This window comes from Myxococcus sp. CA051A, assembly GCF_013336705.1.
Classification (GTDB): Bacteria; Myxococcota; Myxococcia; order Myxococcales; family Myxococcaceae; genus Myxococcus; species Myxococcus llanfairpwllgwyngyllgogerychwyrndrobwllllantysiliogogogochensis.
The window spans coordinates 342,112-399,782 of the sequence record NZ_JABUMS010000002.1; the positions used below are offsets into that span (position 1 = coordinate 342,112).

The following is a 57,671-nucleotide window of genomic DNA, read 5'->3' on the forward strand; positions in this document are numbered from 1 at the left end:
ATGGCTTGTCGACGAACGGGCTGAGCACCAATGGCTTGTCGACGAACGGGTTGAGCACCAATGGCTTGTCGACGAACGGGTTGAGCACGAACGGGCTGAGCACCAATGGCGTGTTCAATACATGGTTCAGCGCCAATCCAGCCCAGGCGGAAATGCTGATGAAGTATGTCGCCCGCTGTGCATTGTCGCCCACGCAAACACTGTCGTACACCCATGGCGGAACGACGTACTCGTGGCCGGGCTCGTTGGGGCTGGCGCCGTCGTGGACGGGGAGCGTGGCGGGCTCGCAGCCGCAGCCCGCGTCGGTGACGGAGCAGCAGGTGGTGTCCGCGTGCCTGGCGGCGCATGCGAACAAGTTCGGCGTGCACGTGAACATCTCCGTGCTGGGCAAGGGCGCATCGAACGTGGCGATTCCCTCCACCCCGGAGGAGCTGCAGTTGTTCAGCAAGCCGGAGGCGTGCTTCTTCGGCAACCTCTTCGCCAATGAGGGCCTCTTCGCGGCGAACGACACCAGCTACCTGTCCTATGACGAGAGCACGGTGCGCACCTGCGGCCTGTCGTCCTGGAGTGGTGACGCCGCGTGTGCGCCCGCGATTGCGCACGTGGGCAACTGCCTGGACCACTGCCAGGCGGACCCGTTGCGCGGCGGGTTCTACAAGAGCTGCACGTACAACGGGAAGCCGTACCGCCCCATCAGTACGCGCATCCGTCCCCAGGACATCTACCGGTGCGGCGACGGCGTGTGCCAGATTTCCGAGCAGTGCGGCACGGGGACCGCCGCGAACAACTGCGCGTCGGATTGCGGCGCCTGCCCGTAGTGCGAGCAGGCTGACCTGGACCCGCGGCTCCCCGCGCCGCGAGGTGTCACCAGGGCCGACCGGCTGACGGGCGGCGATATGTTCGGGAGTCGTTGGCGTTCCCGCCCCGAAGGACCCTGGGGCGCGTGTGCATTCCCGCCGCGACAACATGCCACACGGCGTTTGCTCCCCGGGGCTGGTACCCCTGCAGTCCGTCGCGGTGCGCTCCTCGCATCCGCCCCGTGGAGGTCGATTCGATGAACGCCGTCCGGAAGCTCGCGTCCTGGGCCCTCGTGCCCGCCCTCCTGCTCCTGCAGGGCTGCGGTGATGACGAGAAGAGCGACAAGACCTACACCGTGCGTTTCAGCCCCCAGGTGCGACAGGAGGCGCTGACGTGCGGCGGCAGCTACCCGGATATCGGCACGTCGCGGGGCGTCATCGAGCTGCTCGACTTCAAGATGTACCTGCGGGACGTCACGCTGGTGCGCGCCAATGGCGAGCGCCACGCGCTGAAGCTCGCGCAGGACGGGACGTGGCAGCGCGATGCGATTGCCCTCCTGGACTTCGAGGATGGCACCGGGACGTGCGCCACGGGCAGCCCCGAGGTGCGCCGCGAAGTGGTGGGCACCGCGCCGGAGCATGACGACTACACGGGCCTGGAGTTCAAGGTGGGCCTGCCGCCGGAGAAGAACCACCTGGATGCGGAGGCCGAGCGCGCGCCGCTCAACGTGGCGCCCATGTGGTGGAGCTGGCAGGGGGGCTACAAGTTCGTGGCCCTGGACGTCCGCTCCCGCGCGAACGAGAGCTTCTACTTCCACATGGGGGCCTCGGGGTGTCGGGGCTCGGTGCCGGACGGCTTCACCTGTGCGGCGGACAACCAGGCGACCATCACCCTGGCGGGCTTCGACCCGGAGGCCAATCAGGTCGTCCTGGACCTGGCGGGGCTGTACTCGGAGCTGGACGTGAATCGTGTCCCGGATGGAACGACGGACATGATGCCGGGGTGCATGTCGGGGGCGACGGACCCGGAGTGCCCGGGGTTCCTCTCGCAGTTCGGCCTGACCGCGGATGGCCGCCCCAAGGCGCTGCCGACGACGTTCTTCCGGGTCCGCTGAAGCCCTGTCCCGCGGCGAGTGAACGAGGAGTGCCAGATGTTCCGCGCATGGAAGGTGAGCGCCGCGCTGGGCGCGTTGTTGCTGGTCGGCTGCGGGGGCGATGAAGGCTCGCCGCCTCCCACGCCCTATGCGTGGAAGCTGCCCGCGGGCTTCCCGGAGCCCTTCGTTCCGGCGGACAACCCCATGTCGGACGCGAAGGTGGAGCTGGGGCGCCACCTGTTCCACGACAAGCGACTGTCGGGCAACGGCACCATGGCGTGCGTGAGCTGCCACGAGCAGGCGCGGGCGTTCTCGGATGGGAAGCCGACGCCCCGGGGCTCCACGGGGGACCACGTCGCGCGCAACTCGCCGGGGCTGGCGAACGTGGCCTATCTGGCCACGTACACCTGGGCGAACCCGCTGCTGGAGACGCTGGAGACCCAGGCGCTGGTGCCGCTGTTCAACGAGTTCCCCACGGAGCTGGGTGTGACGCCCCGGCTGGAGGAGGTCTTCCAGCGGCTGCGGGACGACGTGAAGTATCCGGAGCTGTTCCGCGCGGCGTTCCCCGACGCGGCGGAGCCGGTGGACCGGGAGACCATCGTCAAGGCGCTGGCGTCGTTCCAGCGCACGCTCTTGTCGGGCGGCTCGCCGTATGACCGCTATCTGCAAGGGGAGCGGGAGGCGCTGACGCCGGAGGCCCGGCGGGGCATGGAGCTGTTCTTTGGCGAGCGCGCGGAGTGCTACCACTGTCACAGCGGGAGGCACCTCTCGAACTCGTTCCGCTCGAAGGACTCTGTGCTGCCGAACATGCAGTTCTTCAACAACGGGTTGTACGACGTGGACGGGAAGGGCGCGTACCCGTTGGACAACCCGGGCCTGTTCGAGTTCACCCAGCGGGCGGAGGACCAGGGGCGCTTTCGCGTGCCGCAGCTGCGCAACGTGGAGCTGACGGCGCCGTACATGCATGACGGCAGCATCGCCACGCTGGAGGCGGTCATCGACCACTATGTGGCCGGTGGGCGCAACGTGACGGAGGGGCCGTTCGTGGGAGATGGACGGGCGAACCCGAACAAGGACCCGCTGGTGCGGCCGTTCGAGCTGACGGAGTCGGAGCGCGCGGACCTGGTGGCGTTCCTCAAGAGCCTCACGGATGTGGAGTTCACGCGCGACGCGCGGTTCGCGAACCCGTGGGAGTGATTGCGGGGTTGGCTGCGGGGTGAGGAGCATCGCGTGGCCAACGCTCGGCCTGTCGCGTAGCGGAAGGTCGCCTGTTCCCGTGGGGCAGGGGGCCGGCTCGCATGGACTCGCTGGATACGCTGGACGCCTCATTCACGGAGGCGTTCATGCGACGAACGGCGTGTCTGTTGAAGGCGTGTGTCCTGCTGATGCTCGGGTGTGGTGGCGTGGAAGAGCGCGTGCTCACGGCACCAGATGAGGGCTCCTCGGCGGAGACTTCGGAGGCGGCGCTGGATTTGGGCCTCGTCCTCGTCACCTGTCCGGTGGGAACGAGTCAGGCCTCCTACTCGCCGGGGCTGAAGAACACGCCCCAGAATGTCACGGTGTCGGGTCAGGCGACCTTCAGCAACTGCGTGACGGTGCTGGGTGACCCGGTGACATCGGGCACCAGCAGCCTGACGTCGGGCGTGGTGCAGGGCTTTTCGTGCGGGGACCTGCTGCTGCCCAGGACGGTCACCCAGACGGTGACATGGAACACGGGGGAGTCCTCGACGATGGTCTTCACCCAGCTTCGCGTGGGCGTGCAAGGCACGCTGTCCGTCTTCACGCTGACGGGCACCGTACTCTCCGGGAAGTTCATCGACGCGACCGCGGTCCGGACCATCACCTATGTCACCTTGGACTTGGAGGATGGCTGCGCGTCCCCCGAAGGGCTCACCTCGCTCTCTGGCCTCACGACGCTCACCCTGACGAAGCTGCTCTGAATCCGCTGGGCGCGTGAGGCGGTGTCGTGGTGGCGCGCTCATGGCCTCACGACGCCGCACTCGCGCGCGGCTGTGTCCGTTCCGACAGGCCGGGCGTGGACGTTGGTGTCCGACATTTCCCGTGCGAGGTGCGGCACACCGCCCCGTGCTCGCGGGGAGGTGTGAGCGTCTCCCAGCGTCCCTTGTCGTATTTCGCGGATGGGCGTGTGCGCGGTGGCTCCCTATCTCGGCAACGGAAGCGTTATCGGGAGCGGCAATGCGCAGAAGTCTGTCGGCGGCGGTGGTGGTCCTTCTTTCCGCACTCGCCCTCACCTCGACCTTTGATGTGTCGGCGGAGAGTGGCGAGGAGGGGCACGAGCCCCGGGAGCCCGGGGCGGCTGTGGCCCCGCCGCGCTCCGACAGTCCGGGGCCCGTCGTCGTCACCTGTCCTGTCGGCATCACCCAGGCGTCGTACCTGCCGGGGCTCAGCGAGGTGACGAAGGACGTGACGGTGGCGGGGGCCACGACGTTGAGCAACTGTGTGACCATCCCCGCGTCCTCGGTGGTGTCCGCGCGCCTGCCGCTCGACTCGAGCCTGCTCGCGGGCTACTCGTGCGCGGACCTGCTGACGCCGCGCACGGTGCGCCAGGTGGTGACGTGGAACACGGGTGAGACGTCCACGCTGGTGTTCAGTCAGTCGCGGGAGCTGGCGCAGGGGCCGCTGACGGTCTTCACGCTGACGGGCACCGTGGAGTCGGGCGCCTTCGCGGAGGCCACGGCCATCTGGACGGTGACGTATCTCAACTCGGACATCGAGAAGGGTTGTGCGTCGCCGGGCGGGCTCATCTGGCTGAGCGGGCCGTCCACGCTCGAGCTCATCCGCACGATGACGTGAGTCGTTGGACGAATCAGGAGGGTGCTCATGCGTGCGACGTCATGGGGTGTGAGGGGGCTCGTGCTCGTCGGGCTCTGTGGGCCGCTGGCCTGTGGGGACGGAGGAGGACGCCAGGGCCGTGGGACGCTGGAGGGACAGGAGTCCGGAGGCATGACGATTGAGCGGCCTCCGGAGAAGGTGCTCATCACCTGTCCCATCGGACACGGCGAGGCGAAGTACGGAACGGGGGTGAAGGTGTCGCCTCGGGACAGCGCGGTGTCGTTCCAGGCGACGGTGAGCAACTGCGTGACGGTGCTCGGCTCGGCGGTGACGTCGGCGACGCTGGGCTCGGAGGCACCGAGCCTGGTGCGAGGCATCTCCTGCGCGGACCTGGCGAGAGCGGGCGCAGGACGGCAGGTGGTGACGTGGAACACGACGGAGACGTCCACGGTGCTGATGAGCCAGTCGCACGTCTCCGTGCAGGACGCGACGACGCTCGTCACGCAGACGGGGAAGGTGCTGTCCGGGAAGTTCCAGGGCGCCACGGCGGTGCGGACCACCACGTTCCTGAGCACGGACATCGACAATGGCTGTCGCTCCGATGAAGGCCTGACGTTCCTGAAGGGGCCGGCGACCTTCAGCGTGACGTACCCCTGAGGCCTCCTGCTGCGCGCGGTGGGTGATGCATTGCATGATGGCTCCAGCCCGCTGCCCGAGCGAGGAGCCGCATGTCCGACCCCCGTGAGTTCCAGAGCAGGCCCCTCGACAGGTTCCTGGAGAAGCGCCCGCCGCTGGACTGTCTGGGGCAGTGGGATGAGACCGTGCATGACGCGTTCCTGTTGAGCGGTCGGCTCGACACGCCCGCGGAGAAGGCATGGCTGAAGGAGACGTTCCTCGCCCTGCGCCAGCGGGCCTGCGCGGACCTGGTGGCGTTCCACGACGAGCTGATGGTGACGCCGTATGGAGGGACGGAGGTGGTGTGCCCGGAGGGGTACTCGCCGTGGCGGGTGGAGTTTGGCCTGTCGCTGTTCCCGAAGCGGGAGCAGGGCTTCGCGCGCTTCGAGTGCGTCGTGGAGTTCAGCCTGTACGAGACGTGTCCCGATGCCTTTCGCGTGCTCGAGGTGTTGCCGGAGGCCGGCGCACAGGTGAAGGCGTGCGCGGAGCAGCGGGGCTCGCTCCAGCTCGAATCGTTGCGCCAGGCGCGGCTCGTGCTGCCGATGCCCAAGGCGCGGCGGGCGGCGGAGGTCGCGGTGGAGTTCTATGGGAAGCCGGGCCCGCGGCCCTCTCTCCACGACGCGGTCCGCACGTGTGTGAAGGCGGAGGCGCTCGGAGACACGGCGGCATGCTGGCGGCTGGACTCGTCCGCACCGAGCCGCGTACCTGGCGCGGAGAGCCACTCGCTCGCTGTCGTCCTCGCCGTCAGACCGGACGCCCCGGCCATCCAGGCAGCCGGGAGCCTGCTGGCCTACAGCCAGGAGAACTGGCTGGACGCCGTCGTGGGGGACCACTGGCGGAAGTTCCTGAGCTCCGTGCGCGAGTTCCAGGGGAGCGGCGCGCCCGCGGAGGCCTATGGCGAGTGGATGGACATCCTCGTGCCGCCCTCGACGGGAGCTCGAGTCGCGGCGGAGTGATGGGCTGAGCTCGTCCCTGATGACGCGGACCATCGGCTGATGACAGCCGTCATCAGGGTGCGCTGCGCTGGCGTCATCCGAGGGCCCGCGCCTCTTTGGAAAATCCATGGGTTGTCTGTCTCTCGCCTCATCGCGGGAGCTGGCACACGCGCTGCTATGGGGTCCTGGGTCGCATCAATCCGCCTCCCATCCCCCGAGGGTCTCGTCATGAGCATCGCTCCCCTGCACAACGCCGCCACGCCTGTCTCCCGTCCCAGCGCCTCGCCTCTTCGCAGCGGCGGCGTGGAGTCCTCCTCCTTCAGTCCGTCGGTGGGCTCGGGCGTGAAGCTGGCTCCCGGCCTGGCCGCGCTCCAGCAGGACGGCTTCGACCTGGGCAGTGGGGGGAAGGCGCATCTGGGCAAGCTGCTGGAGAGCACCCTGTCGGTGATGAACACGCTCGTGCAGGTGATGTCGCAGATCGCCGAGAAGGGCGGCGTGCAGGCGCCCCAAGGTTCCAAGGGCACGTCCCAGGGGTCGTGCTTCGGTGACAGTGGCTTCTCTCCGCAGGCGTCCTCGGGACGGCCTCCCCTGGACCTGAATCCCAGCCCGGTGGCTCCCAGCGCGGCGGCGAGCCCCAGCGCGGCGGCGAGCCCTGGTGCCGCGCCGAGCGTCGAGGGCGGGAAGAAGCTGGGTGGCAACCTGCCTCCGGGCCTGGAGAAGCTGCGGAGCACCATCGAGTCCGCGGCGGCCAAGACGGGCGTGCCCGCCGAGATGCTGGCGGCGCAAATCTGGCAGGAGTCGCGTGGCAACCTGGATGCCATCTCCACCAACGGCGGCAATGGCCTGACGGACACCGGCCTGATGCAGGTGAACCCCAACACCTTCAAGGAGCTGCAGGCGAAGCACCCCGAGCTGGAGGGGAAGAACCTCTCCGACCCGGAGACCAACATCCTCGCGGGCGCCTGCTACATGAAGGACATGAAGGAGCAGTTCGGAGGTTGGGACCTGGCGTTGCGCGCCTACAACTCCGGGCCGAACGGCGTGGACCGCAACAACGCGAACGCGATTCCCGCGGGCACCGGCGACGCGACCTACGTGACGAAGGTGAAGGACTTCATGAACACCCTCTCCACGGGCGAAGGCACGCTTCCGGCGTGAGCGGCTCCCGCCCACCATTCCACGCACCCCTGACACGCGAGAATGACAGGGGTGCGCTCGCGACTTTCCCCCGGGATTCTCGTTCATCGGGTGTGCGGCTTGAGTGACATCGGATTTCACCTGTCAATCGGCTGCATCTACTCAGCGTGAACCAGGGACACGCCTGGTCGACCGCCCTGGCGCGGTCGTCTGCAACGGGAGAACGACGGAATGAAGTCCATCAATGGATGGTGGGGTGCGGTGCTTGTCTCGGGGCTCATCGGCTGTGGGCAGGAGGCGCACGAGCCCGCGCCGGAGCAGGCGGAGATTCGTGCCGCCGAGCAGGAGGCGCGCTTCCTCACGCCGCCTGCGGGCTGTACGGAAGTCACCGTGGGTGAGCTGTTCAACGGCATCGAGTTGACGCCGGTGCAGTACGAGCGGCAGCCGACGTTCCGTGGCGACCTCTCGAACATCGGAGGTGCGCAGCGGGACGAGGTGCGCATCCGCCTGGACATGAACACGCAGCCGGGGCTGTACGACTTGTCGCAGGGCGGGGCGAACACCTTCACGTGTGAGCAGTGCGTCTTCGGCTACCAGGACATGGGCACGACGGCGCAGAAGCTGTTCGTCGCCGATTCGGGCGCGCTGCTGCTCGCGCTGCAGGTGTCGCCGCAGCAGACGGTGGGGGCGCTGTCGAACGTGGTGCTGCGCGAGTCGGTGCTCGCGACGCCCACCTCGGGCCCGTACACGGGTTCGTCCGTGGTGTCGGGTGGCGAGTGCCGGTGGATTCGCTTCGCGACGTGGAACACGGTGCGTCCGGGCGGGTGTGATCCGCGCGAGGGTTCGCTGACGTCGAACCTGCCGGAAACGGCGTGTGTCGCGGATGACTACGCGGCGACGGACGGCACGTTGCAGCGCGCGCTGGGGACGAAGACGCAGGGCGAGGTTTGCACGGCGACGCCCGCGGAGAGCGAGTACGCGTTGACGACGACGGACTGCGAGCAGGGCTTCGCGTGTACGGACCTGCTCAGCGACAACGCGCAGTGCCTGAAGACGTGTGACTTCATGGCGCCGAACCCGGGGTGCCCCACGGGCACGGTGTGTGGTGTGTACGGCCTGTGCATCGAGCAGTCGGTGCTGGAGCCGATTGGCTTCGCGTTCGATACGGCGCTGATTGGCGAGGCGTGCACGTCCTCTTCCTTCACCGAGTTCTGTGGTGTGGAGGGTGCGCGTGGCACCTGCTTCGACGCGGATGGCGCGGCGGGCCCGGCGGTGGCGACGTGCCACCGCTATGCGCGCGCTCGCTCCGAGTGCGGAGCGGGCGAGGAGCTGGGCTACATCTACTACCCGCTGTCGGGTGGCGGTGGAGACCGGGGCTACGGCTTCTGCTACTTCGACGGTCGCTGAGGTCGGGTGACCTCTCCCCGTCCGGCATGTCGTCCGGGCGGGGAGGGCGCATCGTGCGTCACGGGTGCGGAGGCTACACCTCCGTGAACTTCACTCCTGTGGCCTTCATGCGCTCCAGGGCGGTCTTGATCTCCTCCGAGACGATGAGGGCGCCCGTCCAACCCTCGGGCCTGAGCACTCTGGCGTTCTCTACTCGTGTCTTGTCGATGCGCAAATCTCGCACAGAAGCGTAGTGCCCCACCTTCTCGGGCACTCCATCTTCATGCATCCACAACTGGATGCGGGAGGACTTCTCGTCGATGCAACGGATGAGATGGGTTGCTACCAGCAAGAGGTACTGGTCCGGGTGACCATCGATGTCCACGGGGATGAGTTGCACGTCTCCGGGAGCCAGCTCCGTGAAGAGGGCCGCCACCTTGACGTGGACGACCGGGATGCGCAGCCCTGCCTCCGTGAAGTCCAACGGTTGGCCTGGCTCTTCGATGGGGATTTTCAGGCGCCCCTTCACCTGGACGGGAGTGCCCTGCCTGAATCGGTCCGGGTCGCGCACCTCGCGGCCCTTGTTGTCGGCGGGCGTATCCAGATGCCAGCGTCCAGGTACCTGGACATCGTCGTGCAATTCGAAGAAGCGCCGGGACATGGGCGGGAATCTAGGGTGTGGCTCTTCGGGTGACGAGCAGGTTCAGCTCCGTGCCGCGTGTGGCGATTTCCCTGGCCAATCGTCTGAGTGCTGATTGCAGGGACGCACGATATCGAATCCCCTGGGCCCCTTGAGGTCCATTGCCAAGGCTTGCAAGGCGGATCAGAAGATCCCATCCGTCACCCAGCCCCCATCAGCAGTTCCCCGCGCTCCATGCGCTCCTAATCGCCACTCTTCAGTAGATCTTCCATCCTTCCTGGCTTCATTCAGGAAGGCAGGACTAGACGCCGTGTTGGAGTAGGCCGGCCCGCTGTGATTGCCATGTCAGTCTCGTGTGAGTATGGCCTCAAGGAACGCGAACTCGACAGGCTTGACTGTATTTCCCAATACATCAAAAGCAAGCGGACAAAGAGGGCCCCTGCGTTCTCGACCAACGCGCAACTGTTCTGAAGCCCAAGTCCGAAACGCCGGATCACTCCGCATGGAGGGTGCGAGAAGCTTAGTCAAAACAATCAATGTATACGGCTCGGTGATTGTCCTGAGCTCATTGAAAACGACTTCCCGACAGTGACGGTCCGATTCAAGACGGGCCCGCACTGCTGCAATTCCATCCAGCGCTACTCCGAAGTAGTTTCGTTTAAGCTTTTCCGGATAACGCATGAGGTACTTGCTCATGAGATCTGCGTCTGCCTTGGATGCAAACAACCAAGCAGCGAATGGCTCGGCGGAATCGATCAGCGTTGAAAGCGTTGCCACAGCCGCAGCGATCGGCGGCGAATCAGGCCATCCGCGACACAGGGCTATCAGGCCAGCATCGCCAATCATTAGGGACTTGGCGATAGCAAGCATCGCTTGTCCGACAGATTCATCTCCATGGAAATGGTCGGCGAGATAAGAAGTCATAGCATAATAGGCCGTTCTTTCTGTAGTCATCATGGAGTTGTGGCGGCCGGGCAGATAGTGCTGAAGGCGTGCGATGAACAGATCTCGCAACATCGCGCTGTGGCCATGTAATGCAATGAGTGCCCGCACATGCTCCACCATCACCGGCGCTCTCGTTCTGACTGCGTCTTCGAATACCTGGGTTTGGCTAAGCGCGTGAGCGATTTTCCCGGCCTTCGCAAGTTCGCTAGCAATCACGGGTGAGTGGTCGAATCGTGTCCATATGTCCGGCATAGCTGCGGCCAAGGATGCCCAATGCTCTACAACGGTAGCCACAAACGCCCAGTTGTGGTGTCCATCGGAGTGCGTGGTTAACTGCAGCGGTCTTCCATCCTCGCGCTGCTCAGCCACGAGGTCAGCCCGGCCTAGCTCCAGTAAGCCAGCGACGGCCGCTTGCTGTCGCTTCGCTCCGTCAATGTAGGAACTGCTCGTGAGTTCAAGGCGAAAAACCGTAGCCATCTCAGGCACATGGCGTCCAGCTCGGAAACAGGCTCGCGCACATGCCCGCGCAGCAATCGTGCGCGCTTCGCCGTTGGGCTCGTGTTTGAATTCCGTCATGAGCGCAACTGCTGACGGTACCCCTCTCCGCGCTAATGGTTCCGTGGCACGGGCGAATTCGAGTCGGAGATCCTCATGCAGCACCTGCAGAGTGCGGTCAAGAAGGGGACGTATTTCAGGATCGCTTCCATAAGACTCATACAAGGCAGATAGTGACATGTCCTCCGTGTAGAGGGTTGATTTTGCTAATTGTTGTACTGTCGGGTTCTCCGGCCAAATCCTTAGCAGGCTTCGGTGCCCAAGCCGCCAATAATGTCCTCTTTCGTCGTTCTCAAGCTTTGCCTGGACGGTTGCCCAAAGATCCGGTGCATCACGCCCTTCTCTATCCACGAGCATCGTCAGAGCAGAGAGTGAGGCGTGAATATTGCTGCCGTGCAGAGCCTCTCGGAGCATCAGGCCAAGTTCCTTCGGTTCACGGACGACCTCGGCTAGCCACTGGATCGCTTCTGAGCGCCGCTGCGGGTCGTGCATATACGCGGCAAGCACAGATTGAAGGTCGGCATCGTCAGGTGCCGACATCTGTAAAAGTGTGGAGATGATCCATCCTGGCATAGATGAACCGCGTCGCAGCCAGTCCAGCAGGGCCAGTCGGCATTTTGATGTGCCGCCGAGCTGGGCAATTAATGAGACTCTCATTGGCGAATAGTGAGTCGGAGCGTTTTTGTCCAACCACGCTTCTGCAGCTGGCACCACAAGTGGATGTTTGGCGAACCCCTTCAGCAGAGCCTCTCGAGAATCGGTGAAGTCCAGTCTGTCATGGTCGCTGCTGTCTAAGCTCAGTTGGGTCGCCACCATTCGGGCAACATCATCGTCGCCTGGACACCCCTGAAGAAGATAGCCAACGGCTGGATTCACAGCCCAAGACCCAGGATGCCGAACGCCGCGAATGCGGTCCAAAGCAGCATGTTTAAGCTCTGGGTCGCAGGGCCAACCGGTAGCTAGTGCTGTAACGGCCTCTTCCTCCCAAGGCCAAAGCCACTGGCCCTCGAGACAGAAGTCCCTCAATCCATCGCGGACTTCGGACGAACGATCTCCGCGATTGAAGCGCGTCAGCAATGCAACGCATCGAAGTTCCCGCGCTGGTGCCTTACTGGCAGTTTCCACGAGGGCAGGCAAAGCCGCGTGTGTAGGCCAGCCTGTAGCAAGAGCATGCAGGGCGGCAGCCATCAACTCTGGCTCAGCAGGCTCTCTTAGGATTAACAAGAAATTGTCGGCCAGCTCTGGCGATCTTTCGGAGAATGTTGCCAAAGCCTCGGCGATCGCACGATAATCGTAGCGGCTGTCGCAGTTATGCAGCGCAATCAACAGATCTGAAGCCGTTTCAGTGGTGGGGCGCTTTGCCGCTTCTTTGGGAACCTCGTGCAGCCACCGAAGCCGCCCTGGAAACCATCGTGCCGCACGGGAGGCCACCAATGTCCCGACCTTTTCGGACTGTAAGCCAACTGCTACTTCCTGCACCAATGCAAGGCGCAGAGGCATCCATCGCCCACATTCGAGCCATGTGAACACCTGGGAGACTATTTCGCGTGCTTTGTTTCGCGAACAATTAGTGTCGGCGACGGCGACACGCGCGAGCAGGACTTGTTGTCCAGATTCTCCGAGGCAGTTTGCTACTGGCTTACGGAGTTCCTCGATCAGAAGGTCGACGTCATCCTGTCGATCAAGCAACTGGAGCAGTGTCAAAGTCACCTCGTGCCATGGCCCTTTATGGCCAGTCTCCGCGCAGTACCTCTTCACCGTGTTGAGCGAAAGCCTGGAGAGGTATTTGGCAGCGAGATACTCTTGGAAAATTCGGTGTAGTAGACCGACGTGGTTTTCTTGCGGAGGGACAAGCACACCGAATTCATGCTGCCCGAAATCCACTACGCGGGTCGCCCACTCCTCCGCTTCACTGACGGGAAGCTCTAGATCGATGTGAAAATAGTCGCGCAACAATTGTGCCGCGCGGTCATTTGGGAGCACGAGGGAATTCGGCTCTTGGTGAATCCGATATGCGAGATATTCAATGCCGCGACGTATGCGAGGCGAGCGGGCGAGCGATTGGTCTCCACGTTGCATTGCTGCTTGCGCACGTCGGAGTGGCTGTTCCTCAAGTAGCGCCTTCACAAGTTCTTCAAGGGCTGCCAGTCGACTGTGCGGCAGGACTCTTCCCAATAGCCGGAGATAAATCATGACTGACAGCAGGAGTGGAACTCCGCCCAATTCTGAAAGTTCTGGGTCTTCGGACAACTCATCTGCAAATTCAGCCGCGTCCCTAGTAACAGCCTGTTCTAATGCAACCACATCTAGGGACGCCTCAGTTTCATGAAAGTGCTTGAACCACCATGTCGCGAATTCCCGCTGTTGACTAGGTGCGAGGGGCAGTAGATTTGCACGCTTCCATTCAAGGCCGAAGTCGCTAATTCGCTCGAACCCCAATGGTCTTCCAGCCGCGACTAAAGGTAGGCGACGTGTTTGCGCGTAGGCAGTTAGCGCAGTGAGTGCCGTAACGGCCGCCTCGCGATTCTGCCACTCGTCGAGGCCATCTACGAGGAGGAGCAGACGTTCATCTGTTAGCATTTCCTCGAGTAGGGCCAGAACGTTGCTCTTGGCGCCAAGCACCTTCAGCCATGCGTTGAGTGCGCTCTCTATCGAGGCGAAGCTGTTCTCCGCAAAATGCCGAGTGAGAAAAGCAAAAGGCAGAAGTAATGGCAGTCGCTGACCCCATGCCTTCGCGACGGCGGGAAGCCTTGCTATGTCGCTCAAGAGGGAATGAGTTAGTACGCGCAAGGCAGCACTTTTCCCGTAGCCTGCGCCGCCAAGCAGGAGAAAACGGTCGCTCATTGCCAATCCAGCCGACAAGGGTACTTTTGTCCGAACCTCCCGCCGGCGAAAGGCGTTCGAAAATGATGCATCACCGCTTGGGTGAGGGGTCGGCGCTTGGCGGTTTTCGACAATGAATTCGATCAACTCAACGTCTGGCTCGACATAGCGCTCGAACACGGGCAGTCGCCTTACTGCACCGCGAAAGGCCGGCGCCGCCGCAGGGATGCCGCCATCGACGATCTGGAAGTGTGTAGTGTAAAGGACTTGGAGAAACCGACGAGCATTGAGTCTCTGTTCGCGGCTGAGTTTCCGTCCGGCAAGGGCAGTTGCGGCCTCATGCCCGTTGAACGCCTCGACCCAAGGTCGACCGAAGAAGTCGTCAACTAAATCAGGATGTTCCTTTAGTATGTCTGATAGGCTGTTGCGATCCAATGGCTCGAAAGTAATATTGGATGCGTTGCATCGAACGCGTTGCCTCTCGACCTCTTCGGCGAGTTCGCTCCTGTTGAGACTCGCCGAGACTGCAAGCTTGAAAACCTTGCTGCGCTTGGCCCAGTCTCCATCGAGAAACTTCGTGACGGCTGCTGCGAGTTCAGTGGCTGTGAATTCCTGATATCGCTTGCACTGCCAGGTCTCGTAGCTTCCGGTTGTGCGCCGCACATACAAATCAATCCCTTCTTGCGCTTGACCGCGTTCACCATAAATGCGCCCGTCCTCGACGTCACCACCCCGGTGTGCGAGGCGAAAGCAAAGTCGCTCAAAGATTTCCCAAGGAAGACTTCCGAAAGGTAGCGTTTGCTCACGCGTTACAGTTGGCGGTGTGGCGGCTGGCGCATCGATGTCAAGCCATAGAGATGCTATTTCCATATCGCACTTGCCCTTTCTTTGGCCGTGATCTTACCAGAAGCGTTTGGGCAGTCATCCTCTTCATCTGCCGAGTGCACGACTCGGGCGGTCCTGTCAGATGAACTCGCGCACGCGACGAATTGCGATCAGCGTGCCCTCGATGCAGGGCGTCGCCTGGAGCCTATCGTTATACGAGAGGAGCAGTCGCTCGTCCCATCGTCCGAAGCGGATCTTCAGTCCGATGGCGAGGGTTGAAGGGGTCCGGGCATTGACGGCTTGTACGAAGAACAGCCATGGCGGCCCTTCGAGGTGGGCAATGCTCCAGGCGTAGCCAATAAGATGGGTGGCGCCGCTCGCGGCCATTGCGACTGTCGGCTTCCGATGTGCCCACTCGCAGGTGCCCGAGCGGAAAACCTACGTCATTTCCGAGGACGCGAGCGGAGTCGGGTCTGACGTCGGGAGCGGAACCGGCGGGTCTGGGGCGGAAGCGTACTGCAACGAAATTCAGAAGCAGTGCTTCATGGCCTGCTGGACTCGCAAGCCCAGTGTTTCAAGCATCAAGAAGGGCTCTGGCATGCACCATGAGCACTGCACCAAGACATGCCGTGAAGAGTTCACCCGGTGCATCGAGGCGCAAGCGGAACTGGAGAAACAAGATTCGCGGAAGACGGAGCTGCACTTCCCCACCGTGGTTGCCGCGTTGGAGTGGCTCAGGGAGCACAAGGCGGAGGTGGCGGTTGGAACCATCGTCATCGTCGCGGGCGTGATTGCCGCTCCCTACGTCGTTGCCATCGCAGCGGGTGGCGCGTTGGTTCTTGCTCCACTGTGAACGAGTGGCGGATATCAGGTGACGCTATGGCACGGACACCCGGTCGCGATTTGGAAGACATGCTCCTTGCGCTGAACCCCTTCATCGAGGGCCAGTCGGAAGGCTCGAAGGAGAAGGCGGCGCTTGAGCTTGCGCAGGCCGCGCTGCTCTACATCCGGGACCGTGGACAGGAAGCCGACTTCGCCACGTATTACGCGCGATTCTCCGATACGTCCTTCACGGTCGAGGTCTCCCACGATTTCGCGACGCGAGAAGCAGCGGACCAGTGGCTCGCCAGCGGGGTGGCCCGGGACTCCGAACGTGTGAGGATTGCTGGCAAGGGCTTCATGGTCGTTGAAGCGCAAGGACGGTGGCTGTTCATGGTCGCGCCTCTTCCTGATGAGTTGAAGACGGACCCCGAACAGGCCAGGTAGGTGCCCCACTACCGCGCCGGCGGGTACTTCTGGAGCTTTCGCTGGAGCGAGCGGCGGTGGATGCCGAGCTTGCGCGAGGCCTCGGAGATATTTCCCGCGCAGTCCGCGAGCACGCGATGGATGTGCTCCCACTCCGCGCGCGCCAGCGAGGGTGCTTCAAACGTCTCCGGCGCCGCCAGCGATGGCTCACCCGAACCTCGCGCGAAGGCCGCGAGGATGTCGTCCACGTCCGCCGGCTTGGGCAGGTAGTTCACCGCCCCCAATCGAATCGCATCCACCGTCGTCGAGATGCTCCCGTAACCCGTGAGGACGATGGCCTTCGTGGACGCGTCCACCGCCAGCAGGTCCTTCACCACTTCCAAGCCACTGCGTCCCGGCATGCGCAAGTCCACCACCGCGTACTCCGGTGACTCCCGCCGCGCCGCCGCCAGCGCCTGGTCGTAGTCACCCGCCGTGGTGACTTCCCACCCGCGCTCACGAAACGCCCGCGCCAGCCGCTCCCGCAGCGTCGCGTCGTCATCCACGAGCAACAGGCTCGGATGATGCCCATTACCGCCCACCGTGCTCACGACGCGACCTCCGTTGCGGGCGGTGCGCCGACAGGCAGCGCCAGGCTCGCCACCGTCCCCTGTCCAGGCGTGGACCGCAGCTCCAGCGAACCACCGAGCTGCTCCGCCAGCGTGCGCGCGAGAAACAGTCCCAACCCCATGCCCTCACCCGGCGCCTTCGTCGTGAAGAAAGGCTCGCCCGCCCGCGCCAGGATTTCCGCCGGCATCCCCGCCCCGCCATCGCGCACCTCCAGCCGCGCGCCTCCTCGCCCCGCCAACACCCGCAGCTCCACCGACCTCGAAGGCGGCGACGCTTGGAGCGCGTTCTTCACCAACCCCCGCACCACCCGCGCCAGCGCTCGCGGAGGCCCCTGCACCCGCCACGCGCTCAATTCCTCGGGCAGCTCCACCCGCACCCGCTCCACGCCCGACAGCTCCGACAGCGAGTCCTCCACCAACCGACCCAGCGGCATCGGATGGAAGGCCTCTCCCGTCGTCTGCCCCGCGTCCGCCGACATCTGCACCAGCACGTCGCGGCAGCGGTCCACCTGCTGCCGGATGAGCCGCAAATCCTCGCGCACCGCCTCGGACGTGCCCGCCACCGTCAGCGCCCGCTCCACTTCCTTCGACACCACCGCGATGGTCGACAGCGGCGTGGACAACTCATGCGCCGCGCCCGCCGCCAGCGTCGCCAGCGAGGCCACCTTCTCCCGCCTCGCATGCTGCGCGCGCGCCTGTGCCAGCTCCTGCTCGCGCTCCTCCAGCGCCCGCGTCACCCGCTGCACGAAGTACACGATGAAGCCCGCGGCCACCGCGAACGCCACCCACATTCCATTGATGTGCAGCCGCATCAGCGCCGCGTGGTCCGGCCGCGACAACCCCGGCACCAACACCACGTCCTGCAGCAGGAACAGCGAACCGAACGCCATCAACGTGAAGCCCAACAGGCTCCACATCCACCGCGCGGGCAACAGCACCGTCCCCAGCGCCACGTTCACCAGGTACAGCGTGGTGAAGGGATTGTGCGTGCCACCACTCAGCGCCAGCAGCCCCGTGAGCACCAGCGTGTCCCACAGCATCAACTTGCCGATGGTGCCCTCCGTCACCCGGGCCCGGCCCAGCCACGCTCGCACCGCGAGGTTCGTGGCGGCCTCCAGTCCCAGGAGCCCCGCCAGCACCGGCACCGGCAGCGCCAGCTCCAGCCCATACGCGGCCAGCGCGATGACCAGCGCCTGTCCCAGCAAGAGCCCCCAGCGCAGCCGCAGCAGCCACTCCAGGTTGATGCGGGCGCGAGAAGCGAGCTCAGTGGAGACAGGAGGCGTCATGGCACGACTGCGGACTGGAGCGAGGCGGAGCGGGCCACATTGCCCAGCAGGTCCACGTTGCGAGGCGACTCGCCCGGACCCACGCCATCCAGCCACGAATCCCACGCCAGTGTGAAGACCCGCGCCACTTTCGGCGCGTCTTCCGTCAACTCCAGCCCGTCCAGCACCACGTCCACCGACGAGCGGCCCCGCGTCTCCACCTCGAAGTCACGCTCCCCATCCGCCAGCGTGCCCCGGACGTGCAGGCTCAACCCCAGCATGTCCACCGGCACCGCGCCCTGTGACGCGGACGACAGCCCCTCCGCGTCCGAGTCCGCCGGCTCGAAGGTGAGCCGCGCCCGGCAGTAGCGCCCCGGCGGCGGACGCATCACGCCGAGCGACACCACCTCTCCATCCGTCGCCCCCAGCGCCACCACGTGCGGCGTGCCCAGCCGCAGCGCGTTCGACACCGAGTGCGCCCAGGCCGTCCCCACCGGGGACAGCTCGTTCCACAGCCGCCGCCAGCCCGTCGTCTCGCAGGGAATCAACTCCACGCTGCCCAGCGTGACGAGCGCCCCGAAGAGCGTGGCCCGCGCGCCCTCATCCGTGACGAGCGTGCGAGCCCCCGCCGCCTCCGGGACGCCTCGCGCCCGAGCGGTGGTGAGCCCCAGGGTCAGCTCCATCCCCTCGATTCGCTCACCGCCACCACAGCCGGCGAGACACAGCAACAGGGAGGGCAGGGCGAAGCGCTTCACGGCGACAGGCATGGCTCAGAGGTCATACGCGACGGACATCATCGCGATGGGAGTGGGCGCCACGCGTCCGTGGAGCCGGTTGAAGAAGGGAACCCGCACGCCCGCGGCCACGACGATATCCGTGCTGGGACTGAAGAGGACATCGGGCGACGCATAGCTGATGACGCCACCGCCGTTCTCCTCCTTCTCGCCGTCGATTTCCGCCGCCGCTTCCACCCGGCTGTCGAGCCCCAGCCGCACCGCCCACCGGGGCGCGGGCTGGTACTGCGCGGCCAGCGTCGCGCGCAGGGACGGCCCCGCGCGGAAGCCCAACATGCCGCGCGTGGGCAGGAAGCCCGTGGCGCTGACGAGGAAGGACCAGTCGCCCCGGAAGTGCTGGTAGGCCACGCCCGCCAGCGGGTCCACCGAGCCGCTCCCCAACTGCGTGTCCAAATCCAGCAGCGTTCCGTCCGCCGCGCGCAGCCGGGGCGCGGTGGGCAGCTTCACCCCGGCGAGCACGCTGAAGAGATGGTCCGCGGAGAACTCGCGGTCCTGGTACAGGAACGCCTTCGCGCTCACCTCCACGTCGCCCACGCCCCAGCCGCGCTCGCGCGCCAGGCTCACCGAGCGCACCTCGCGCGCCTGCAGGGGCAGGGTGGCCGACAGGAACAGCCAGGGCAGCGGCGCGTAGGCCACCGACACGTCCATGCGCGCCTCGCGCAGGCGCAGCGCGTCCACGCGCTCCTGTCCCACCGTATGGCCCCAGGCCCGCAGGGTGGTGGACAGTCGGAGCCGTCCGGAGAACGGCTGCTCGGTGCCCATCGACGTGAGCGTCGGGTCGCCACACGCACACGTGGCGCAGGCCCAGGCGGAGGACACGGGCACCAGCACGGCGCCGCAGAAAAGGAGGAGGGCGAGGGAGGCTTTCACGACGCAGAGGACGATACGCCCGGGGCCGCCACCGCCGCGTGTGGCGTGTTGTCGCAGTCCATCGGGGCGACCGGTGGCACGCGGCGCCACCCGTGGAGCGAACGGGGGAGCGGGCGCTGGCTGCCTCGCGGGAAGTCATGGGCAGGTTGAGAATGACTTCCACGCCCCGGCGTTGGTGGGAAACAGGAGGCCTTACATGGGAGTGCTCGCGCCGCTTGGTCGGCTGCTCTTTTCCGCCATCTTCATCACCAGCGGCTTGAATCACTTCATCCAGCTTGATGCGCTCACGGCGCACGCGCAGAGCTCCGGCATCCCCGAGCCGCGCCAGGCCGTGCTGCTGTCGGGCGTCGCGCTGGTGCTCGGAGGGCTGTCGGTGCTGCTGGGCGTGTTCGCTCGCCTGGGGGCCGCGGCCATCGCCATCTTCCTGGTGTGCGCGGCCTTCATGGTCCACCGCTTCTGGCTCATCGCGGACCCGGTGCAGGCGCAGGACCAGCTCATCCACTTCATGAAGAACCTCTCCATGGCCGGAGGCGCGCTCTTCATCGTGTACTTCGGCTCCGGCCCCTTCAGCCTGCGTCGCGGGGGCCGCAAGGAAGGGCTCCTCGGCGGCGGGCGGATTGGCACGCCGCTGAGGCCCTGAGGCACGGTGTGCTCAGCCCGCCGCGGCGATGGCTGTCGCGGCGGCGCGCAGGGTGAAGAAGGCGACTTCCGGCTCGCTGCCCCGGCGCAGGTACGGGCCGCCGAAGCCGAAGCCCAGCCCCCGATTCACATAGAGCTGGTTGCCGTTCACCTGGTAGTGCCCGCGGATGTAGGGCTGGCCCGCGCGACGGAACAGGCGTTCGGTGAGGCCCTGGACGATGAACTGGCCGCCGTGCGTGTGCCCGGAGAACTGCACCAGGTTGCCCTGGGCGGGCAGCTTGTCCACCGTGGGCGGCGTGTGCGCCAGCACCAGCCGCGTGCCGGACTCCGGCGCGCCGCGGAACGTCGCCTCCACGTCGTCGCGTCCGGTGCGCCCGTCATCCACGCCCAGCACCGTCACCGGAGCGCCGCGCAGGTGGACGACGCGGTGCTCGTTCTGGAGCACCGTGTAGCCCAGGTGCTCGAAGCACTGGCGCAGGTAGGGCGCGTCCACCCAGTGGTCATGGTTGCCCAGCACCACGAAGACGCGGCCCTTCAGCCCGGAGAGCACGTCGCGCACGCGCGGCAGCGGCTTGGGGCTGTGGGTGACGTAGTCGCCGGTGAGGAAGACCAGGTCGGGTGACTCCGCGTTGACGGCCTCCACCGCGCGGCGGATGCGCACCTCGGACGTGGCCTGTCCCACGTGGACGTCGGAGAGCTGCGCCACGCGCAGGCCGTCATGACACTGCGGCAGGTGCGGCAGGTGGAGCAGGTTCTCCGTGAGGGTGAAGTGGTCCCTCCACCGAAGGCGTCGCTCCGGGCGCAGCGGATCCGCTCCGCTCCAGGCCACCACCTCGTTGCGGCCCCCCTGCAGGGGCTCCAGGTGAGATCCACTGGACGAGGACGACGAGGGGCGGCGACGGGCCAGACGTCTCAAGCGCATGCGGTGCGGTTCCTTTTCCGGGCCGTGGGCGGCGAGCGCCCGATTCTATGAAGCCGGGGGAGGTGGGTTGAAGCAGGTGTCCCGCGCACGCCTGCCCTCCTTGCGACCAGCAGCGGGGTGAGGGGAAAACCCTCATGATTCTGGGAAGATTCCGGGAGGGCCTCGGGCCTTTCTTCCACCATTGGACACACTGTCGGGGGGCATGCGGTGACGGCGTCCTACGAGGTTGGTACACACGCTGAGACGATGAGCCCCCGGCTTGGGACGGCCCCCGACATGGGCCCGGAAGTGATGATGCCAGCCGGTGAATCCGCCCCTGAACGGCGGGAGGCTTCTTCCGAAGGCTTACGCCCCGTCGCCCTCTCCGAGCTGATGAGCACCATGCCCCTGGGCATGGCGGTGGTGGACCGGGAGCTGCGCTTCGTGGAGGTGAGCGAGGCGCTCGCCTCCCTCAACGGCCTGCCGCGCGAGGCCCACCTCGGTCGCCTCATGGACGAGGTGATGAACCCCCACTCGTCCCTGGGGGACACCGCCCGCCGGGTGCGCCGCGTGCTGGAGACGGGCGAGCCCCTGGACGGCGTGGAAATCATCCACCGCGAGCCCGGCATGGGCGTGGAGCGTACGCGCGTCTTCCGCGCCAGCTACCACCCGGTGCGCCGCGACGGCGAGGTCATCGCCGCGTGCATCTACGTGGAGGACCTGACGGAGCGCCGCCGCGTGGAGGCCCAGCGCGACGCGGGCGCGGCCCGGGAGCGCGCGGTGCGCGAGCAGGCCCTGCGCGAGACGCAAGAGGCCGTGCGCGCCCGCGACGAGTTCCTCAGCGTGGCCGCGCACGAACTGCGCACGCCGCTCACCAGCATGCGGCTGCACCTGCAGTTGCTCTTGCGTCAGGTGACGGGCGCGCAGCCCGCGCTGGGGCAGGAGCTGGCGCCGCGCGGTCAGGTGCTGGAGCGACAGCTGTCGCGGCTGGGCAGCCTGGTGAACACGCTCTTGGACGTGTCGCGGCTGGCGGCGGGCAAGCTGAGCCTGGAGCCGCGCGAGCTGGACCTGGTCCAGGTCGTCCGGCAGATGGTGGACGCGTTCTCCGAGGAGTTCGCGCGCGCGGGCTGCGAGCTGGCGGTGCACGTGTCCGGGACGCTGCCGGGCCAGTGGGACCCGCTGCGCGTGGAGCAGGTGCTGGTGAACCTCCTGTCCAACGCGGCCAAGTACGGCGCGGGGCGGCCGGTGGAAATCTCGCTGGTGGGCGAGGGCACCGTGGCGGTGCTGGCCGTGAAGGACCACGGCATCGGCATCTCCGAGGACGGCATGGCCCGCCTGTTCGGCAAGTTCGAGCGCGCCGTCTCCGAGCGCCACTACGGCGGCCTGGGCCTGGGCCTCTACATCACCCGGCAGATTGTGGAGGCCATGGGCGGCAGCATCACCGTGCGCTCCGCCCAGGGCCAGGGCTCCACCTTCATCCTCCGCCTGCCCACGCAGCCGCGCGCGCCGTCCGTCGGCATCCAGGCCGTGGTGGTGGGCGGCAGGGCGAAGTAACGAGGACGGGCGCCCCCTCCGATGCTCAGGAAGGAGGCGCCCGCCGTGTGTCGGCTCGAGCCCGCGAGGCTCTTGCGTGTCAGTACCCGCGCAGCACGTACAGCCGCCCGTCCACGAGGGCGTACAGCGCGGCCGGCGTCACGCGAGGGTCATAGATGAGCTGCCGCACCTCGCCTCCGCTGACGCCCGCCACCTTCTCCATCTGCTTGCCGGGCGTCAGGCGCCACAATCCGTTGTGCGCCGTGCCGACGAAGAGCGAGCCGTCGGCGGTGGCCGCCAGCGCCGTGTAGTCGTTGGTGTTCGCGCCCTCGATGCGGACGTAGTCCGTGTCGGCGTACTTCTTCGGGTCGTGTCGCTGGGGATTCGCCTGGAACTGCCACAGGCCGCTGCCCAGGCCCGCCACGTAGTACAGGCCGTCCTTCGTCTTCTGGATGGCGCGCCACTTGTTCTGGGGCGCCGCCTGGTCGCGGTACTGGTCGTTGCCCGGATTGACGGGGTCCACGAAGGTGTTGAGCAGGTACTCGGAAATCTCCGCGTCGGCGGGCACGCCGTCACGGTTCTCCCGGTCCCACCACTTGAGGTCCGCGTTGGGCGGGAGGATGCCAATCTTCCAGTCGTTGGCGATGAGCAGGTGGCCCTCCGACGAGAGTCCAAGCCCGTAGGTGTAGCCGGCGCGCTGGGACTGCTTGGGAGGTTTGCTGGGGTCCTCATTCGGGATGGTCTGCCACCACGCGGGGTGCCGGTGGCTGCTGTAGTCGTAGCCGCGGACGCGCGTCACGCCGTGGTTGGTGCCGAGGTAGACTTCGCCTTCGTACGTGCCGCTCATCACCCGGACGCACGAGTAGATGGAGCGGTCCTCGTCGTAGTGGAAGTCGTTGCTGTTGCGGATGCCGAGGGGCTCGTTGCGGCTGGGGCGGCTGGTGCCCGCGGAGCGATAGAGGTGCTCGCGCAGCACGATGTCCGAGCCCTCGCTGTTGAGCTGCACGACGTCCACATCGCCCTTCTGGAACTCGACGTAGCGCTCCTCCGAGAAGCCCTCCTCACCCCGTCCGATGATTCTCTGGCCGCCCACGATTTCGTCGTGCGTCCGGTAGCCGACGTAGGCCTCGCCGGCCTTGCCGCCGCAGATGACGGTGGAGTCGATGGCGAGCTTGTCCGCCTCCCACCCCAGGCCGAGGCTCGCCTGTCCAATGGGCTTGCTGGTCCACAGCGGCCGGTCCGTGCCCGCGCGCAGCACGCCAATCTGGTTGCCGTTGAGCAGCCAGACGTTGTGCGCGCCATCCACGCCCACCGAGCGGACCTTGGGGATGTCGTACTTCGCGGAGAAGTTCGTCAGCGCGTCCGTGGGCCAGGGGCCCTCGGGCGTCGTGGGCTGCGTGCCGCCGTCTGGAACCGGGTCCGTGCCTCCGTCGCCAGGGCCAGGGCCGGCGTCACCGGGGCCCGCGTCGTCGCCACCGGCGTCCGTGCCCGCGTCGCCGTCGCCCGCGTCCTCCGTCCCGACGTCACCCCCGTCATCCGAGGGCGACTGGATGTCATCACCGCCGTCCTTCGACCCCGTCCCCTTCGAGCTGTCGCAGGCTCCCGCCGCCAACACCATCGCCACACCGACACACGCGCCCAACAGTCGTCGAATCACCGATTCCTCCCGTCCCCGGTGTGGAGCAAGCGGCGTACCGGGGTGTTGCGCGCGTGCCCACATGGGAAAGAGGGAAGCGCGCTGCCCACCGTGGGCAAGGCGCGGGCGTGACGTGTCGCCAGAAATGACCAGGCCCGCCCCCCGTGAGGGAAGCGGGCTTGGGAGGCCTGTCGGCCGGGTGACTCAAGCAGGGCTTCAGTGGGCGGCGTCGTCCACGTCCTGCTTCAGCTCATCGCCCGTCTGCTCCACCTGGTCGCCGGCCTTCTTCGCGGCGTCGGTGGTGCCGGAGCCGCCCGTGCCCTTGGCGCCCTTGGGGCTGGTGGCGCGCAGCTCCACGGCGACGGCGTTGTCACCGGAGAGCTGGAAGCGGGCGTGGACGTCCGCGCCCTCGGGGAGCTGGTCGGCCCGCACCGTCTTGCCGTCCAGCTTCACCACCGTCTGGGGCTTCACATCCAGCTCGGCGTCCGGCAGGTCCTTGCGCGACAGCTTCACGCTGTCGTCGTCCGACTCCTTCACCGTGCCCTTGATGTTCAGCGAGTGCGCCTTCTTGAAGGTGTTGTCCACGCCGGGCACCTTCGAGGCCTCCTTCGTGGCGCCGTTGATGCCGCGCCCCACGTCGGAGGCGTCCACGCCCGTCTGGACGCGCGCGCCGGAGCTCGGAATCTGGTTCTGTGACGGTTGCTCGGCGGGCTCGCTCTGCGCGAACGCGGCGGAGCCCAGGCACAGCGCGAACGTGGTGATGAGCTTCTTCATGGGGTTCCCTCTCCCTTGGTCGGTTGAATGACTTCTGGGAGCAAGGGTGGGGAGGCTGCCTCCCTTCGCCAACCTGTCCGGGAAACCCCCACGTCGTTTCGCCCGTGGAGCGAGCAGGCGAAGCAAGGCGTCGCTCAGACGGCCTGGCTCAGGCGCTTCACCGTGGACAGCAGCTCGTGCAGGTCCAGCGGCTTGCGCAGGCAGCCCGCCACGTCGAGCTGTTTCGCGGCGACCTCCAGGTGGAGGTCCGCGCTCGCCACGACGACGGGGATGTCCGACAGCGCCGTGTCATGGCGCAGCGCCTCGCGGAAGGCGAAGCCATCCATCCGGGGCATCATCAAGTCCAACAAGATGAGGTGCGGACGCGAGCCCTCCTGGCGCAGCTGCGCCAGCGCCTCCAGGCCATCCGCCGCGAGCAACACGGAGTAGCCCTCCAGCTCGAACGCGTCCTGGAGCGCGTCGCGGATATCCAAATCGTCGTCCACGACGAGCAGTGTCTGAAGCGGTTGCACCGGTCCTCCGACCCTGGTCCGGAGCGGACTCGCTCCCACACCACGGTAACGATGGGGTTGACTTCGTCCAGGTGGAAGCGCTTCGCCGGCGAACCGGGTCAGGGAGTGCTCACCACCCGACGCCCGCTCGCCCTGGGACCACGCTCCGGGTCCAACATTGCAATGGAGTTGCGTTAATTCGGATTACACGGAAGTTGATGCTGTGTTGGTTTGCTCGTCTTGCGGGTTGGACTGAAGATGCGCCCGGCTGCCCGTCCCCTCGGCGGGCGCCCATTCCAGGGAGCAGACCGCATGCGAACCATGTGTCGAAGTGGAGCAGGCAGGAAGTTGATGGCCTCGCTGCTGTGCACGCTGTCCGTCGCGGCGTGTGGGCCCGCGCCCGAGCCGACCAAGCCGGAGGAGGCTCCTCCCGCGACGGGGACCACGGGGCAGCCGGTGGTCTACGGCACCGACAACCGCACGGATGTCTACGCGCACACGAACGCGACGCTGCGCGCGCGCGCCGAGCAGTCCACCGTGGCGCTGATGAGCCCGTCCGACTTCACCGTGAACAGCGCGGGCAACGTGACGTTCAACGCGCCCACGCTGGGGTCGGCGTATGGCCTGTGCTCCAACCAGCGCTTCCTGAACGACCTGACGCCGGCGTTCTGCTCGGGCACGCTCATCGACGATGACCTGGTGCTGACGGCGGGCCACTGCATCACCAGCGCGTCCGCGTGCAGCAGCACGCGCGTCGTCTTCAACTTCTACCGGACGTCGGCCACGGGGATGAAGGCCGTGACGTCGGCGGACATCTTCTCCTGCCAGTCCATCGTGGTGCGCAAGCAGGAGTCGAGCCCGCTCAACCTGGACTACGCCATCATCAAGCTGGACCGCGCCGCCACGCCGCGTTTCGTCCCCGCGCCCATCCGCGCCGGCAACGCCCCGCTGGCGGTGGGCTCGAAGGTGACGGTCATCGGCTCTGGCAGCGGCATCCCCTTCAAGATTGACGACGGCGGCTCCGTGCGCAACGCGCGCGCCAGCACGCTGGACTTCTTCGTCGCCTCCACGGACACGTTCGGCGGCAACTCCGGCTCCGGCGTGTACGAGAACACCGACTACACGGTGGCGGGCATCCTCGTGCGCGGCGAGACGGACTACGTCGCCAACGGCAGCTGCGACATCGTCAACACCTGCACGGAGACGGGCTGCCGTGGCGAGGACATCACCTACGTGCGCCCCGCGGTGAGCGCGTACTGTCTGGTGGCCGGCAGCCTGCGGCTGTGTGGCACCACCAACCCCCCGCCCACCACGACGTTCGCGTTCACCGCCACCAACACCAACAACGCGACGCAGAACACCACGGACAAGACGGTGACGCTGGCCGCGGGCCAGACGCTGCAGTTCGGCACCTGCACGCTGACGGGCGCCTCCGGCACGGGTGACACCTACCTGCGCCTGGTCAACTCGGCGGGCACGTCCGTGGCGAACAACGACGACTCGTGCAGCCTGCTGTCCTTCGTCTCGTATACGGCCCCGACGGCGGGCACGTACACGATGCGCGCCGGCTGCTACTCCAGCAACAGCTGCAGCGGCACCGTGGCCTACGTCATCCAGTAGTCGCACCCCGCGTGCGCCGGGCGCATGAACGCCCGCGTCCGGCCACGCACAAGCCGCCTGGGCCCCGTCGAAAGGGGCCCGGGCGGTCGTCACCTGGGGTCAGCGGGCGCTTGGGACGCGCCGGACTTCAGGCGCAGCGGTCGCAGACGCCGCGCAGCTGCACGTCCACGCTCTTCTGGGCCACCGCGCGAGGCACGCCCTTGGAGGACGCGATGCGGATGGACTCCTCCGGCAGACACGCCACCGTGCCGCAGTCGGTGCAGGTGAAGTGCGGGTGGTTGCCGCTGTGCTCGTCGCCCGAGCGTCGCAGCTCGAAGCGCCACACGTGGTCTCCCAGGTCCGCGCGCACCACCAGGCCGGCCTCGGTGAGGTCCGTCAGGTTGCGGTAGATGGTCACCCGGTCATAGCCCTCGTCACCCAGTGCATCCACCAGGTCGGCGTGGCTCATTGGCGCGGTGGCGGTCTCCAGTTCGCGAAGCACCGCCACGCGGGGCGCGGTGCTGCGAAGACCCGACGCGCGGATCCTCTCCTGGAAATCAGCGAGCTTCGGCTGCACGGCGATTCGTTTGGCTCCCATGATATCTTTTCGCATAACCGATCTGCGGGACACTTTCACCTCGCCCGTACCGCAACGTCCGATGTCGAGGACTGGAGTGGCTCGCCCGCCGGGTCCCCCCAGACTCTCTGATATGAGAACAAACACCAGGAGTCCAGGATACTGGTGCAATCCTTGTGCGGAACGAGAGTTCGCGCCTTCCGGCTTCCTGAGCTCCTGATTCGGACGCTCGTGGACCCCGTGAGGTTCAAACTGGCCACCGCGCTCGGAGGGAGCGGGCTCCGGATGTCGTGGACATGACAGTCGCCCCGTCGCGTCATGGAGGGCTCCAGGGGGTGGTATCAGAAACAGGAAGTCGAGTGAGTCCTGGGTGCAGGTGCAACTCATGAGTCACCGGTGACGCGGTGCCGGAAAGAAGCCGGTTCGCGCCGCGTGTGGCCCTGCCCGGGCTCACGGTGGGGGGCTCGCCCGGCGTGTGGGGCGGGCATACGGGTGGACGGGCTCCAGGCTGGTTTTCGTATCTGAGTTGTAAAAGCACCTGCGATGTTTTTGTCGCGGAGTTCCCGCGCGGTGCCGGGGAAGGGAGGGCGCCTCGGGTTGCCTGGAGGGCAGAGGCGGGTGTTGTCCTGTCCAACACTCCGGCACGGGTACCTTGACTCACTGCGATGAGTGCCCACACTTGCGCCTTTCGCTCCGCAGGGTGCTCTGGACGGCCCTGTAGCTCGTGTCTCCGGGTCCCCCTCGCCGTGACGAAGCCCAGCCTGCTGCTCATCGAAGAAGCCAGCGTCGCCCGGGAGCTCCAGGTGCTCGCGCTGGAGAGCCAGGGGTGGCAGGTCGTTGCCCTGGCGGACGTGGGGGCCGCCGCCTCGCTGCTCCAGGCCCAGCCGGTGTTGCTGGTGGTGGCCGCCGCGGGGCTGTTGGCGGCCGGACAGGAGGGACTGGCGGCGTTGCGCCGGGCGCTGGAGACGACGGCGGTGGGGCTGTACGTGCTGGCCTTCCCCGCGGAAGAGGAGGTGGTGCGCCGTCACTCGCTGCCGCTGACGGGCTTCTTGTGGCGCCCGCTGAGCCTGTCGGGGCTGGTGGAGGGCGTGCGGCAGGCCTTGCCGGGGCTGGAGGCACAGGCGCCCCGGCCGCTGGTGCTGGTGGCGGATGACGACCCGGTGTCGCGCAAGCTGCTCCAGCTGTTCCTGGTGCCCCTGCGCTTCCAGGTGGTGTCCGCGTCGGACGGCCCGCAGGCGCTGGACGTGGCGCGGCGGCGGCGGCCGGACGTGGTGCTCGCGGACGCGCTGATGCCGCGCATGGATGGCTACAAGCTGTGCCTGGCCCTGCGGCAGGACCCGAGGCTTGGGCGCGTGCCGGTCATCCTCACGCACGCGCTGGCGCCGGACGAGCTGGATTTGCGCATGGCGCAAAACGTGGGGGCCAACGGCTTCGTGCGGCGCGCGCAGGATGGGGACGAGCTGGTGGGGACGCTGCTGCGCGCGCTGGAGGCGGGAGGCCCCGCGCCGCTGGTGCCCACCGGGGAGCTGTCCACCGAGGACCACCTGTACCGGGTGGTGCGGCAATTGGAGCGGCGGGTGGGGCTGCTGGAGCATGCGGAGCGGGGCGCGCGCGAGAGCGAGGAGCGCTTCCGGCGGGTGGTGAATGGCTCCTATGACGGCATCTGGGACTGGGACCTGCGTCGTGGCTCGCTCTACTGGAGCCCGCGCCTGTTGGAGATGCTGGGGCTGACGCCGGAGTCGTTCGCCGGCACGTATGAAGCCTTCGTGGAGCTCCTGCACCCGGAGGACCGGGCGGCCGTGCTGGCCGCGCTGACCGAGCACCTGGAGCGGGGCGTGCCCTACGACGTGGCCTTCCGGCTGCGGCATGCGACAGGGGGCTATCGCTCCTGCGTGAGTCGGGGGCGCGCGTCGCTCGACGGCCAGGGGCAGCCGGTGCGGATGTCGGGCATCATCGGCGACGTGACGGAGCAGCTGCGGCTGTACCGCGAGGCGCGCGAGGCGGTGCGCGCGCGCGACGACTTCCTCAGCGTGGCGGCGCATGAGCTGCGCACCCCGCTGGCCGCGCTGCGCCTGCGGGTGCAGGGCGCGCAAGGGGCGCTGCGGGTGCTGGGCGTGGCCCAGGCCGTGCCCCGGCTGGAGCGGGCGCTGGAGGCCGCGGACCGGCAGGTGCAGCGGATGTCGGACCTGGTGGAGTCGCTCCTGGACGTGTCCCAGTTCCAGGGCGGCCCGCCCCACCTCCACCTGGACGTCGTGGACCTGTCCTCGCTGGTGCGTGACGTGGTGGCGCGCTCGGAGTCGGCCGCGGCGCGCGCGGGCTGTGAGCTGGTGCTCGGGCCCATGTCACCCACGCGGGGCCGCTGGGACGGCACGCGGCTGAGGCAGGTGGTGGCGCACCTGTTGTCCAACGCGATGAAGTTCGGCCCTGGCAAGCCGGTGGAGGTGGAGCTGGCGCACGAGGACTCCACCGCGACGCTGTGGGTGAAGGACCACGGCATCGGCATCGCCCCGGAGCGGGTGGAGGGCCTGTTCCGCCGCTTCGAGCGCGCGGTGCCGGTGCGCCACTACGGCGGCCTGGGGCTGGGGCTGTACCGGCTGCGCCGCATCGTCGAGGCGCATGGCGGCGAGGTGTCCGTGGACAGCACGCCCGGCGAGGGCTCCACGTTCCGCGTCCGCCTGCCCCTGGACGGCCCCCCCACCGCCCGCGCCTGACTCAGAGCGAGTCGAGGAAGGCCACGAGCGCGTCGCGCTCCCCCTTCGACAGCGCGCGCACGGCCTCGCGCGCGGACGCGGCCTCGCCGCCGTGCCAGAGGATGGCCTCCAGGGGCGTGCGCGCGCGTCCGTCATGCAGCAGCCGCGAGTGTCCGCTCACCTCCCGCGCGCGGCCCAGGCCCCACAGGGGCGCGGTGCGCCACTCGCGGCCCGAGGCGAGGAAGTCCTCGCGCCCGTCGGCCAGCGCGTCACCCAGGTCATGCAGCAGCAGGTCCGAGTAGGGCCAGATGAGCTGGCCGGACAGCTCCGGGTAGCCCGCGAGCGTGCCGGTGGTGACGGACGGCCGGTGGCACTTCGCGCAGCCCACGCGGTGGAAGACGGCCTTGCCGCGCAGCACGTCGGCTAAGTCCACGCCCGTGCGCGTCGGCACCGCCACGGTGTGCGAATAGAAGTCGAGCGCTTCCAACTGCCGCTCGCTCACCTCGGGCACGCCGCCATGGGGCGCCGCCCGACACACGGCCTGCGCCGCCGTGCAGCTCTCCTCGGTGAAGAGGGTGGTGGTGAGGCCCAGGTCGCCCAGCAGCGCCGCCGCGTTCTGGTGCTCGATGTCCGGCTGGTTCGCCTTCCATCCGAAGCGGCCCACCACCTCGCGGCCCTGACGCTCGCTCCATACGCGGTTGGGCCGCCCGGAGATGCCGTCGCCATTCGCGTCGTCCGGGTCCGCCCACGCAAGCAGCGTCTCGTCGCTCACCGCCGCGAGCAGGCCCAGGCCCACCATGGGCTGCGCCACCCGCGCGGACGTGCGCGTGTCGGGCGCCAGCGGCCCGTACGCCAGCTCCGTCAGCTCCAGCGCCGGTGCCTGGAGCGTGTAGGGCTCCGCGTCCGCGAAGGTGCCGGGGACGTCCGTCCACTTCACGCGCACCTGCCCCTCGGCGGGCACCGCGCCGACGCTCCGGGGTTGGAGCTGGTCGCCATAGGTGGGCTCGGGCAGCGGGCCTCCGTGCGCGCCGACGCCGGGCACCGACAGGCGCACCAGCAGCGTGTCGGCGACTTCGTTCCCCTCGGGAGGACGGCCGCGCCCGTTGCCCAGGTGGCAGGCGATGCAGGAGACGGAGTGGAAGAGCGGGCCCAGGCCGTCGCGCTCGGGCTGCGAGCCGGGCGCGCCCACCCAGTTCGCCTCGAAGACGGACTCGCCCACGAAGAACTCGGAGCGGCGCGCCAGCACCAGGTTCGCCGCGGGCTTCGTGAAGGCGGCGGCGCCCGCCACCGCCACGCTCGTCTCGCCGCCGGGCCGGTCCTCGCCCACCTCCACCACGTCGAAGCGCGGAAGGGGCTCCTCGGGATTCGGTTCCTCTGGATTCGGCTCCTCGGGATTCGGCTCCTCGGGAGTCGGAGTGACGGGGCGCGCCTCCCCGGACCCGTCGCAGGCGACGAGGCCGAGGAGCGTCAACAGGAGGCCCAGGCCCGCGGCGTGTTTCACGGCAGCGTCACCGGAACGGGGTCGGTGTAGGACCAGCGGTCGATGACGGCGTCGGGGCCGAGCGAGCCGTTGAAGTTCCAGCCCCACGCGTAGACGGAGCCGTCGCCGCGCACGGCGATGACGTGGGTGGCGCCCATGCCCATGGCGGACAGGGGCTTCACCTCGGGAGACGACTCGGTGGGCACGGCGCGGTCCTCGTCGTCGCCCACCCCGAGCTGGCCGTTGCCATTCTGGCCCCACGCGAGCAGCGAGCCGTCCGCGCGCCGCGCGAAGCTGTAGTTGCCGTTGGCGAAGACGGCGCTCACGTCCGTCGCGCCCGGCACCTTGCCCGGCGTGGCGCTCTGCGTGTTCGCTCCGGACGTCCCGTTGCCCAACTGCCCGCTGACGCCCAGGCCCCACGAGGACACGGTGCCATCCGCGTGCACCGCGAGGATGTGGTCGCGCCCGTTGGCCAGGTCCACCACGTCCGCCAGGCCCGGCACGACTTCCGCCGTGGGACGGCCCTGCGTGCCGGCCGTGCCCGTGCCCAGGTTGCCGTAGGTGTTGCGACCCCAGGTCCACACGGTGCCGTCGCGCTTGAGCGCCACCGAGTGCATGGAGCCGGCCACCAGCTTCACCACGTCCGTCAGGCCCAGCACCGTCACCGGGTAGTCCCGCGCCGTCGTCGTGCCGTCGCCCAGCTGGCCATCCGCGTTGTTGCCGAAGGCGCGCACCGTGCCGTCCTCCATCAGCACCAGCGCGTGACGGAAGCCAGGGGCCACCGCCACCGCGCCCGTCAGGCCGGGCACCTTCGTCGCCGTGTAGCGAGGCGCGACGTCGGGCGTGCCCGGCTGGCCCAGGCCCAGCTGGCCGTCCGCGTTCTCACCCCAGGTCCACACCGCGCCGGCCGAGTCGAGCGCCATGGAGAAGTTCTGGTTGAAGGCCACGGAGGCCGCGTTCTCGATGCCCGGCACCGCCTGGGGCTGCGTCTGGTTCGCCGTCACGTCCACGCCCAGGCCCAGCTGGCCGCGGTTGTTGCGGCCCCAGACGTAGACGCGCCCGTTGCGCAGCGTGCCGCTGTGCAGGCCGCCCGCGGTGGACAACCCGCCGAAGCGGAAGGTCACCGTCTTCTCACCCGTGTTGCCCTTCGCGTCGCGCGCGCGCACCACCACCTGGTTGGCACCCGGGCGGGGCGTCACCTCGAAGGAGACCGCGCCCTCGGCCGTGGTGGGCAGCGCCAGCGTCTGCTCCTCGCCGTCGTTGAGCGTGTACGAGAGCGCCGTCACGGCCACGTTGTCCGTGGCGACCGCGTCCACGCGCACGCGGCGCACGGTGATGGCCAGCCCCTCCTCGGGGGACAACACCTGCACCTGGGGCGCCTGGGCGTAGCGCAGGCTCAGCACCCGCGCGCTGGTGCCGCCGCTCTGGTCCACCGCCTCCAGCCGCACCTCGTTGTCGCCCTCGGGCAGCGTGAGCTCCACCGCGAAGACGCCCGCCGTGGACGTCTTCTCCGTGTATTCCACGGCGCGTGCCTCGCCGTCGTTCACCCGAGCCGTCAGGCCGGCCAGCTTGCCCGGCACATTCACCGTGCCGGTCAGCCGCACCACGGGCTCACTCAGGGTGTCGCCCGACGCGTGAGACATCACCTGCATGAACGGAGAGACGGGGACGCCGGGCGTGGACTCCACGTCGGACCCGCACGCGGCGAGCCAGAGGGTCACGAGCGCCAGGACACAGGCACGGGACTTCATGGGGACTCCTGAGTTGTTGAGATTGATTTGCAGAGTCAGAAAAGTGCCCGGCCTCATATCGCTCGCGGCTCAAGGCGCGCAAGCGACAGAGGGCTCAATTTGGCGGTTGCCGCCCGGGATTCCCCGAGGGAGAAGCGTGCGCGGGAAAGCCCGGGAAGCGCTTCAGGGAGCCTGGCGGACACGGTTGGCGGGATGACCGGGCCTTGGGATTCGGAGGCCGGGCGGGCGAGCAGGTGTGGGACACTCGCACGGTCAGCACGGGGGAGCGTCCGGGCCCTCCCACTGCTGGTCCCTGTCCCAACGTACGATTGTCCTCCAGTGGAAGGTGGCGGGGAGGGGGGCTCGACGTTCTCTTCGCAGGCCGGGGAATCGCTCTAGGTTCGGCGCTCGTCGCCAGGGGAATTCATGTCAGAGGTGCTCGTCGTCGATGACAGCAAGGTGATGCGGGACATGGTGGTGGCCTGTCTCAGGCCCTACCCGGGCCTGAACTTCACCCACGCGTCCAGCGGGCTGGAGGCCATCGAGCGCCTGTCGCTGAGCCCGTATGACCTGCTGGTGTTGGATTTGAACATGCCGGATATCGGCGGCATCGAGGTGGTGGAGTTCGTGCGGGGGCAGGATCGGCTGCGCACGCTGCCCATCATCATCGTGACGACGCGTGGGGACGAGGCGTCGCGCGCCCGGGCCCTGTCCGCGGGCGCCAACCGCTTCATGACCAAGCCCTTCACTCCCGATGCCATCCTCGCGGAGGCGCGGGGGCTGTTGGAAGAGAAGCCGGCTTGACGGCCTCCGTGGACCTCGCGGACTTCCTGCCGGCCTATCTGGCGGAGGTGGAGGAGCTGCTCGACTCGGCCCACCGTCAGTTGATGGCGGTGGAGGCCAGTGCGCGGCGTGGCGCCGCCCATCCGAAGTCCGTGCGGGAGCTGTTCCGCGCGTTGCACACCATCAAGGGCCTGTCCGCCATGGTGGACGTGGAGCCCATCGTCTCCATCTCCCACTGGATGGAGACGTCCCTGCGTCAGGCGGACCAGGCGGGCGGGCGGCTTCCCGAGTCCAGCGTGGAGCCGCTCATGGAGGGCCTGCGCGCGGTGGAGCAGCGCATGCGCCAGCTCGCCGCGGGCAAGGACGCCTCGCCCGTTCCTCCGGGACTGCTGGAGCGACTGGAGGCGCTGGGGGTCTCCTCCCCCGTGGTGGCCAGTACCGCCCGGCCCTCGGCGTTGCTGCTCGATGAGACCCTGGCGCTCGCTCCCCGGCTGACGCCCACCGAGCGCGAGCAGCTCACCTCGGGCGCGGGCCATCGCCGCCCGGTCCGCGTGGACTTCATCCCCGGTGCCGAGCGCGCCGCGCGGGGCATCACCATCAACAGCGTGCGCGAGCGACTGGCGGCGCTGGGGGAACTCGTCAAGGTCGTCCCCGTGGCGGGGCCGGCGCCGGGCGGCGGCTCGCTCACGTTCGTGTTGCTGCTCAGCACCGATGCCTCGGACGCCGTGCTGAAGGAGGCGGCGGGAGGAGAGCCCGCCCAGGTGCGCGCGCTGTCCACCGCGCCCGCGCCCTCGGCCGTGGACGGGCCGTCCGTGCCGGAGCGGGAGCCGGAGCTGGAGGAGGAACCCGAGGAGGGGCGCCGGTCCAGCGGCACCTTGAGGGTGGAGGTGTCGCGGCTGGACGAGGCGCTGGAGCGACTGGCGGCGCTCGTCGTCAACCGCTCGCGGCTGCAGCGCGCGGTGGTGGACCTGACGGCCGTCGGGGCTCCGACGCGGGAGCTGCGCGCCATCCTCCAGGAGAACGGACGGCAGCTGCGAGACATGCGCGCGGCCATCCTCCGCCTGCGCATGGTGCGCGTGGGGGACGTGCTGGAGCGGCTGCCGCTCCTGGTGCGCGGCCTGCGTCGCACCACGGGCAAGGCGGTGCGGCTGGAGCTGGAGGTGGGCGACGCGGAGCTGGACAAGGCGGTGGCGGACCGCATGTTGCCCGCGCTCGTGCACCTGGTGCGCAACGCGGTGGACCACGCGCTGGAGTCTCCCGAGGAGCGCCGCGCCGCGGGGAAGCCTCCGGAGGGCCGCGTGCGCCTGGGCTGCCATGCGAACTCCAGCGGCTGGGTGGACATCACCGTGGCCGATGACGGGCGGGGCGTGGACGCGGAAGGCGTGGCCCGGCGCGCGGGCGTCCCGGTTCCCCGAGGCCCGGATGACCTGCTGGAACTCTTGTGTCGGCCCGGCTTCTCCACCCGCGAGGAGGTCACCTCCACCAGCGGGCGCGGCATGGGCATGGACATCGTCCGACGCATCGTCGTGGACCAGCTCGGTGGCGAGCTGCGTCTGGAGACGCGCGTGGGGGAGGGCACCACCTTCCACCTGCGCGTGCCCCTGACGATTACGCTGCTGGACGCCATCATCTTCGAGTGCGCGGGGCTGCGCTACGCGGTGGCGGTGGGCTCCGTGGAGGAGCTCATCGAGGTGGAGGCCGCGCGGGTGGTGCGGCCCGCGGGCGCTCACGGCGTGGCATTGGTGGAGCGGCGTGGCCAGGCGGTGACGCTGGTGTCCCTGGCACGGCTGTTGGGCTCCGTGTCCACCCAGGCCGTGGATGTCACGCCCCCTCGGGGGCTGGTGGTGCGACAGCGCGGAGAGCTGGTGGCGTTCGGTGTGGACCGGCTGCTCGGTCAGCAGGAAATCGTGCTGCGCCCGCTGGAGGACCCGCTGGTGCGGGTGCCCGGGGTGGCGGGAGCCACGGACCTGGGAGATGGCCAGCCCACGCTGGTGCTGGACCTGAATGCGCTGGGAGCGGCGCGCCGCCCGGGGTCCGGGGGACGAGAGGAGCGCGCGACATGAGCGTGCTGCATGTGGTGTTCAAGGTGGATGGCGCCGAGTACGTGTTGCCGGCGTCGGACGTCCTCCAGATGGAGTCCTTCTCCGGGGCCACGCCCGTGCCCGGAGCGCCGGCGCATGTCGCGGGGCTGGTGCAGGTGCGCGGGCGCGTCATCCCCGTGGTGGACGCGCGCATGCGCTTCGGGCTTCCGGCCCTGGAGCGCTCGCTCGACACGCGGGTGGTGGTGGGGCAGTTGGGGACGCGGACGGTGGGGCTGCTGGTGGACAGCGCGCGCGAGGTGCTGAAGCTGGACCCCGCGAAGTTCCAGCCGCCGCCGCCGCTGGTGGTGGAAGGCTCGCGAGGGTTCGTGAAGGCCGTGGCCCAGGTGGGGCCGAGGCTGGTGATGCTCATCGATTTCCCCCGGGTCATCGGGGAGGAGGCGCCAGATGGCGACGGAAAACGGTAACGGCCCCCAGGGGCAGGATGACGCGCGCGGGCTCACCGAGCGCTTGTCGCGCGGAGTCCGGGAGGGCGTGGCCCTCCTGCAGGACGTGGAGGCGCTCGCATCGAGGCTGGCCGCCAGCGGCAACGAGCAGGCCGCGGCCTCCGAGCAGGTGCGCGCCTCCATCGAGTCGGTGGCCGCCCATGTCGAGGCGACGAGCGTCGCGACGCAGACGCTCGCGCGCTCCCAGCGCACGGTGAGCGACTCCGCCCGCGCGCTGCAGCAGGAAGCGGAGGCCACCGCCGGCTCCGTGCAGGAGGTCAGCGCGTCGGTGGCGGGGGTGCGCAAGGACGCAGCCCACCTGGCCGCGGAGGCGGACACCACCGCCGCCACGCTGGAGCAGGTGACGCGCTCGGTGAAGACGGTCAACTCCAACGCGGAGGACCTGGCCGCCTCCAGCGAGGAGCTGCTGGCGTCCATGACGGAGATGAACTCCACCGTCGCGGACCTGGTGACGCGCAACCAGTCGGGCGCGGCCTCCACGGAGGAGGTGGGCGCGACGATTGAAGAGATGGCCAAGGGCATCGCCCGGCTGGCCACCGACGCCCAGGGCGTGGGCGAGCGGGTGACGCTGGTGACGGGCGCGGTGGTGGGGCTGGGCAAGTCCCTGAGCGACCTGTCCCGGGACGCCACCACCATGTCCTCCGGCGTGGAGGAGACGGCGTCCACCGCGGAGGAGCTGGCGCGCAGCGTGCGCGGCGTGGCGGAGAGCGCGCGCGTGCTGGAGACGCACGCGGCCTCCACCGCCTCCACCGTGGAGGAGGTGGCCGCCAGCGTGGAGGAGGTGGCCGCCACCGCGGAGAAGAACTCCGCCGTGGTGGATACCAATGCGGCGACGATTGAACAGCTGGCGCGCTCCGCCCAGTCCGTGGCCAAGGCCTCCGAGTCCATCAACGGCCTGGCGTCCTCGAGCGCCAGCGCGTCCGCGCAACTGGAGGTGTCCACGCGGCGGGTGGCGCAGATGAGCGAGGAGGCGCGCGCCACCTCGGACCGGGTGGGCACCATCGCCCGCGAGGGCGGCGCCACCGTGGTGCGCTCCATCGCCGGCTTCAGCCGCATCCGTCAGTCCATCGTCGAGTCCTCGGGTGTCATGAAGGAGATGGGCAAGCGCGCCGAGGAGATTGGCGACATCGTCCAGACCATCAACCTCATCGCCGACCGGACGAATCTCCTGTCCCTCAACGCCAGCATCGAGGCGGCGCGCGCCGGTGAGCACGGGCGCGGCTTCGCGGTGGTGGCGGAGGAGATTCGCGCCCTGGCGGACCGCGCGGCGGCGGCCAGCTCGGACGTGGCGAAGATTGTCCGCGGCCTCCAGACGACGGCGCGCGAGGCGACGAGCGCGAGCGCGGAGGGCATGCGCGCGGCGGACGAGGGCGCGGCGCTGGCGTCGGACGCGGAGCGGGCCCTGTCCACCATCCTGAAGGGCGTGGATGACGTGGGGCAGAACGTGCGCGAGGTGAGCCGCGCCACGACCGAGCAGGTGCAGGCGGTGCAGTCGCTGGCGCAGGGCACCACGAAGATGAGCGAGCAGGGCCGCGTCATCGCCGCGTCCGCGTCGGAGCAGGCCCAGGCGGCCCAGGCGCTGGCGCAGGGCGGCACGGAGATGCGGCGCATGGCCCGGCAGACGACGCAGGCCACCGCGGACCAGGCCCGCGCGCTGCGCGACGTGGTGCGCTCCAACGGGCAGCTGGCGGAAGTCGCCCAGAAGGTGTCCCGCGCGGTGCAGGAGCAGGCGGCCGCGGCGGCGGACCTGTCCAAGGGCGCCGCGCAGATGCGCCAGCTGGTGCAGGGCGTCAGCGCCGTCGTGGGCACGCAGAGCAAGGAGGTGACGGGGATGGCGCAGGTGGCCCAGGACCTGGCGAGCACCACCCAGCGCACCCTGGCGGGGCTGGCCGAGCAGGCCAAGGCGGCGGCGGAGGTGACGCGCGCCATGGAGGATACGCGCAAGGAAGTGGCCCAGTCCGCGCGCGGCATGGCGGAGCAGGCGCGCGCGCTCAAGCAGGGCGAGACGGCCAGCCGCCAGGTGGCGAAGCTGGCGTCGTCCGTGACGCGCGCCACCGACGAGCAGGCCCAGGCGCTCGTCGCGCTGGTGAAGGGCGCGGACGAGGTGCGGCGGGTGGCGAAGGGCACGGCGCGCGCGCTGGACGAGCAGTCGGAGGTGCTGACGGGGCTCGCTGCTTCCGCGCAGCGGCAGGCCACGGGCACCGCCGCGGTGGCGCGCGCCAGCGGCGATGCCACGCAGGTGATGGAGGGCCTGGTGAAGGGCGTGGAGGAGATGCGGGTGAGGGCGCGGGAAATCACCACCACCACCGCGCAGCAGGTCCGCGCGTCGTCGGCCACCGCGGGAGAAGTGCGTGAGGTGGCGGGACGACTGACGCACCTGTCGCGACTCCAAGCCGAGCAGGTGGAGAGCCTGGAGCGCCTGGGCAGCGTGCTGGGGAGTGGTAGCACCCCGCAGGCTCCCGAGGCGGGGGGCTCGCGCTCCAGGGAGCGACAGACATGACGGAATCGACTTCCGTGACGGGCTCCCCCCTCTTCCTGTCCGCGGAGGACAGGGCGCGGGTGGAGGAGGTGGAGCAGCTGGCCCGCGGGGGCGCCGGCAGCCTGGAGAGGCTGGTGGCCGGACTGGACACGTCGAGCTGGGCGGTGCGCCGCGCCGTCGTGGCGGCGCTCGCGCGGCTGGGCACCCCGGCGGTGTCTCCGCTGTGCGACGTGCTGCGCCACCGCCGCGACAACGAGGCGCGCCTGGCGGCCGCGGTGGAGGCGCTGGTGGCGTCCACGGGCGCGGTGGAGGAGTCCCTGGAGGGTCTGACGGACAGCCCGTCCGCGCCCATCGTCTGTGACGCCGCGCAGGTGCTGGGGCGGCGGCGCAGTCGGCGCTCGGTGCCGCTCCTGGCGCGGCTCACCGTGCATCCGGACGACAACGTCGCGGTGGCGGCCATCGAGGCGCTGGGCCGCATTGGCGGCGGCGCGGCGGTGGACGCGCTGCTGGCGGCGCTGGGCAGCGGCAACTTCTTCCGCATCTTCCCCGCCATCGACGTGCTGGGCCGGTGTGGGGACCCGTCGGTGGTGCCCGCGCTCCTGGGGCTCCTGGCGGACCCCTTCTACGCGCTGGAGTCGGCGCGCGCGCTGGGCCGCACCGGCCAGGACGCGGCGGTGCCCGCGCTGGTGAGCCTGCTGCGCCGGGGCAACGACGCGCTGGTGCGCGTGGCGGCGGTGGCGCTGGTGGACATCCACGAGGCGCAGGTGCAGCGCTTTGGCGGCGCGCGCGCGGTGCAGGCCGCGCTGCGCTCCGGTCCCGGTCCGGACCTGTCCATGCTGGGCCGCAGGCTGGCGCAGGCCATCACCAGCGCGGACTCCGCGGAGCGGGCCGCGCTGGCGCGCCTGTTGGGTTGGGTGGGAGGGCAGGACGCCGCGGCGGGACTGCTGCGGCTGTTGGATGGACCGGACCCGTCGGTGGCGCGCTCGGCGGCGAGCGCCCTGGCGGAGCTGGGGGCGGACGCGGACGAGCAGATTCTGCAGGCGCTCCAGGACGGAGACAGCGCCCGGCGCAGGGTGCTGCTGCCCCTGGTGGGCCGCCGCGCGTCGGCGGTGCCGGAGGTGATGGCGTGTCTGGAGGACCGGGAGGCGTCCGTGCGCGCGCTGGCGGCGGACACCCTGTCGCGCATCGGTGACACGTCCGCGGTGCCCGTGCTCTTCCAGCGCCTGATGGATGACGACGCGCGCGTGGTGCAGGCCGCCACGGGCGCCATCCAGTCGCTGGGCAGCGAGCAGACGGAGACGCTGGCGCTCCACGCGGCGCGCTCCGCGGACCCCCGTCTGCGCCGCGCGGCGCTGCGAATCATCTCCTACTTCGGTTATCCCCGAGGGCTGGAGGTGCTGCTGTCCGCGATGCGCGACTCGGACGAGCGGCTGCGCGACGCGGCCATCTTCGGCCTGCCCTTCATCGAGGACCCGCGCGCGGTGGACGCGCTGCTGGCGGCGGCCACCCACGAATCGGAGCGCACGCGCGCCGCGGCCATGCGCGCGCTGGGGCAGACGGAGAAGGAGGCCCGCATCACCTCCACGCTGCTCGGCGGCCTCAACGACAGGGACGCATGGGTGCGCTACTACGCGTGCCAGTCCCTGGGGAAGCTGAACGAGGAAGCCGCCGCGGATGCGATTGTCGCGCTGGCGGACGACGACGCGGGGCAGGTGCGCGTGGCGGTGGTGGACGCGCTGGCGCACATGCACACGGAGAGCGCGATGACGGCGCTGCGCCGCGCCGCGGCCAGCACCGACGCGGACGTCCGGCGCGCGGCGCTGCTGGGGCTGGGCGTGGCGCGGCGTCAGGACGCGCTGCCGGTGCTGCTGGAGGCCTCCTCGTCGGAGGATGCCGCCACGCGCCTGGTCGCGCTGTCCGCCGTGGCTGAGTACGAAGCCCCGGAGACGCTGCCCGCGCTGTTGCACGCGGCCAGTGACAGGGACGACAGCGTGCGCAGCGCGGCGGTGGGCTTCCTCGCCACGCGCCCGGGTGTTCCCGCCACCCAGGCCCTGGTGTCGCTCCTGGGGGACCTGACGGTGCGCGAGCGGGTGGTGAGCGCGCTGGCGCTGCCCATGGAGGGGCGGCTTCCCGGCCTGCTCGCGGCGCTGGACGTGGCGGACGAGGTGACCGCGCCCCTGCTGGTCGCGGCCCTGGCGCGCATGCGCCGGGCGGACGCACGCGCCGCGCTGGTGCAGGCGTTGGAGACCTCCAGCGCCGCGGCCCGCCGCGCCGTCGTGCCCGCCGTGGGCGCGCTGGGAACCTTGGAGGCACGCGACGCGCTGGAGCGCGCCTCCCTGCGCGACGAGGACCCTGAAGTCCGGCGGGCCTGCCTCGTGGCCCTGGGGAAGTGACAAGGACGTCATGCCTTCCCTGCCGATGTCCCCCCAGGTCTTCGCCATCCTCACCGCGCTCATCGAGCAGCGCGCGGGGTTGCACTATGCGGCGGAGGACCGCGAGCTGTTGTCCGACAAGGTGTCGGACCGGGCGCAGGAAGCGGGCTTCGACTCGCTGCTCGACTACTACTACTTCCTCCGGTACGACCCGGCGGGCTCGGCCGCGCTGGATTCCCTCGTGGACTCGCTGCTCGTGCACGAGACGTACTTCTTCCGGGAGGCGCAGCCGCTGTCGGTGCTGGTGGAGGACGTGCTCCTGCCCAGGGTGCGCGCCGGCCAGAAGCCCCGCGTGTGGTGCGCGGCCTGCTCCACCGGCGAGGAGCCCTTGACGCTGGCGATGATGCTGGCGGACCGGGGTGTGCTCTCCGGCGTGGAGCTGCTGGCCAGTGACTTGAGCGCCCGGGCGCTGGAGCGCGCTCGCACCGGCGAGCACAACCTGCGCTCCATGCGCGCGCTGCCGCCCGGGGTGGAGGGGCGCTGGCTGGAGCAGGTGGACGGACGGGCCCGGCCGAAGCAGGAGCTGGTGGACGCGGTGGAGTGGCGCCGCATCAACCTGGTGGACGAGGGGGCGGTGGCGAAGCTGGGCCAGTTCGACGCCATCCTCTGCCGCAATGTCCTCATCTACTTCCAGGATGAGACGGCGCGCCGCGTGGTGGCGTCGCTCACCCAGGCGCTGAAGCCCGGAGGCCAGCTGGTGGTGGGCACCTCCGAATCGTTGCTGCGCTTCGGCACCGCGCTCTCCTGTGAGGAGCGGCGCGGCGTATTCTTCTATGGCAAGGCGGGCGCATGACGGCCGTGACTCCTGTTCGCGTCCTGGTGGTGGACGACTCGGCCTTCGCGCGCAAGGTGCTGCGCCAGGTGCTCTCCAACGCGCAGGGCATCGAAGTGGTGGACACCGCGCGCGACGGCCTGGACGCGCTGGAGAAGGTGGCGGAGCTCAAGCCCGACGTCCTCACGCTGGACCTGGTCATGCCAGGGCTGGACGGGCTCGGCGTGCTGCGCGCCCTGGACTCCATGCCGGCCGCTCCCCGCGTCGTCGTGGTCAGCAGCGCGGGCGAGGAGAGCGAGCTGGCGGTGTCCGCCCTCCAGGCCGGCGCGGTGGAGCTGGTGCACAAGCCCTCCGCGCTCGCCACGGACCGGCTCTACGAGCTGGGCGCGGAGCTGGTGGAGAAGGTGCGCATCGCCGCTCGCGCGGTGCCGCACCCGCCGCGCGGGGTGGCGCCAGCCGCGGCCACTTCGACTTCTCCGGCGGAGGTGTTCGGGCCGGCGCGCAACCTGGTGGTGGTGGGCACGTCCACCGGCGGTCCCCAGGCCCTCACGCGGCTCTTGTCGGCGCTGCCGGCGGACTTCCCCGCGCCCATGGCGCTCGCGCTGCATATCCCCCCGGGCTACACGGAGGCGGTCGCCCGCCGGCTGGACTCGCTGTGCGCGCTGGAGGTGCGCGAGGCGGAGGACGGGATGGAGATGCGCCCCGGCCGCGTCGTGCTCGCGCGTGCGGGCCAGCACCTCAAAATCGAGCGGCACGGCGCGCTCACCGTGGGCCGCGTGGACCGGCACCCGGTGCAGATGCCGCATCACCCCTCCGTGGACGTCCTCTTCGAGAGCGCGGCCCGCACGTGGGGCCGTGACACGGTGGGGCTGGTGCTCACCGGCATGGGCGACGACGGACGGGAGGGCGCGCGCGCCATCCGCGCGGCGGGCGGCTCCATCCTCACCGAGTCCGAGTCCTCCTGTGTCGTCTACGGCATGCCTCGCGCCGTGGACGAAGCGGGCCTCGCCACCGCCAGTGCGCCCCTGGAGGGAATGGTGGCGTTGCTGCTCACTCAGCTCCGCTGACTTCGGGAAAAAACGGGTGGGGTGTCCGTCGCCCGCACCCCTACATGGTGAGGAAGCAGGCAGCCTTGCCCTGGAGGGGAGCGATAGTTTTGGTTCTGCACGGACGCGTAAGGCAGACTGCCGGCCATGCTCCGTTACAGCGCCGACATCCGCACCCTCCTCTGGTGCCTGGCGATGCCCGTGGTGGCCCTCTCGATGTACGCGGCCCCCGCGCTCATCCCCTATCTGTGCCCGCTCGCGTGCTACCTGGCGCTGTCCGCGGGCGTCATCGCCCACAACCACAACCACAGCCCCACCTTCCGCAACCGGAAGATGAATGAGGCGATGGGCATGTGGCTGTCGTTGTTCTACGGCTACCCCACCTTCGTGTGGATTCCGACGCACAACCTCAACCACCACAAGTTCGTGAACAAGGCGGGCGACGCCACCATCACCTGGCGCTACTCGAAGAAGCACAACTTCCTCGTCGCCTTCCTGTTCCCCTTCGTCTCCACGTACTGGCAGCAGGAGCCGACGAAGGCCTTCATCGAGAAGGCGCGCACGCGCAACCGCGCCCTGTTCCGGCAAATCGTCCTCCAGTACATCGTCTGGGGCGGCACGCACGCGGCGCTCGTCGCGCTGGCCATTTATATGCACGGCGTGGCGGGCGGCCTGCGCATCTGGGCCTTCGCGTTCCTGATTCCGGCCTTCTTCTCGCTGTGGACCATCATGTTCTTCAACTACATCCAGCACGTCCACTCGGACCCCTGGAGCGAGCACGACCACAGCCGCAGCTTCACCGGCCGCCTCATCAACTTCTTCCTCTTCAACAACGGCCTGCACGCCGTCCACCACGAGACGCCGGGCCTGCACTGGAGCCTCCTGCCGGAGGCGCACGCCAAAATCGCGGCGGACATCGACCCGGAGCTCAAGCCCGTCAGCTTCTTCGGCTGGTGCTTCCGCTCCTACGTGCTGGCGCCCCTCTTCCCCCGCTTTGGCACCAAGCAGGTGGGCCGCGCCCCGTATGACCCGCCCGCGGGCGGCACCGTCGACGTGTCCTTCGGCGACGAGCTGCAGGCCGTCGACTCGGGCGTCAACGTCGCTCGCGTCTGACGCACCCGCACACGCGGGCCTCGTGTGGGTGTCTCTGTCCTGTATTTCCCATCTCTCCCTGGAATCTGACCAGGGGGAGTATTCGCCATGTGGCTGATTCTCGTATCTCGCGGTCAGAGGTACGGGCGGGCTGGGGGGGATGCGGACATGGAGGCACCACATGAGGATGGCCCCAGGCCCAGTCCGTCCAACGACCCTCGAGGCGCCGCCCTCGCCCAGGGTGCTGTGGGTCGGCGTGGCCGGGGAGGCGTGGCTGGCACTGTCGCGCGCGGCCCGGGCACTGGGCTGTGAGCCGGTGCAGGCCTCGGCGCCTGGCGCGGTGAGCCTGGAGCTGTCGCGAGCGCGGCCCCGGTTGGTGCTGGTGCACTGGCGCCAGGTGAGCGAGCGCGGCCCCGGAGGACTGGGCGGCCTCAAGTCCCGCGTGGGTGCGTCCGGTGCGCCGGTGGTGCTGGTGGCGGAGCCGGAGACGCCCGCCGAGGTGCTGGAGGCCGCGGACGCGGAGGGCGTGGAGGACTGCCTGCTGGCGCCGGTGGGCGAGGCGGCGGTGCGCGCGCGGCTGGCCACGCTTCTGGGCGCCCGTCCCCCGCCTGTCACGAGCGAACGCTACAGCCCGCGCGTGGTGCTGCTCGCCGGAGGCGCGGGAGGCGCGCGCACGTGGGCGGGGCTGGGCTCGCTCCTGGAAGTCAGTGGCCACCGCCTGCTGTACAGCGCCACGGTGGAGGGCGCCGCAGCGCGGGTGGAGGAGCACGGCTCCGCCCCCCACCTGCTCATCGCCGTCGGTGATGGGGCCCGGGGCGGGGTGTGGGCGCGCTCGGGCACGGCCGCTCGCGCGTTGCTGGAGGGCGTGCCCTCGCTGACGGTGACGCCCGCGGAGAGCGGGCGCGCGGCGACGCTGCTGCCGCGCATCCACGCGATGCTGGGGCGCGAGGGCGCGTCGCTGCGGGTGGAGGAGCGGGTGCCCTTCTGCTGCCCGGTGGAGTTCGGCGAGGGAGGGCCCCAGGGGCTGGCCTGGACGTCGGGCGTGTCCTTCGCGCTGAGCCCGGGTGGCCTCTTCGTGCGCACGCTGGTGCCGGCGCGGCCTGGGGCGGCGGTGACGTTGCGCATCCACCTGCCCACCACGGGCGAGCGGCTGGAATCCCACGGCGTGGTGGCGTGGGCCAACCCCTTCGCGCCGCGTGACGGGCTGTGTTGTCCCCATGGCATGGGTGTGCGGTTCATGGGCATGGGCCCGCCGCGCTTGATGCACCTGCGCCAGCTCTGTCAGGCCACGGCCTCGCCCTGAAGGCGCGGGCCCGGGAGGCGCTTCGCCATGCGACGCAAGAAGGTCCTCCTCGTCGATGACTCGCACACGGTGCTGATGCTGCACCAGATGATGATGGTGGAGCGTGGCTTCGAAACGCTCATCGCCCGCGACGGGCTGGAGGCGCTGGAGCGCGTGCGGGACGAGGCGCCGGACCTCGTCGTGCTCGACATCCTGATGCCGAACCTGGACGGCCTGGAGACGTGCCGGGCGCTGCGCGGGCGCGAGCCCACCCGCCACACGCCCATCATCCTGTGCAGCACGCGCATGGAGCCAGACTGCGTGCAGGCGGGCTTCGAGAGCGGCTGCACCGACTACCTCACCAAGCCCTTCGCGGGCTCGGAGCTGGCGGCGCTCTTGAATCGCTACTTGGGCTCGGAGCGGGGCACGCGCGGGGGGATTTGACCGGGAGGCCGCGCGGGCAGCGAGCGGCGGGGCAGCGTCACCATGAACGTCGTGCCCTCTTCCTCGGTGGAGCTGACCTCGATGCCGCCGCCGTGCGCCTGGACGATTTCCCGGACGATGTAGAGGCCCAGGCCATAGCTCATCTTCAGCGTGCGCGTCGTCTGCGGGCCGCTGCGGAAGGGCTCGAAGAGATGGGGCAACAGGTGCGCGGGAATGGGGCGCCCGCCGTTGTGCACCTCCAGCACCAGCTTGTTGGCCCGCGCCACGCGCGCCACCAGCTTCACGGGGGTGTCCGCGGGGCCGAACTTGAGCGCGTTCTCCAGGAGATTCGAGGCCACCTGGCCCAGCCGGTCCGGGTCCCACATGCCCTGCGTGTTGCCCTTGTGCTCCACCTCGATGACGCGCTCGGGATAGGCCACGCGGAACTCGTGGGCCACGCGCTCCACCAGGTCCTTGAGGTCCACCGGCCGGGGCTCAATCGCCACGCCACCCATCAGCCGCGTGCGCGTGAAGTCCAGGAGCAGGCGGGTGAGCCGTTCAATGCGCACCGCCGCGGTGGCGATGCGCTGGCTGGTGCGCCGGGCGTCCTCGGCCGTGCCGGACTCCGCCATGACGCGCGACCAGTTCATGATGGCGCCCAGCGGGCTGCGGATGTCGTGGCTGACGATGCCCATCAGCTGCTCCTGGAACTCGGAGTGCCGGCGCGCCTCCTCTTCCGCCCACTTGCGCTGGGTGATGTCGCGGCTGATGCCGAACAGCCCCACCACCTTGCCGTCCGCGTCGCGCAGCACGCCCTTGGTGGACAGCCACACGCGAGGGCCCTCGACGCCCGGCTGCCCGTCCTCGTAGGTGACGGTGCGGCCAAAGGCGAGCACCTCCCTGTCGTTGGCGGCGTTGACGCGCGCCACTTCGGGAGCGAACAGCTCCTGGTCCGTGCGGCCCACCATCTGCGAGATTTCGTAGCCCACCGCGCGCGCGCCCGCGTTGTTGATGAGCTGGTAGCGGCCCTCCAAATCCTTCGTGTAGACGGCGTCCGTCGTGCCCTCGTGGATGGCGCGGAACACCTCGCTGGCGCGCCGCAGCTCCTCGCGCACCCGGTGCTCTCCGGTGATGTCGCGGCAGTGCACCAGCAGGCCCCCGGGCACCGCGCGCGCGCGCACGTCGAAGCACAGCTCCCGGTCCGGCCACTCGTGCTCGAAGCGCGTGGCGGCCTGCTGGGTGGCGGGCTGCTCGAAGCGCAGGTGGTCGCGCAGCTTCAAGAGGCCGGGGCACGCGCGGCGCACGTCGTCTCCGGGCCCGGCGACGCCGTCCAGCAGCTCCGCCATGCGCGGGCTGACGTAGGTGAAGCGCCAGGCCGCGTCGAGCGTGAAGAAGGCGTCCGGCAGGCCCTCCAGGAGCGCATGGAGCGGTACGCCGGACGCCTCGGATTTCGCGGGCGGGGCCGGGGGACGCTGGCGCTTCTTGGCGGGGGTGGGGGGCATGCGTCGTCGGGTTTCGCGGGGGGGCCAGGGTCCAGGGGATGAGCGGAGCGGGGTGGGCCGTCAGCCGGTGGGCGGCCTGTCCGGCGCGTTCTCCGGTGCCCAGGGGGGAACGCCCGGTACACGAAGCCGTCGCGGCGCGTCGCCTCTCGCCCGGATAGGGGCGAAGGGCGCCACTGGCGCGAAGGCGCCTCGAGCTTCCGCGTGGGCCGATGCACGGAAGGGGGCGAGGATGAGGGTTGCGGTGAGGCGGGGGCGCATCCGGGGAGAACCATACTCCGCTCGCCGTCTCCCGCGAGCAGCCGGTGGGGGTCCCCCCCTTGCTCGGCGCCTCCCAGGGCGTGGAGGGGGCTCGGAACGGGCGTCTCGTGCGGCTTCGCTGCAACTCGAACGGATGAATGCGCCCCGGGTGAATGCGGGTTCAGATAGCCTGGAAAATCGAGCCGACCTGGGATGTGCTGTTTTTAGCTTGAGTCTTGAAGACCCGGGAGGTCGGCCTGCCCGGGGCTCGGCGCTCATGCGGACTTCTTCGCCTCGGCGTCGTCCTGCTCGAACAGGCTCTCCAGCTCCTTGCGAGCGCGCGCGGCGGCCTCCACGAGCTTCTGCTCGTCGCGGTGGAAGAGGGCCGTCTCGCGCAGGAGCTTCTCGTCGTGGTCTCTCAGGCGCTCCATGACGCGGTGGCTCTCTGAGAAGGTGAGGCCCATCGTCTGGAGGATGTCGCCGCCCATCTCCACGCTGCCGGCGAACGTCTCGCGCATCACGTGCTCGATGCCCAAATCGAGCAGCCGGTACGCATGCACGCGGTTGCGGGCGCGGGCGAAGATGGTGAGGTGGGGGAAGTGCTCCTTCACTGTCTTGGCGGTGCGCATGGAGGCCTCGACGTCGTCGATGGCGAGCACGAAGACGCGGGCCTTGTCGGCGCGGGCGGCGCGCAGCAGGTCCAGCCGGGAGGCATCGCCGTAGAAGACCTGGCTGCCGAAGCGCTTCATGAAGTCGATGTGCTCGGGGCTGGCGTCAATGGCGGTGAAGGTGATGCGCTTGGCGCGCAGCAGGCGGCCGACGACCTGACCCACGCGGCCGAAGCCGGCGATGATGACGGGGTGGTCCTCCTCGGGCGCCACGTCGTACTCGCGGGCCTGGGCCTTCTTCTGGAAGCGGGGACGCCCCCAGCGCTCATAGGCGGCATAGAGCAGCGGCGTGGTGGCCATGGACAGGCCCACGACGACGACGAGCAGGTCCGCCAGCTCCGTGGACATGACGTGGAAGGACACGGCGAGGGCGAAGAGGACGAAGGCGAACTCACCGCCCTGGGAGATGACCACGCCCAGGCTGAGCGCCGGCTCGTTCTCCTTGAGGTTGAAGCGTCCCAGTCCGTAGAGCACGGCGCCCTTGATGGCGACGAGGCCGACGACCAGACCGGTGATGAGGCCGGGGCGCTCGGTGATGAGGCCCAGGTTCACGCTCATGCCCACGGCGATGAAGAACAGGCCGAGCAAGAGGCCCTTGAAGGGCTCGATGTCGGCCTCGAGCTCGTGGCGGTACTCGGACTCGGACAGGAGCACGCCGGCGAGGAAGGCGCCCAGCGCCATGGAGAGGCCCACGGCGTTGAGGAGGGCGGCGGTGCCGACGACGACGAGCAGGGCGGTGGCGGTGAAGAGCTCCTGGCTGTGGAACGACGCGACGGCGCGGAAGAGGGGGCGCAGCAGGAAGCGGCCGGAGAGCACGACGCCGACGAGGACGGCGACGACCTTGAGGCCGGTATGCCAGCCGGGCTCGACGGAGGTGGCGTCGGTGTGGCCGAGCAGGGGCAGCAGGGCCAGGAGGGGAATGACGGCCAGGTCCTGGAACAGGAGGATGCCGAAGGCGAGCCGTCCGTAGCCGGTGGTGAGCTGGTTGCGTTCGGCGAGCAGCTGGAGCGCGAAGGCGGTGGAGGAGAGGGAGAGGCCGAAGCCGGCGATGATGGCGGCGGCGGGGGGCAGTCCGAAGAGGAAGCACGCGGCGGCGAGCAGGGAGCCGGTGATGAGCACCTGGGCGCCGCCCATTCCGAACACGGAGTGGCGCAGGTTCCACAGGCGTGAGGGCTGCAGCTCCAGGCCGATGACGAACAGGAGGAGCACGACGCCCAGCTCGGAGAAGTGGAGCACGTTCTTCACGTCGCCGATGAGCTGCGCGCCGGAGGGGCCGATGACGGCGCCGGCCACCAGGTAGCCGAGCACCGAGCCCAGACCGAGCCGCTTGAACAGCGGAACGGACACCACCGCGGCGCCGAGGAACACCAGCGCCTGATGCAGGAAGGACATGCCCCGCTTCCTCGCACGGACGCCCATGCCGGGCAATCACAGCCCCGGGCTCGCCAGTCAGCGGAGACCCCCGACGCCAGGACGGTGGGTCGCATGTAACCGACTGTGTGCCGGATGCGTAATTCAGTGGCAGCAGGCAGCCACGCAGTCCCCCACACCCCCGGAGCCGCCGATGCCCCCGCCGCGCATATCTCGCAGAGAAGCACCCCCTCTTCCGCCGCCGCCGCCGCCCAAGCCGCCTCCGGACCCCAAGGTCGAGAAGGCCATCAACGACAAGAAGACCGCGACGACGCTGCGCACCGACGCGAAGAACAAGTCCGTCAAGGCCCAGGCCGACGCCGCGAAGGCGAAGCAGGCGAAGACCGCCCATGACAAGTCCACCAAGGAGAAGGGGGAAGCGCAGAAGGCGCTCGACACCTCCAACACCAACTACCAGCGCCTCCTGGACCACGGAGACTCACCCGCCGGCCGCACCCCCGCCCACGCCGAGTCCGTGAAGAAGGCGAAGAAGCAGGTCGACGCCGACCAGGGCCGCGTGGACAAGGCAGCAAAGACCTTCAAGGGCACGGAGGAGAAGCTGACCCAGGCCGACACCACCGCGCGCGACTCCAAGCAGCACGCCGTCACCGCCTCGGACACGGCCCTCCAGGCGCAGAAGACCGCCAACGTCAGCGCGAAGCAGGCCGGCCAGCCCGAGCCCTTCCCCAAGGCGAACGAAGTCATCGACACCTTCGACGCCGGAAGTCTCAGCAAGAAGGACCAGGCGAAGCTGTTCGGCACCTCCGCGCCGGTGACGCCGGAAGAGGCGGCGCGCGCCGACATCACACGCGTGAAGGACGCGGTGAAGAACTCCCAGCACAAGAACGAGGAGGCCGTCGCGGGCGCGGAGGAGCTGCGCAAGCAACTGGCGCTCAACCCCGACCCCGCCTACCGCGCCGCGCTCTGGAAGGAGTCCAAGCCGCAGCGTGACGCGTTCGTCGACGCGCAGGTGAATGACCGCTCGGTGCACCACTCGAAGACGCCGGAGCTCATGAAGTCGCTGGCCCAGGGCGCCGACATGGTGGGACCGGAGGCGCGCAAGGAGCTGGCGGGTCAGCTCCTCTCGGCCTCGAAGTCCACGTCGCTGGACGGCGTGGGGGAGCCCGGCCGCTCCTTGAAGGAGAACGCCAAGGACCCGGCGGTGGCGAAGCTGGGCGGAGAGATGGTGAGCCAGCTGCGCGCGGCGAAGCGCTACAAGGACGCCGACGCCCTCTCCAACGTCGACCCCGCCATCAAGGCCCAGTCCATGCCGAGCAAGCTGGACCAGAAGCTCCAGGCGGAGGTGGACCTCAACTCCGTCTCCGAGGAGCGCGACGGCCTCAACGCGCGCCAGAAGACGCTGGACCAGGAGACGCGGACCACCGCTCGGCAGACGCTGAACGACGTCGCGAAGAACCCCAAGTCCAAGGAGCCCTTCACCGTCGAGCCCGGCGCGACGAAGGACCACGCCGTCCTCGTGCGCAAGGACAAGGCGGGCAAGGTGACCGAGCGCCTGGAGGTGTCGTTCCAGGGCGACAACGTCAAGGTGGACTCGACCCAGGTGGACAAGAAGGGCGACGCGCGCCGCACCGTCTTCGAAAGCGGGGGCCCGGAGGGGCCGAGCACGTCCACCGATACGCGCTGGAAGCAGGACGCCTCCACGCCCGCGCCGTCGCTCGAGGACCTGGCCGCGGGCAAGGTGAAGGGCTCGTCCTACTCCGCCACGAAGTTCGAGGGCGGCAGCAACGCGAAGCAGACCACCACCCAGCGCACCCCGGACGGGACGCTGACGGAGACGAAGAAGGAGTACGGGGGCTCGGACAAGACGGACCACGTCAACGGCAAGTTCGACGAGTTCAAGAACTTCTCCACCACCGACACGGTCCACACCACCACCACCGTCATTCCTCCTCCGGGAGCCAAGGACGAGAAGGGCAAGCCCGTGAAGGCGATGGTCGTGGAGGGGACGTCGTACTCGCAGGGAAACGAGCTGCGGCTGACGAAGACGGAGACGAAGGCCGTCGACTCGCCGGTGAAGGGTGACCGCCCGGCCGGCGCGGAGGAACTGGCCAAGGTGGAGAAGGATGCCCGAGGCGCCGACGACGCCGCGCCCACCACCTTCGTGCTGGAGAAGAGCGGCGACGGCGAGCTGAACACGCAGACCTTCTTCGAGGGACAGCCCAACGTCACGCTCGTCACGCGCAAGAAGCTGGAGGGCAACACCGTCACCGAGACGACCGAGGGACGTGTGCCCAAGCCCACGGACAAGGACAAAAAGGAGCTGGTGGACATCAAGGGCACCACCACCACGACGTACAACGACCAGGGCCTCATCACCGCCAGCCACTCGGACCAGACGGACCCCACGGGTGTCCGCCGGGTGAAGGACTTCCAGCGCACCGAGTCGCGCAACGCGAAGGGCGAGGTGGAAGTCACCGAGCGCACCAGCGGCCTGGAGGAGGGCGGCGACAAGCCCAAGCGCACCTACGAGCAGGCGCTGACGACGGCGCAGACGCCCAAGGGCCCGCAGGTGGTGCGAGCGGAGTCGAAGCTCACAGGCCCGGAGGGCTCCGCGGAGGCGTCCATCCCGCCCGAGAAGCTGACCGTCAATGGCAAGCCCATCGCCGACCCCCAGCAGCTCAAGGCCAGCCTGCCGCCCGCGCAGGCCGCGCTGGGAGCCTATGCGGTGAACGGGTTGCAGGAGCAGCTCAATAGCTTCTCCAAGCTCTCGGCGCTCCATGCCCAGACGCTGGAGGGCGCGCCGGAGGCCCCGGAGAGCGCGGGCTGGGATGTCGCGGGAGACACGGTGGACTACGGGCTGGCGCGGCTGGCGCAGGAGGCCAACACCACCGCGGCGACGAAGCAGGGCAAGGCCGACCCGGCGAACAACCCGAAGTTCTTCAGCTTGAAGCCCGTGGAGGAGTTCAACCAGGAGCTCACCCTGGACCTCGACAAGGACCAGCGCCTCGGGGTGGGCGCCGTGGGTGGCTTCCAGGTGATTTCCGGCGCGAAGGACGTCGTGTCCGGAGTGGGGGACTTCAAGAAGGCCCTGGACGAACAGAACAAGCTCGACCTCGTCAAGAGCGGCCTGGGCATCATCGACGGCGCGAGCGGAGTGGTGGAGGGCGCGGAGCTGCTGCGCTTCGCGGCCAAGGGCACGGGCACCACCATCTCCCCCTCGGGAGAGCTGGGCGGACGCGTCAATCCCATCAAGCTGGCGGAGTGGTCGGGCCGGCTCAGCGCGGCGGTGGGTGTCGTGAGCGGCGGAATCCAGGTGGCCGAGGGAATCGCCAACGACGACAAGTACCAGGTGGCGCTCGGCGCGGTGCAGGCCGGTGGCGCCGTGGCGGGCTACTTCGGCACGGCGGCGGCGGTGGGCGCCTTCGGCGGGCCCGCGGGAGTCGCGGTCGCCTTGTCGGTGGGGCTCGTCACCATCGGCATCGGCAGTGCGATTGAGCGCGAGCGCTCCCACGCGCTCGCGGACCAGAAAATCTGACCGAAGTCCTCCGCCCGGCCGGAACAAGGGCCGGGCGGAGCCCGACGGGGCCAGTGGGTGCCTCGCCTATTTGAATCCAGACACGCGCCGGAGCTCAGTGGCGCATGAAATTCAAATCGCGAGTGGAAAACCCGCAATGACATAGGAACATCTGCGAGGTTTGTCTTTCGGGGATATGTGACGGGGCTCCTGTTTCCCTCCACCCCGAGGTATTCATGCGTCAGCGCGTCACGACAACGGGTCGAACCTGGATGAGATTGTTCTGCACCGCCGCCCTCTTCACGGCGGCAGGTGTGGCCGCCGCGGAGGACCTTGTCCTGCCCGCGGGCAACATCCTGTCCAACCCTTCGTTTGAAACGAACCTCACCGGCTGGTCGACGTGGCAGGGGACGCTGGCCCGGGTGAGTCACGCGTCGGCACCGGATGGTGCGTACGTGGTGCGCGTCACGCGGTCGGCGGGGGATGCCTATTCGCTGGATGACGCTCCGGACGCGGTGGCCTCCACGACGGTGGGCACCGTCTACCGGGCACAGGTCTTCATCGCGGCGAGCAACGCCGGGACGGTGGGCAAGCCCGTGGTGCTGGCCGTCCGGGAGCGCAATGGCGCGGGGACCTCGGTGGGGTACGCGGAGTCTCCGGAGGTTGGCCTGACGACGGCCTTCCAGCAACTGACGGTGGAGACGACGGTGCAGCAGACGGGCAACACGCTGGATGTGTATGTCCTTCAGTCCAATGCCACGGCGGGCAATGCCTTCCTGGTGGACGCGCTGACGCTGGCGGTCGTCCCGCCGCCGACGCCGGGCGAGCCGAGCCAGCTGCTCTGGAGTGACGAGTTCGACGGAGTCGCGGGCACCCTGCCGAATCCGCAGGTGTGGGAGCCCGTCACGGGCGGCATGTGGGACAACGGTCGGACGATTCAGCAGTACACGGCGCGTCCCCAGAACGCGCAGCACGACGGGAGCGGTCACCTGAAAATCATCGCGCGGCGAGAGACGTATACCGGCGCGGACGGCGTGACGCGCGACTACACGTCGGCGCGAATCCACTCGAAGGGCCGCATGGAGCGCCAGTATGGCTACGTCGAGGTGCGGCTCAAGGCGCCCACGGGGCTGGGCACCTGGCCCGCGGCGTGGATGATGGGCTCCACGGGGGAGTGGCCCGCCAACGGAGAGTTCGACATCTTCGAGGGCGAGGGGCCGCTGCCCACGCTGGCTCACGGCACCATTCACGCGCCCGGCATCGCCTACGGTTGGGGACCTCCGGGACAGGTGGACTACGCGCCCGCGCGCGTGGGTGACGCGTGGCGCACCTTCGGCATCTTCTGGAATGCCAACCGCGTGGAGTGGTACGCGGACCGAATCAAGCGCTTCACCTTCCCGCGTGGCACCACGGGGACGTGGGTGTTCGACCAGCCCAACCACCTGCTGCTCAACCTGGCGCTGGGGGATTTGGGCGGAGACCCGACGAACACCGTGTTCCCCCAGGTGCTCGAGGTGGACTACGTGCGCTGGTACGCCAACGCGCCGTCGAACTGACCGGGGCCTCCATGCCTCCAACCGGGGCTGTCCACGGCGGCCCCGGGCGACCCTCCTCGGGCCAGGTGAGCATCGCCTGCTCCCTCGCTGACCCGGCGCCCTCTCGTTAGAGTGCCGGGCTCATGCTTTCACCGCTCCAGCCTCTCTATCTGCTTCTCGTGGTGGAGCCGTCGACCTGTCCCGAGCGACTCCGTGAAGTCGAGGCTTGGGAGGCGCGGTCCGGCCGCTCGCTTCCCGCCGTCGTGCGCGAGTTCTTCACCCGCCTTGCGACCATTCCGATGGCGCCCAATGAATACCAACGCAGGGTGTGGAATGCCCCCGAGCCAGGAGCCGTCATCGTCGGACGCGTGACCGACGATGAATGGGAGGTGCCGCTTCCGGACCTGTGGGCCGAATACCGCGATGGCACGCTCGAGACGCTGACGTCCGTGCTGACCGCCGTCGAGCGCGCGACAGGCGACGAGCTCGATGTCCCCACGCCTCCGAGCGCTCTCCACGGGCCGCTGGTCTATTTCCAAACCGATGTCATGCGCCAGTGGCGCGTGTTCTTCGAACTGGATGGTTCGCGCGACCCGCCTGTCCACGAACATCACCGCGACCGCGGTTGGTCACCCCCGCGTTCCTTCTCGTCGTGGCTCTTTGATGCGTTCTTGGACGGGTACCTCCACCAGGACATGGTGCCGTATTCGTTCTGGGGAAAGAACGCCGACCTCGCGCGCTCCGAAGCGGCGTGCCCGGTGCAACCCTTCAGGAATGGTCGCTGGTTGCGAGCGTCGCAGGGGCCATTCAGCGCCGAAGCGCATGCGGCGCTCAAGGAGCGATTCTCTTCCTATTCACGCGTGTACGCGACGAAAGCCACGCTCCACGACTTCAGCCTGGCGGAAGGGGGTTGGCTCTGGATTGTCGCTGATGAGGATTCGTCGGAATGGTGGATTGCCGGCGAGACGAACGAGCACGTCGTCGAGCTCGCTCGCGCGGCGCGCGACCTTGGCCAGTTGACGGCGCCGCTCGTCGCCGATACGCCCGAAGGCGCCGCGGTGCTCGAACTGCTCGGCGCTACCGTGCCACTGTGAGCCGTGTCGGGCGAATCCTGTTCAGGTCGTGTCCCCATCCACCTGGCGCTGGTACGCCAACGCGCCGTCGAACCGACCGGGCCTCCGCGCCTCGAACCGGGGCCCTCAACGGCGGCCCCGGGCGGGTGCGTCGCTCAGGGCTCGTCGAAGATGAGCAACCCTCGTGCGTCATCCACCACGTACACGTGCCCATCTCCTGGCACGCGAATGCCGAGCGCGCCCTCGTACTGGCCGTCCTCGCGCTTGGGGTCTGACTCCCTGTAGGTGTTGAAGTGAGCCACCTGCCGGGGCTTCGTGGGATTGGAGACATCCAGCACGCGCAGGCCCTCATGGTACCAGGCGATGTACAGGCGCGTGCCCACCAGCAGCATGTTGTGGATGGAGGCGACGTCGCGCAGCTTGAACTCTCCGATGAGCTCGATGTTCGTCGGGTCATCCACCTTCAGCACACGCAGGTGGGCGCCCTGTCGCTCGCCGCCCTCGAACGCCACCGTGTGTCCGCCCAGGGTGCCCACCGCGCTGTGATGGCTCACCGCGCCGTAGTAGGTGTACTCGCCCAGGTGCTCGAAGTTCTCCGGGTTGCGCACGTCGAGAATCTGGTAGCCGCCGCTCATGTGACTCACATAGAGGCGGTCTCCGTACGCGAAGGCGTCGTGTGGCACGCCATAGATGCCGGTCCCGATGCCGCCCAGGCTCTCGCGGTGCAGGAGTCGTGGCTCGGTGGGGGTGGTCACATCAAAGAGCAGCACCTCGGCGTTCCGTCCGGTGGACATCGCATAGAGCCGGTCTCCATCGACCAGCACCGTGTGGATGTCGAGGGGCCCTCCGCCCGGGTAGCTCTGGAGGAAGACGGGACTGGCTGGATTCGAGATGTCGAAGACGATGAGGCCGGAGCTGGCGCTGGCGACATAGAGCGCGTCGCCCTTTGACCACACGCCGTTCCAATAGTTGTCGCCCGGCAGGCTGATGGACGTCTTGAAGACGGGCCGTCGCCGGTCCTTCACGTCGAAGACCGTCAGCCCGCCCGGCTCTCCCCGGCGCTGGATGGACACCACGTAGGCATGGTCCTTCGCGACAAAGACGTCCACGGACTGTCCCAGCTCCACGTAGGACTCGGAGCGCAGCTTCAATCCGCCCGAGGACTCCGCCTCGCCGCGAGCCCAGCTCATCCGCTCGGCGCGGAAGGTTCCATGCACATAGGTGGAGCCATCCGCGCAATAGCTGTAGCAGCCCACGAACTCCCGGGGAGACACCGCCTCGCAGCCCAATGCGAACTGTTCGAAGTACACACCAGAGGCCGTGTTGGTGTAGCCCATCGACGCGGAGAACTGCCCGTCGCCGAGCTGGGATGAACTGGAGGCTATCCCGTTGAGGAACTCCACCTGTCGCCCATCGGGGCTCAGTCGGAGGCCCACGGCCGCGGTGGCCATCTCCCTTTGGGGCTGCATGTATTCGACGC

General features: G+C 68.9%; 45 protein-coding genes (2 of these 45 only partly in view). 28 read left to right on the forward strand and 17 right to left on the reverse strand.

Annotated elements, in window-relative coordinates; genetic code table 11:
• From HUA74_RS06810 to HUA74_RS06850, 9 genes are all read left to right on the forward strand, one after another.
• Window positions 1–818, forward strand: the 3' portion of a protein-coding gene (locus HUA74_RS06810) for a hypothetical protein (RefSeq protein ID WP_141643196.1). It extends 172 nt beyond the left edge of the window; the window shows 818 of its 990 coding nt (coding positions 173–990); its start codon lies off the left edge, out of view; it ends in the stop codon at window positions 816–818.
• Between the two features lie 236 nt (window positions 819–1,054).
• Window positions 1,055–1,912, forward strand: a complete 858-nt coding sequence (locus HUA74_RS06815; RefSeq protein WP_141643195.1) for an MbnP family copper-binding protein — start codon at window positions 1,055–1,057, stop codon at window positions 1,910–1,912.
• 36 nt (window positions 1,913–1,948) lie between these two features.
• Window positions 1,949–3,088 carry a methanobactin export MATE transporter MbnM gene (locus tag HUA74_RS06820; RefSeq protein ID WP_174453884.1) on the forward strand — a complete coding sequence of 380 codons (1,140 nt, stop codon included), beginning with the start codon at window positions 1,949–1,951 and terminating at the stop codon, window positions 3,086–3,088.
• Window positions 3,089–3,189: 101 nt separating this feature from the next.
• Window positions 3,190–3,831, forward strand: coding sequence for a hypothetical protein (locus tag HUA74_RS06825; RefSeq protein ID WP_174453885.1), 642 nt, complete (start codon window positions 3,190–3,192; stop codon window positions 3,829–3,831).
• A 256-nt stretch (window positions 3,832–4,087) separates the two neighbouring features.
• Window positions 4,088–4,705 carry a hypothetical protein gene (locus tag HUA74_RS06830; RefSeq protein ID WP_141643185.1) on the forward strand — a complete coding sequence of 206 codons (618 nt, stop codon included), beginning with the start codon at window positions 4,088–4,090 and terminating at the stop codon, window positions 4,703–4,705.
• Window positions 4,706–4,732: 27 nt separating this feature from the next.
• Window positions 4,733–5,341, forward strand: coding sequence for a hypothetical protein (locus HUA74_RS06835; protein WP_141643184.1), 609 nt, complete (start codon window positions 4,733–4,735; stop codon window positions 5,339–5,341).
• A 71-nt stretch (window positions 5,342–5,412) separates the two neighbouring features.
• Entirely contained in the window at window positions 5,413–6,315 is a 903-nt protein-coding gene (locus tag HUA74_RS06840) for a hypothetical protein (protein ID WP_174453886.1), read from the forward strand.
• A 207-nt stretch (window positions 6,316–6,522) separates the two neighbouring features.
• Complete coding sequence (locus HUA74_RS06845; protein ID WP_174453887.1) at window positions 6,523–7,452, forward strand: lytic transglycosylase domain-containing protein; 930 nt, start codon at window positions 6,523–6,525, stop codon at window positions 7,450–7,452.
• Between the two features lie 210 nt (window positions 7,453–7,662).
• The gene (locus HUA74_RS06850) at window positions 7,663–8,838 is read left to right on the forward strand and encodes a hypothetical protein (RefSeq protein ID WP_174453888.1); all 1,176 of its coding nucleotides are present in this window, start codon (window positions 7,663–7,665) and stop codon (window positions 8,836–8,838) included.
• Window positions 8,839–8,911: 73 nt separating this feature from the next.
• On the opposite strand, the gene HUA74_RS06855 is transcribed toward HUA74_RS06850, so the two are convergent.
• From HUA74_RS06855 to HUA74_RS06865, 3 genes are all read right to left on the reverse strand, one after another.
• Window positions 8,912–9,478: an imm11 family protein gene (locus HUA74_RS06855; protein ID WP_174453889.1), complete on the reverse strand. Its 567-nt coding sequence runs from the start codon at window positions 9,476–9,478 to the stop codon at window positions 8,912–8,914.
• Window positions 9,479–9,802: 324 nt separating this feature from the next.
• Window positions 9,803–14,650: an NACHT domain-containing NTPase gene (locus HUA74_RS06860; protein WP_174453890.1), complete on the reverse strand. Its 4,848-nt coding sequence runs from the start codon at window positions 14,648–14,650 to the stop codon at window positions 9,803–9,805.
• 93 nt (window positions 14,651–14,743) lie between these two features.
• Complete coding sequence (locus tag HUA74_RS06865) at window positions 14,744–14,992, reverse strand: hypothetical protein (protein WP_174453891.1); 249 nt, start codon at window positions 14,990–14,992, stop codon at window positions 14,744–14,746.
• 157 nt (window positions 14,993–15,149) lie between these two features.
• Between HUA74_RS06865 and HUA74_RS45135 the strand changes: the two genes are divergently transcribed.
• Window positions 15,150–15,458 (forward strand): hypothetical protein, encoded by a 309-nt coding sequence (locus HUA74_RS45135; RefSeq protein WP_217443410.1) that lies wholly within the window; start codon window positions 15,150–15,152, stop codon window positions 15,456–15,458.
• Window positions 15,459–15,517: 59 nt separating this feature from the next.
• Complete coding sequence (locus HUA74_RS06875) at window positions 15,518–15,871, forward strand: hypothetical protein (RefSeq protein ID WP_254624958.1); 354 nt, start codon at window positions 15,518–15,520, stop codon at window positions 15,869–15,871.
• A gap of 8 nt (window positions 15,872–15,879) precedes the next feature.
• Here HUA74_RS06875 and HUA74_RS06880 read toward each other — a convergent pair whose 3' ends face one another.
• Genes HUA74_RS06880 through HUA74_RS06895 form a run of 4 tightly spaced genes read right to left on the reverse strand, consistent with a single transcriptional unit; the run spans window position 15,880 to window position 19,387 of the window.
• Window positions 15,880–16,440, reverse strand: a complete 561-nt coding sequence (locus tag HUA74_RS06880; RefSeq protein ID WP_174453893.1) for a response regulator transcription factor — start codon at window positions 16,438–16,440, stop codon at window positions 15,880–15,882.
• Complete coding sequence (locus HUA74_RS06885; protein ID WP_174453894.1) at window positions 16,437–17,744, reverse strand: ATP-binding protein; 1,308 nt, start codon at window positions 17,742–17,744, stop codon at window positions 16,437–16,439. The genes HUA74_RS06880 and HUA74_RS06885 overlap by 4 nt, the downstream gene beginning before the upstream one ends.
• The gene (locus tag HUA74_RS06890; protein WP_174453895.1) at window positions 17,741–18,490 is read right to left on the reverse strand and encodes a hypothetical protein; all 750 of its coding nucleotides are present in this window, start codon (window positions 18,488–18,490) and stop codon (window positions 17,741–17,743) included. The genes HUA74_RS06885 and HUA74_RS06890 overlap by 4 nt, the downstream gene beginning before the upstream one ends.
• Before the next feature lie 3 nt (window positions 18,491–18,493).
• Complete coding sequence (locus tag HUA74_RS06895) at window positions 18,494–19,387, reverse strand: transporter (protein ID WP_371817203.1); 894 nt, start codon at window positions 19,385–19,387, stop codon at window positions 18,494–18,496.
• 196 nt (window positions 19,388–19,583) lie between these two features.
• On the opposite strand from HUA74_RS06895, the gene HUA74_RS06900 reads away from it, so the two are divergent.
• Entirely contained in the window at window positions 19,584–20,027 is a 444-nt protein-coding gene (locus HUA74_RS06900) for a DoxX family protein (protein WP_174453896.1), read from the forward strand.
• 12 nt (window positions 20,028–20,039) lie between these two features.
• On the opposite strand, the gene HUA74_RS06905 is transcribed toward HUA74_RS06900, so the two are convergent.
• Window positions 20,040–20,948: a metallophosphoesterase gene (locus HUA74_RS06905; RefSeq protein ID WP_174453897.1), complete on the reverse strand. Its 909-nt coding sequence runs from the start codon at window positions 20,946–20,948 to the stop codon at window positions 20,040–20,042.
• A 372-nt stretch (window positions 20,949–21,320) separates the two neighbouring features.
• Here HUA74_RS06905 and HUA74_RS06910 point away from each other — a divergent pair, with 372 nt between their 5' ends.
• Window positions 21,321–22,481 (forward strand): HAMP domain-containing sensor histidine kinase, encoded by a 1,161-nt coding sequence (locus HUA74_RS06910; RefSeq protein ID WP_254614123.1) that lies wholly within the window; start codon window positions 21,321–21,323, stop codon window positions 22,479–22,481.
• Between the two features lie 79 nt (window positions 22,482–22,560).
• Here HUA74_RS06910 and HUA74_RS06915 read toward each other — a convergent pair whose 3' ends face one another.
• The 3 genes from HUA74_RS06915 to HUA74_RS06925 all read right to left on the reverse strand — a co-directional run bounded on the left by HUA74_RS06915 (window position 22,561) and on the right by HUA74_RS06925 (window position 25,382).
• Entirely contained in the window at window positions 22,561–24,117 is a 1,557-nt protein-coding gene (locus tag HUA74_RS06915) for a hypothetical protein (RefSeq protein ID WP_174453898.1), read from the reverse strand.
• A gap of 195 nt (window positions 24,118–24,312) precedes the next feature.
• Window positions 24,313–24,870, reverse strand: coding sequence for a hypothetical protein (locus HUA74_RS06920; RefSeq protein ID WP_174453899.1), 558 nt, complete (start codon window positions 24,868–24,870; stop codon window positions 24,313–24,315).
• Between the two features lie 134 nt (window positions 24,871–25,004).
• Window positions 25,005–25,382 carry a response regulator gene (locus HUA74_RS06925; protein ID WP_174453900.1) on the reverse strand — a complete coding sequence of 126 codons (378 nt, stop codon included), beginning with the start codon at window positions 25,380–25,382 and terminating at the stop codon, window positions 25,005–25,007.
• Between the two features lie 291 nt (window positions 25,383–25,673).
• Between HUA74_RS06925 and HUA74_RS06930 the strand changes: the two genes are divergently transcribed.
• A complete protein-coding gene (locus HUA74_RS06930; RefSeq protein WP_141643172.1) occupies window positions 25,674–26,981 on the forward strand; it encodes a trypsin-like peptidase domain-containing protein in 1,308 nt (435 codons plus the stop codon).
• A gap of 127 nt (window positions 26,982–27,108) precedes the next feature.
• On the opposite strand, the gene HUA74_RS06935 is transcribed toward HUA74_RS06930, so the two are convergent.
• Complete coding sequence (locus tag HUA74_RS06935) at window positions 27,109–27,558, reverse strand: Fur family transcriptional regulator (protein ID WP_141643171.1); 450 nt, start codon at window positions 27,556–27,558, stop codon at window positions 27,109–27,111.
• A gap of 725 nt (window positions 27,559–28,283) precedes the next feature.
• Between HUA74_RS06935 and HUA74_RS06940 the strand changes: the two genes are divergently transcribed.
• Entirely contained in the window at window positions 28,284–30,248 is a 1,965-nt protein-coding gene (locus HUA74_RS06940; RefSeq protein ID WP_174453901.1) for an ATP-binding protein, read from the forward strand.
• A 1-nt stretch (window position 30,249) separates the two neighbouring features.
• Here HUA74_RS06940 and HUA74_RS06945 read toward each other — a convergent pair whose 3' ends face one another.
• Window positions 30,250–31,728 carry a di-heme oxidoredictase family protein gene (locus HUA74_RS06945; protein WP_174453902.1) on the reverse strand — a complete coding sequence of 493 codons (1,479 nt, stop codon included), beginning with the start codon at window positions 31,726–31,728 and terminating at the stop codon, window positions 30,250–30,252.
• Complete coding sequence (locus tag HUA74_RS06950) at window positions 31,725–33,458, reverse strand: chromosome condensation regulator RCC1 (protein WP_174453903.1); 1,734 nt, start codon at window positions 33,456–33,458, stop codon at window positions 31,725–31,727. The genes HUA74_RS06945 and HUA74_RS06950 overlap by 4 nt, the downstream gene beginning before the upstream one ends.
• Window positions 33,459–33,863: 405 nt before the next feature.
• On the opposite strand from HUA74_RS06950, the gene HUA74_RS06955 reads away from it, so the two are divergent.
• The 10 genes from HUA74_RS06955 to HUA74_RS07000 all read left to right on the forward strand — a co-directional run bounded on the left by HUA74_RS06955 (window position 33,864) and on the right by HUA74_RS07000 (window position 46,312).
• Window positions 33,864–34,241, forward strand: a complete 378-nt coding sequence (locus HUA74_RS06955; RefSeq protein WP_141643167.1) for a response regulator — start codon at window positions 33,864–33,866, stop codon at window positions 34,239–34,241.
• Window positions 34,238–36,283 carry a chemotaxis protein CheA gene (locus tag HUA74_RS06960; protein ID WP_174453904.1) on the forward strand — a complete coding sequence of 682 codons (2,046 nt, stop codon included), beginning with the start codon at window positions 34,238–34,240 and terminating at the stop codon, window positions 36,281–36,283. Before HUA74_RS06955 ends, HUA74_RS06960 begins: the two co-directional genes overlap by 4 nt.
• Window positions 36,280–36,726 carry a chemotaxis protein CheW gene (locus tag HUA74_RS06965; protein WP_174453905.1) on the forward strand — a complete coding sequence of 149 codons (447 nt, stop codon included), beginning with the start codon at window positions 36,280–36,282 and terminating at the stop codon, window positions 36,724–36,726. Before HUA74_RS06960 ends, HUA74_RS06965 begins: the two co-directional genes overlap by 4 nt.
• Window positions 36,707–39,265, forward strand: coding sequence for a methyl-accepting chemotaxis protein (locus tag HUA74_RS06970; protein ID WP_174453906.1), 2,559 nt, complete (start codon window positions 36,707–36,709; stop codon window positions 39,263–39,265). Before HUA74_RS06965 ends, HUA74_RS06970 begins: the two co-directional genes overlap by 20 nt.
• Window positions 39,262–41,637: a HEAT repeat domain-containing protein gene (locus HUA74_RS06975; RefSeq protein WP_174453907.1), complete on the forward strand. Its 2,376-nt coding sequence runs from the start codon at window positions 39,262–39,264 to the stop codon at window positions 41,635–41,637. Before HUA74_RS06970 ends, HUA74_RS06975 begins: the two co-directional genes overlap by 4 nt.
• A 10-nt stretch (window positions 41,638–41,647) precedes the next feature.
• Window positions 41,648–42,469, forward strand: a complete 822-nt coding sequence (locus HUA74_RS06980) for a protein-glutamate O-methyltransferase CheR (RefSeq protein ID WP_174453908.1) — start codon at window positions 41,648–41,650, stop codon at window positions 42,467–42,469.
• On the forward strand, window positions 42,466–43,515 hold the full coding sequence (cheB, locus tag HUA74_RS06985) for a chemotaxis-specific protein-glutamate methyltransferase CheB (protein WP_141649345.1): 1,050 nt from the start codon (window positions 42,466–42,468) through the stop codon (window positions 43,513–43,515). The genes HUA74_RS06980 and cheB overlap by 4 nt, the downstream gene beginning before the upstream one ends.
• Window positions 43,516–43,641: 126 nt before the next feature.
• Window positions 43,642–44,607 carry a fatty acid desaturase gene (locus HUA74_RS06990; protein ID WP_174453909.1) on the forward strand — a complete coding sequence of 322 codons (966 nt, stop codon included), beginning with the start codon at window positions 43,642–43,644 and terminating at the stop codon, window positions 44,605–44,607.
• Between the two features lie 166 nt (window positions 44,608–44,773).
• A complete protein-coding gene (locus HUA74_RS06995; RefSeq protein WP_254624959.1) occupies window positions 44,774–45,889 on the forward strand; it encodes a PilZ domain-containing protein in 1,116 nt (371 codons plus the stop codon).
• A 27-nt stretch (window positions 45,890–45,916) separates the two neighbouring features.
• Entirely contained in the window at window positions 45,917–46,312 is a 396-nt protein-coding gene (locus HUA74_RS07000; protein ID WP_174453911.1) for a response regulator, read from the forward strand.
• On the opposite strand, the gene HUA74_RS07005 is transcribed toward HUA74_RS07000, so the two are convergent.
• Together HUA74_RS07005 and HUA74_RS07010 are read right to left on the reverse strand one after the other, a co-directional pair.
• Entirely contained in the window at window positions 46,273–47,793 is a 1,521-nt protein-coding gene (locus HUA74_RS07005) for an ATP-binding protein (RefSeq protein WP_174453912.1), read from the reverse strand. The genes HUA74_RS07000 and HUA74_RS07005 overlap by 40 nt on opposite strands.
• Window positions 47,794–48,305: 512 nt before the next feature.
• Window positions 48,306–50,090, reverse strand: a complete 1,785-nt coding sequence (locus HUA74_RS07010) for a monovalent cation:proton antiporter-2 (CPA2) family protein (RefSeq protein WP_174453913.1) — start codon at window positions 50,088–50,090, stop codon at window positions 48,306–48,308.
• 172 nt (window positions 50,091–50,262) lie between these two features.
• Here HUA74_RS07010 and HUA74_RS07015 point away from each other — a divergent pair, with 172 nt between their 5' ends.
• The 3 genes from HUA74_RS07015 (at window position 50,263) to HUA74_RS07025 (ending at window position 56,212) form a co-directional block, all read left to right on the forward strand.
• Window positions 50,263–53,604, forward strand: a complete 3,342-nt coding sequence (locus HUA74_RS07015; RefSeq protein ID WP_174453914.1) for a hypothetical protein — start codon at window positions 50,263–50,265, stop codon at window positions 53,602–53,604.
• 251 nt (window positions 53,605–53,855) lie between these two features.
• Window positions 53,856–55,139: a family 16 glycosylhydrolase gene (locus HUA74_RS07020; protein ID WP_174453915.1), complete on the forward strand. Its 1,284-nt coding sequence runs from the start codon at window positions 53,856–53,858 to the stop codon at window positions 55,137–55,139.
• Between the two features lie 122 nt (window positions 55,140–55,261).
• Window positions 55,262–56,212 carry a hypothetical protein gene (locus HUA74_RS07025; RefSeq protein WP_174453916.1) on the forward strand — a complete coding sequence of 317 codons (951 nt, stop codon included), beginning with the start codon at window positions 55,262–55,264 and terminating at the stop codon, window positions 56,210–56,212.
• A 134-nt stretch (window positions 56,213–56,346) separates the two neighbouring features.
• Here the strand turns inward: HUA74_RS07025 and HUA74_RS07030 are convergent, their stop codons facing one another.
• A protein-coding gene (locus HUA74_RS07030) for an LVIVD repeat-containing protein (RefSeq protein WP_254614124.1) crosses the window boundary here: on the reverse strand, window positions 56,347–57,671 show its 3' portion. The gene runs 274 nt beyond the window's last position; only the last 1,325 of its 1,599 coding nucleotides appear in the window; its start codon lies beyond the right edge, outside the window — the gene reads right to left on this strand; the stop codon is at window positions 56,347–56,349.

Coding starts and splice junctions, on each gene's coding strand:
- HUA74_RS06815 (WP_141643195.1), top strand. CDS start 1,055: ATGAACGCCGTCCGGAAGCTCGCGTCCTGGGCCCTCGTGCCCGCCCTC.
- HUA74_RS06820 (WP_174453884.1), top strand. CDS start 1,949: ATGTTCCGCGCATGGAAGGTGAGCGCCGCGCTGGGCGCGTTGTTGCTG.
- HUA74_RS06825 (WP_174453885.1), top strand. CDS start 3,190: ATGGACTCGCTGGATACGCTGGACGCCTCATTCACGGAGGCGTTCATG.
- HUA74_RS06830 (WP_141643185.1), top strand. CDS start 4,088: ATGCGCAGAAGTCTGTCGGCGGCGGTGGTGGTCCTTCTTTCCGCACTC.
- HUA74_RS06835 (WP_141643184.1), top strand. CDS start 4,733: ATGCGTGCGACGTCATGGGGTGTGAGGGGGCTCGTGCTCGTCGGGCTC.
- HUA74_RS06840 (WP_174453886.1), top strand. CDS start 5,413: ATGTCCGACCCCCGTGAGTTCCAGAGCAGGCCCCTCGACAGGTTCCTG.
- HUA74_RS06845 (WP_174453887.1), top strand. CDS start 6,523: ATGAGCATCGCTCCCCTGCACAACGCCGCCACGCCTGTCTCCCGTCCC.
- HUA74_RS06850 (WP_174453888.1), top strand. CDS start 7,663: ATGAAGTCCATCAATGGATGGTGGGGTGCGGTGCTTGTCTCGGGGCTC.
- HUA74_RS06855 (WP_174453889.1), bottom strand. CDS start 9,478: ATGTCCCGGCGCTTCTTCGAATTGCACGACGATGTCCAGGTACCTGGA.
- HUA74_RS06860 (WP_174453890.1), bottom strand. CDS start 14,650: ATGGAAATAGCATCTCTATGGCTTGACATCGATGCGCCAGCCGCCACA.
- HUA74_RS06865 (WP_174453891.1), bottom strand. CDS start 14,992: ATGGCCGCGAGCGGCGCCACCCATCTTATTGGCTACGCCTGGAGCATT.
- HUA74_RS45135 (WP_217443410.1), top strand. CDS start 15,150: ATGGCCTGCTGGACTCGCAAGCCCAGTGTTTCAAGCATCAAGAAGGGC.
- HUA74_RS06875 (WP_254624958.1), top strand. CDS start 15,518: ATGCTCCTTGCGCTGAACCCCTTCATCGAGGGCCAGTCGGAAGGCTCG.
- HUA74_RS06885 (WP_174453894.1), bottom strand. CDS start 17,744: ATGACGCCTCCTGTCTCCACTGAGCTCGCTTCTCGCGCCCGCATCAAC.
- HUA74_RS06890 (WP_174453895.1), bottom strand. CDS start 18,490: ATGCCTGTCGCCGTGAAGCGCTTCGCCCTGCCCTCCCTGTTGCTGTGT.
- HUA74_RS06900 (WP_174453896.1), top strand. CDS start 19,584: ATGGGAGTGCTCGCGCCGCTTGGTCGGCTGCTCTTTTCCGCCATCTTC.
- HUA74_RS06905 (WP_174453897.1), bottom strand. CDS start 20,948: ATGCGCTTGAGACGTCTGGCCCGTCGCCGCCCCTCGTCGTCCTCGTCC.
- HUA74_RS06910 (WP_254614123.1), top strand. CDS start 21,321: ATGAGCACCATGCCCCTGGGCATGGCGGTGGTGGACCGGGAGCTGCGC.
- HUA74_RS06920 (WP_174453899.1), bottom strand. CDS start 24,870: ATGAAGAAGCTCATCACCACGTTCGCGCTGTGCCTGGGCTCCGCCGCG.
- HUA74_RS06930 (WP_141643172.1), top strand. CDS start 25,674: ATGCGAACCATGTGTCGAAGTGGAGCAGGCAGGAAGTTGATGGCCTCG.
- HUA74_RS06935 (WP_141643171.1), bottom strand. CDS start 27,558: ATGGGAGCCAAACGAATCGCCGTGCAGCCGAAGCTCGCTGATTTCCAG.
- HUA74_RS06950 (WP_174453903.1), bottom strand. CDS start 33,458: ATGAAGTCCCGTGCCTGTGTCCTGGCGCTCGTGACCCTCTGGCTCGCC.
- HUA74_RS06955 (WP_141643167.1), top strand. CDS start 33,864: ATGTCAGAGGTGCTCGTCGTCGATGACAGCAAGGTGATGCGGGACATG.
- HUA74_RS06965 (WP_174453905.1), top strand. CDS start 36,280: ATGAGCGTGCTGCATGTGGTGTTCAAGGTGGATGGCGCCGAGTACGTG.
- HUA74_RS06970 (WP_174453906.1), top strand. CDS start 36,707: ATGGCGACGGAAAACGGTAACGGCCCCCAGGGGCAGGATGACGCGCGC.
- HUA74_RS06975 (WP_174453907.1), top strand. CDS start 39,262: ATGACGGAATCGACTTCCGTGACGGGCTCCCCCCTCTTCCTGTCCGCG.
- HUA74_RS06980 (WP_174453908.1), top strand. CDS start 41,648: ATGCCTTCCCTGCCGATGTCCCCCCAGGTCTTCGCCATCCTCACCGCG.
- cheB (WP_141649345.1), top strand. CDS start 42,466: ATGACGGCCGTGACTCCTGTTCGCGTCCTGGTGGTGGACGACTCGGCC.
- HUA74_RS06990 (WP_174453909.1), top strand. CDS start 43,642: ATGCTCCGTTACAGCGCCGACATCCGCACCCTCCTCTGGTGCCTGGCG.
- HUA74_RS06995 (WP_254624959.1), top strand. CDS start 44,774: ATGGCCCCAGGCCCAGTCCGTCCAACGACCCTCGAGGCGCCGCCCTCG.
- HUA74_RS07000 (WP_174453911.1), top strand. CDS start 45,917: ATGCGACGCAAGAAGGTCCTCCTCGTCGATGACTCGCACACGGTGCTG.
- HUA74_RS07005 (WP_174453912.1), bottom strand. CDS start 47,793: ATGCCCCCCACCCCCGCCAAGAAGCGCCAGCGTCCCCCGGCCCCGCCC.
- HUA74_RS07010 (WP_174453913.1), bottom strand. CDS start 50,090: ATGTCCTTCCTGCATCAGGCGCTGGTGTTCCTCGGCGCCGCGGTGGTG.
- HUA74_RS07015 (WP_174453914.1), top strand. CDS start 50,263: ATGCCCCCGCCGCGCATATCTCGCAGAGAAGCACCCCCTCTTCCGCCG.
- HUA74_RS07020 (WP_174453915.1), top strand. CDS start 53,856: ATGAGATTGTTCTGCACCGCCGCCCTCTTCACGGCGGCAGGTGTGGCC.
- HUA74_RS07025 (WP_174453916.1), top strand. CDS start 55,262: ATGCTTTCACCGCTCCAGCCTCTCTATCTGCTTCTCGTGGTGGAGCCG.